This window comes from Bradyrhizobium sp. ORS 285 (genome assembly GCF_900176205.1).
GTDB lineage: Bacteria > Pseudomonadota > Alphaproteobacteria > Rhizobiales > Xanthobacteraceae > Bradyrhizobium.
Genome location: NZ_LT859959.1, coordinates 7,631,810 through 7,687,917 on the forward strand (window position 1 = coordinate 7,631,810; position 56,108 = coordinate 7,687,917).

At 65.8% G+C, this 56,108-nt stretch carries 50 protein-coding genes (1 of these 50 cut by a window edge); 16 read left to right on the forward strand and 34 right to left on the reverse strand.

Annotated features, from left to right (window positions below; genetic code table 11):
• A protein-coding gene (locus tag BRAD285_RS34350; protein WP_006615452.1) for a DUF2336 domain-containing protein crosses the window boundary here: on the forward strand, positions 1–336 show its final stretch. 741 nt of this gene lie to the left of the window's left edge; the window shows 336 of its 1,077 coding nt (coding positions 742–1,077); its start codon lies beyond the left edge, outside the window; the stop codon is at positions 334–336.
• A 111-nt stretch (positions 337–447) separates the two neighbouring features.
• On the opposite strand, the gene BRAD285_RS34355 is transcribed toward BRAD285_RS34350, so the two are convergent.
• The 12 genes from BRAD285_RS34355 to tsaB all read right to left on the reverse strand — a co-directional run bounded on the left by BRAD285_RS34355 (position 448) and on the right by tsaB (position 11,541).
• Positions 448–1,179 carry a tRNA (guanine(46)-N(7))-methyltransferase TrmB gene (locus BRAD285_RS34355; RefSeq protein ID WP_006615451.1) on the reverse strand — a complete coding sequence of 244 codons (732 nt, stop codon included), beginning with the start codon at positions 1,177–1,179 and terminating at the stop codon, positions 448–450.
• A complete protein-coding gene (locus tag BRAD285_RS34360) occupies positions 1,176–2,306 on the reverse strand; it encodes a M20 family metallopeptidase (protein ID WP_006615450.1) in 1,131 nt (376 codons plus the stop codon). The genes BRAD285_RS34355 and BRAD285_RS34360 overlap by 4 nt, the downstream gene beginning before the upstream one ends.
• Positions 2,307–2,650: 344 nt before the next feature.
• Positions 2,651–3,067: a helix-turn-helix domain-containing protein gene (locus tag BRAD285_RS34365; RefSeq protein WP_006615449.1), complete on the reverse strand. Its 417-nt coding sequence runs from the start codon at positions 3,065–3,067 to the stop codon at positions 2,651–2,653.
• 234 nt (positions 3,068–3,301) lie between these two features.
• Complete coding sequence (gene lnt, locus BRAD285_RS34370; protein ID WP_172889900.1) at positions 3,302–4,897, reverse strand: apolipoprotein N-acyltransferase; 1,596 nt, start codon at positions 4,895–4,897, stop codon at positions 3,302–3,304.
• A gap of 11 nt (positions 4,898–4,908) precedes the next feature.
• Positions 4,909–6,081 carry a hemolysin family protein gene (locus tag BRAD285_RS34375; protein ID WP_035648891.1) on the reverse strand — a complete coding sequence of 391 codons (1,173 nt, stop codon included), beginning with the start codon at positions 6,079–6,081 and terminating at the stop codon, positions 4,909–4,911.
• Between the two features lie 2 nt (positions 6,082–6,083).
• On the reverse strand, positions 6,084–6,593 hold the full coding sequence (ybeY, locus tag BRAD285_RS34380) for an rRNA maturation RNase YbeY (RefSeq protein ID WP_006615446.1): 510 nt from the start codon (positions 6,591–6,593) through the stop codon (positions 6,084–6,086).
• A 62-nt stretch (positions 6,594–6,655) separates the two neighbouring features.
• The gene (locus BRAD285_RS34385; RefSeq protein ID WP_050887009.1) at positions 6,656–7,633 is read right to left on the reverse strand and encodes a PhoH family protein; all 978 of its coding nucleotides are present in this window, start codon (positions 7,631–7,633) and stop codon (positions 6,656–6,658) included.
• A gap of 64 nt (positions 7,634–7,697) precedes the next feature.
• The gene (miaB, locus tag BRAD285_RS34390; protein WP_006615444.1) at positions 7,698–9,098 is read right to left on the reverse strand and encodes a tRNA (N6-isopentenyl adenosine(37)-C2)-methylthiotransferase MiaB; all 1,401 of its coding nucleotides are present in this window, start codon (positions 9,096–9,098) and stop codon (positions 7,698–7,700) included.
• A gap of 54 nt (positions 9,099–9,152) precedes the next feature.
• Positions 9,153–9,872 (reverse strand): HAD family hydrolase, encoded by a 720-nt coding sequence (locus BRAD285_RS34395; protein ID WP_006615443.1) that lies wholly within the window; start codon positions 9,870–9,872, stop codon positions 9,153–9,155.
• Positions 9,865–10,317 (reverse strand): Fur family transcriptional regulator, encoded by a 453-nt coding sequence (locus BRAD285_RS34400; RefSeq protein ID WP_006615442.1) that lies wholly within the window; start codon positions 10,315–10,317, stop codon positions 9,865–9,867. Before BRAD285_RS34400 ends, BRAD285_RS34395 begins: the two co-directional genes overlap by 8 nt.
• 43 nt (positions 10,318–10,360) lie before the next feature.
• Positions 10,361–10,843, reverse strand: coding sequence for a ribosomal protein S18-alanine N-acetyltransferase (gene rimI, locus BRAD285_RS34405; RefSeq protein ID WP_006615441.1), 483 nt, complete (start codon positions 10,841–10,843; stop codon positions 10,361–10,363).
• Positions 10,843–11,541 (reverse strand): tRNA (adenosine(37)-N6)-threonylcarbamoyltransferase complex dimerization subunit type 1 TsaB, encoded by a 699-nt coding sequence (gene tsaB / locus BRAD285_RS34410; protein WP_006615440.1) that lies wholly within the window; start codon positions 11,539–11,541, stop codon positions 10,843–10,845. The genes rimI and tsaB overlap by 1 nt, the downstream gene beginning before the upstream one ends.
• Positions 11,542–11,791: 250 nt before the next feature.
• On the opposite strand from tsaB, the gene BRAD285_RS34415 reads away from it, so the two are divergent.
• On the forward strand, positions 11,792–13,474 hold the full coding sequence (locus BRAD285_RS34415; RefSeq protein WP_006615439.1) for a PAS domain-containing protein: 1,683 nt from the start codon (positions 11,792–11,794) through the stop codon (positions 13,472–13,474).
• A gap of 332 nt (positions 13,475–13,806) precedes the next feature.
• Here the strand turns inward: BRAD285_RS34415 and BRAD285_RS34420 are convergent, their stop codons facing one another.
• The 4 genes from BRAD285_RS34420 to murJ all read right to left on the reverse strand — a co-directional run bounded on the left by BRAD285_RS34420 (position 13,807) and on the right by murJ (position 17,792).
• Complete coding sequence (locus BRAD285_RS34420; RefSeq protein WP_006615438.1) at positions 13,807–14,376, reverse strand: NifU family protein; 570 nt, start codon at positions 14,374–14,376, stop codon at positions 13,807–13,809.
• A 121-nt stretch (positions 14,377–14,497) separates the two neighbouring features.
• Entirely contained in the window at positions 14,498–14,992 is a 495-nt protein-coding gene (locus tag BRAD285_RS34425; RefSeq protein WP_006615437.1) for a universal stress protein, read from the reverse strand.
• A gap of 141 nt (positions 14,993–15,133) precedes the next feature.
• Complete coding sequence (gene trpS, locus BRAD285_RS34430) at positions 15,134–16,186, reverse strand: tryptophan--tRNA ligase (RefSeq protein ID WP_011923308.1); 1,053 nt, start codon at positions 16,184–16,186, stop codon at positions 15,134–15,136.
• Positions 16,187–16,235: 49 nt separating this feature from the next.
• Entirely contained in the window at positions 16,236–17,792 is a 1,557-nt protein-coding gene (murJ, locus tag BRAD285_RS34435; protein ID WP_006615435.1) for a murein biosynthesis integral membrane protein MurJ, read from the reverse strand.
• 69 nt (positions 17,793–17,861) lie between these two features.
• On the opposite strand from murJ, the gene BRAD285_RS34440 reads away from it, so the two are divergent.
• Positions 17,862–18,863, forward strand: a complete 1,002-nt coding sequence (locus tag BRAD285_RS34440; protein WP_006615434.1) for an adenosine kinase — start codon at positions 17,862–17,864, stop codon at positions 18,861–18,863.
• 282 nt (positions 18,864–19,145) lie between these two features.
• Here the strand turns inward: BRAD285_RS34440 and BRAD285_RS34445 are convergent, their stop codons facing one another.
• A complete protein-coding gene (locus tag BRAD285_RS34445; protein ID WP_006610917.1) occupies positions 19,146–20,339 on the reverse strand; it encodes a serine hydrolase in 1,194 nt (397 codons plus the stop codon).
• A gap of 342 nt (positions 20,340–20,681) precedes the next feature.
• Here BRAD285_RS34445 and BRAD285_RS34450 point away from each other — a divergent pair, with 342 nt between their 5' ends.
• Both BRAD285_RS34450 and BRAD285_RS34455 read left to right on the forward strand, forming a co-directional pair.
• Complete coding sequence (locus BRAD285_RS34450) at positions 20,682–21,002, forward strand: hypothetical protein (RefSeq protein ID WP_006610916.1); 321 nt, start codon at positions 20,682–20,684, stop codon at positions 21,000–21,002.
• Between the two features lie 163 nt (positions 21,003–21,165).
• Entirely contained in the window at positions 21,166–22,662 is a 1,497-nt protein-coding gene (locus BRAD285_RS34455) for an NAD-dependent succinate-semialdehyde dehydrogenase (protein WP_006610915.1), read from the forward strand.
• A gap of 60 nt (positions 22,663–22,722) precedes the next feature.
• Here the strand turns inward: BRAD285_RS34455 and BRAD285_RS34460 are convergent, their stop codons facing one another.
• Together BRAD285_RS34460 and BRAD285_RS34465 are read right to left on the reverse strand one after the other, a co-directional pair.
• Positions 22,723–23,325 (reverse strand): hypothetical protein, encoded by a 603-nt coding sequence (locus BRAD285_RS34460; protein ID WP_035645606.1) that lies wholly within the window; start codon positions 23,323–23,325, stop codon positions 22,723–22,725.
• A 169-nt stretch (positions 23,326–23,494) separates the two neighbouring features.
• Entirely contained in the window at positions 23,495–25,699 is a 2,205-nt protein-coding gene (locus tag BRAD285_RS34465; protein WP_006610913.1) for a SulP family inorganic anion transporter, read from the reverse strand.
• Positions 25,700–25,864: 165 nt separating this feature from the next.
• Here BRAD285_RS34465 and BRAD285_RS34470 point away from each other — a divergent pair, with 165 nt between their 5' ends.
• Positions 25,865–26,551 carry a phytanoyl-CoA dioxygenase family protein gene (locus BRAD285_RS34470; RefSeq protein WP_035645605.1) on the forward strand — a complete coding sequence of 229 codons (687 nt, stop codon included), beginning with the start codon at positions 25,865–25,867 and terminating at the stop codon, positions 26,549–26,551.
• Positions 26,552–26,608: 57 nt separating this feature from the next.
• Positions 26,609–27,238 (forward strand): glutathione S-transferase family protein, encoded by a 630-nt coding sequence (locus tag BRAD285_RS34475; RefSeq protein WP_006610911.1) that lies wholly within the window; start codon positions 26,609–26,611, stop codon positions 27,236–27,238.
• Positions 27,239–27,265: 27 nt separating this feature from the next.
• Here the strand turns inward: BRAD285_RS34475 and BRAD285_RS34480 are convergent, their stop codons facing one another.
• The gene (locus tag BRAD285_RS34480; RefSeq protein WP_006610910.1) at positions 27,266–27,664 is read right to left on the reverse strand and encodes a VOC family protein; all 399 of its coding nucleotides are present in this window, start codon (positions 27,662–27,664) and stop codon (positions 27,266–27,268) included.
• 89 nt (positions 27,665–27,753) lie between these two features.
• Positions 27,754–28,842, reverse strand: a complete 1,089-nt coding sequence (locus tag BRAD285_RS34485; protein WP_006610909.1) for a mandelate racemase/muconate lactonizing enzyme family protein — start codon at positions 28,840–28,842, stop codon at positions 27,754–27,756.
• 198 nt (positions 28,843–29,040) lie between these two features.
• On the opposite strand from BRAD285_RS34485, the gene BRAD285_RS34490 reads away from it, so the two are divergent.
• From BRAD285_RS34490 to BRAD285_RS34505, 4 genes are all read left to right on the forward strand, one after another.
• A complete protein-coding gene (locus tag BRAD285_RS34490) occupies positions 29,041–29,838 on the forward strand; it encodes an ornithine carbamoyltransferase (RefSeq protein WP_006610908.1) in 798 nt (265 codons plus the stop codon).
• A 114-nt stretch (positions 29,839–29,952) separates the two neighbouring features.
• Positions 29,953–30,642, forward strand: coding sequence for a Crp/Fnr family transcriptional regulator (locus tag BRAD285_RS34495; protein WP_006610907.1), 690 nt, complete (start codon positions 29,953–29,955; stop codon positions 30,640–30,642).
• A 422-nt stretch (positions 30,643–31,064) separates the two neighbouring features.
• Positions 31,065–31,724, forward strand: a complete 660-nt coding sequence (locus tag BRAD285_RS34500) for an HAD hydrolase-like protein (protein WP_006610906.1) — start codon at positions 31,065–31,067, stop codon at positions 31,722–31,724.
• Between the two features lie 99 nt (positions 31,725–31,823).
• Positions 31,824–32,501: a nitroreductase gene (locus BRAD285_RS34505; protein ID WP_006610905.1), complete on the forward strand. Its 678-nt coding sequence runs from the start codon at positions 31,824–31,826 to the stop codon at positions 32,499–32,501.
• Between the two features lie 554 nt (positions 32,502–33,055).
• Here BRAD285_RS34505 and BRAD285_RS34510 read toward each other — a convergent pair.
• From BRAD285_RS34510 to BRAD285_RS34525, 3 genes are all read right to left on the reverse strand, one after another.
• A complete protein-coding gene (locus tag BRAD285_RS34510) occupies positions 33,056–34,207 on the reverse strand; it encodes an IS110 family transposase (RefSeq protein ID WP_087877709.1) in 1,152 nt (383 codons plus the stop codon).
• 939 nt (positions 34,208–35,146) lie between these two features.
• Positions 35,147–36,061 carry a phosphoribosylaminoimidazolesuccinocarboxamide synthase gene (locus tag BRAD285_RS34520; protein ID WP_006610346.1) on the reverse strand — a complete coding sequence of 305 codons (915 nt, stop codon included), beginning with the start codon at positions 36,059–36,061 and terminating at the stop codon, positions 35,147–35,149.
• A 39-nt stretch (positions 36,062–36,100) separates the two neighbouring features.
• Positions 36,101–37,018 carry a pirin family protein gene (locus BRAD285_RS34525; protein WP_006610345.1) on the reverse strand — a complete coding sequence of 306 codons (918 nt, stop codon included), beginning with the start codon at positions 37,016–37,018 and terminating at the stop codon, positions 36,101–36,103.
• Positions 37,019–37,158: 140 nt separating this feature from the next.
• On the opposite strand from BRAD285_RS34525, the gene BRAD285_RS34530 reads away from it, so the two are divergent.
• Together BRAD285_RS34530 and BRAD285_RS34535 are read left to right on the forward strand one after the other, a co-directional pair.
• The gene (locus BRAD285_RS34530; RefSeq protein ID WP_006610344.1) at positions 37,159–38,223 is read left to right on the forward strand and encodes a helix-turn-helix domain-containing protein; all 1,065 of its coding nucleotides are present in this window, start codon (positions 37,159–37,161) and stop codon (positions 38,221–38,223) included.
• 141 nt (positions 38,224–38,364) lie between these two features.
• Positions 38,365–39,771, forward strand: coding sequence for a serine hydrolase (locus tag BRAD285_RS34535; protein ID WP_006610343.1), 1,407 nt, complete (start codon positions 38,365–38,367; stop codon positions 39,769–39,771).
• Positions 39,772–39,779: 8 nt separating this feature from the next.
• Here BRAD285_RS34535 and BRAD285_RS34540 read toward each other — a convergent pair whose 3' ends face one another.
• Entirely contained in the window at positions 39,780–41,147 is a 1,368-nt protein-coding gene (locus BRAD285_RS34540; protein WP_006610342.1) for an MmgE/PrpD family protein, read from the reverse strand.
• 120 nt (positions 41,148–41,267) lie between these two features.
• On the opposite strand from BRAD285_RS34540, the gene BRAD285_RS34545 reads away from it, so the two are divergent.
• On the forward strand, positions 41,268–42,410 hold the full coding sequence (locus BRAD285_RS34545; protein WP_006610341.1) for an FUSC family protein: 1,143 nt from the start codon (positions 41,268–41,270) through the stop codon (positions 42,408–42,410).
• Positions 42,411–42,415: 5 nt separating this feature from the next.
• Here BRAD285_RS34545 and BRAD285_RS34550 read toward each other — a convergent pair whose 3' ends face one another.
• Together BRAD285_RS34550 and BRAD285_RS34555 are read right to left on the reverse strand one after the other, a co-directional pair.
• Positions 42,416–43,798: an MATE family efflux transporter gene (locus tag BRAD285_RS34550; protein WP_006610340.1), complete on the reverse strand. Its 1,383-nt coding sequence runs from the start codon at positions 43,796–43,798 to the stop codon at positions 42,416–42,418.
• An 877-nt stretch (positions 43,799–44,675) separates the two neighbouring features.
• Positions 44,676–45,056, reverse strand: coding sequence for a hypothetical protein (locus tag BRAD285_RS34555; protein ID WP_035645097.1), 381 nt, complete (start codon positions 45,054–45,056; stop codon positions 44,676–44,678).
• A 259-nt stretch (positions 45,057–45,315) separates the two neighbouring features.
• Here BRAD285_RS34555 and BRAD285_RS34560 point away from each other — a divergent pair, with 259 nt between their 5' ends.
• Together BRAD285_RS34560 and BRAD285_RS34565 are read left to right on the forward strand one after the other, a co-directional pair.
• Complete coding sequence (locus BRAD285_RS34560; RefSeq protein ID WP_006610337.1) at positions 45,316–46,083, forward strand: helix-turn-helix transcriptional regulator; 768 nt, start codon at positions 45,316–45,318, stop codon at positions 46,081–46,083.
• A 125-nt stretch (positions 46,084–46,208) separates the two neighbouring features.
• Positions 46,209–46,946 carry a sterol desaturase family protein gene (locus BRAD285_RS34565; RefSeq protein ID WP_006610336.1) on the forward strand — a complete coding sequence of 246 codons (738 nt, stop codon included), beginning with the start codon at positions 46,209–46,211 and terminating at the stop codon, positions 46,944–46,946.
• A gap of 194 nt (positions 46,947–47,140) precedes the next feature.
• Here BRAD285_RS34565 and BRAD285_RS34570 read toward each other — a convergent pair whose 3' ends face one another.
• From BRAD285_RS34570 to BRAD285_RS34600, 7 genes are all read right to left on the reverse strand, one after another.
• A complete protein-coding gene (locus BRAD285_RS34570) occupies positions 47,141–47,620 on the reverse strand; it encodes a DUF2867 domain-containing protein (protein ID WP_006610335.1) in 480 nt (159 codons plus the stop codon).
• A gap of 143 nt (positions 47,621–47,763) precedes the next feature.
• Complete coding sequence (murA, locus tag BRAD285_RS34575) at positions 47,764–49,059, reverse strand: UDP-N-acetylglucosamine 1-carboxyvinyltransferase (protein ID WP_006610334.1); 1,296 nt, start codon at positions 49,057–49,059, stop codon at positions 47,764–47,766.
• A gap of 102 nt (positions 49,060–49,161) precedes the next feature.
• Complete coding sequence (locus BRAD285_RS34580) at positions 49,162–49,437, reverse strand: hypothetical protein (protein ID WP_006610333.1); 276 nt, start codon at positions 49,435–49,437, stop codon at positions 49,162–49,164.
• An 89-nt stretch (positions 49,438–49,526) separates the two neighbouring features.
• On the reverse strand, positions 49,527–51,965 hold the full coding sequence (gyrB, locus tag BRAD285_RS34585) for a DNA topoisomerase (ATP-hydrolyzing) subunit B (RefSeq protein WP_006610332.1): 2,439 nt from the start codon (positions 51,963–51,965) through the stop codon (positions 49,527–49,529).
• A 318-nt stretch (positions 51,966–52,283) separates the two neighbouring features.
• Positions 52,284–54,437 (reverse strand): hypothetical protein, encoded by a 2,154-nt coding sequence (locus BRAD285_RS34590; RefSeq protein ID WP_035645093.1) that lies wholly within the window; start codon positions 54,435–54,437, stop codon positions 52,284–52,286.
• 127 nt (positions 54,438–54,564) lie between these two features.
• On the reverse strand, positions 54,565–55,701 hold the full coding sequence (gene recF, locus BRAD285_RS34595) for a DNA replication/repair protein RecF (RefSeq protein WP_006610330.1): 1,137 nt from the start codon (positions 55,699–55,701) through the stop codon (positions 54,565–54,567).
• 63 nt (positions 55,702–55,764) lie between these two features.
• Positions 55,765–56,052, reverse strand: a complete 288-nt coding sequence (locus BRAD285_RS34600; protein ID WP_006610329.1) for a GIY-YIG nuclease family protein — start codon at positions 56,050–56,052, stop codon at positions 55,765–55,767.
• Positions 56,053–56,108 lie beyond the last annotated feature (56 nt).

Here is a 56,108-nt window from a genome sequence, read left to right on the forward strand (position 1 = left end):
TCGCTCTATGAAGCCGACGCCCTGGATGAAGCCGCGCTGCTCGGCTTTGCAGGCGAGCACAAATATGAAGAGGTCATCGCTGCGCTGGCCGCGATGACCGGGCTGAAGCTCGCGGCTCTCGATCGGCTGGTGTCGGGCGATCGCCACGATCCGCTGCTCATTCTCGGCCGGACCGTCGGCCTCGACTGGAGCACCGTGCAGGCGCTGATCCAGCTCCGCCTTGGGCCGAGGCGCGTGCCCGCGCAGCGCGACCTCGATGCCATCCGCGTGAACTATGCACGCCTGTCTTCATCGACGGCCGAGCGCGTGGTGGCGTTCTGGAAGACGCGTCATTAGATCATGATGCGTTTCGGCGGAAACGCATCATGATCTAATCTATTTGTTTGAGCATGATCTTTTCGGAAAACCGGTTTCCACTTTTCCGGATCATGCTCTAGCGCGGCGGCATCAACGCCGACGGAAGATCAGATAGTTCGCTACGCGCCCCTCGCGCGTGGCCTTTCGGCCGTAGCGCGTCATCGTGTAGTTCGGCCATGGCAGGCGCCAGTCGTCGGCGCGCTCCGCTGTCCAGGCGAAATCAGGCGAGCGCAGCAGATGCCAAAGCGTCCAGGCGCAGTAATCGGCGATGTCGCTGACGAAGCGGAATTCTCCGCCCGGCTTGAGCGCGCGGGCCATCGCGACGATGGTCGCGTCCTGCACGAAGCGCCGCTTCCAATGTCGCCGCTTCGGCCAGGGATCAGGATGGATCAGATCGATCCGTTGCAGCGATTGCGGCGGCAGCCAGGCGAGCAGTTCGGCGGCATCGCCGGCGAGCAGCCGGACATTGGCGATGTTGTCGGCTTCGATCGCCGAGAGGATCTTCGCCATGCCGTTGACGTAGGGCTCGCAGCCGATGAAGCCGGTCGTCGGAAACGCCTTGGCCTCGGCGGCGAGATGCTCGCCGCCGCCGAATCCGATCTCGAGACGCAGCGCCTCGACCGGCGGGTCGTACAGCCCAGGCAGCACGACATCGGCGGGAGCGGAGAGATCGAGCGCGAGGTGCGGCAGCAGGTTCTCGACCAGATCCGCCTGGTGCGCACGGAGCTTGTGGCCCTTGCGCCGGCCGAAGAACGAGCCGTGGCCATGCAGGGCCTCGGTGCCGGTGTGATCGTCGTCGACGGGGATCATCGCGGTGTTCATCGCAGGGTCTGGTAGAGACGGTGCAGCAGCCGCGCGCGCGGCTCGATCGAGGAGATGAACATCTGCTCGTAATGCGTATGCGCGCCCTTGCCGTCGACGCCGAGACCATCGAGCGTTGCCGTGAACGGCGCCGTGAAATTGCCGTCGGAGCCGCCGCCCGTATAGGTGTCGACGAGATCGAAGCCGAGCTCCTCCGCGAGCGTTCTCGCATGCTCGAACAGCGCTGCGCCGGCATTGCCCTTGACGTAAGGCGGCCGATTGACCTCGCCCCTGACCTCGACGGTCACCCCTTCGCTGCGCGACTTCAAGCCCAGGATCTTCGGCACGATCTCGTCGGCATCGCCAGGTGTCGGCAGCCGCGCATCGACCTCGGCATAGGCTTCCTCGGCGATCACGTTCGGACGCGTGCCGCCGCGGACGACGCCGACATTCACCGTGATGCCGCGTTCGGTGTCATTGAGCGCTTCGAGTGCGTGGATCACGTTGGCGAGTTCGCGGATCGCACTGCGTCCATCCTGTGGGCGCGTGCCGGCATGCGCAGGAATGCCGCGGATCGACACGTCGAAGCGGGCCACGCCCTTGCGGCCGGTGACGATCTTGCCACCATCGCGCGCCGGCTCGGTGACCAGCACATATTTGGCCTTGCGGCCTTCGTCCTCGATCAGCGCACGCGACGTCGGACTGCCGATCTCCTCGTCGGAGACGAACAAATGAGTAATGCCGAGCGGCGTTGTCTCGCCGGCGGTGCAGAGTTGGCGGAAGGCGTGATAGGCGAGATAAGCGCCGCCCTTCATGTCGTAGATGCCGGGGCCGTAAGCGATGTCGCCATCGATCGAGAACGGCAGGCGCTCGATGAAGCCGAGCGGATGCACCGTGTCGAGATGACTCAGCACGAGGATGCCCGGCTCGTTCTGTCCCCATGAGGAGCGCACCACCAGATGATCGCCGCAGCCATCGCGCCCCGCGATCCGCTCCAGCGCGACATCGAGCCCGCGATAGCCGTCGGCGACCACCGAGGCCAGTCGGTTGACCTGATCGGGGGCGTCAGTCGGGGTCTCGATCTCGACCCATTGCCGGATGCCATCGAGAATTGTGCGACTATCGAACGGATTGACTGTGGTGGTCATGAGTTTCGGTCAGGAGTTCTTGATGGTTAGCGAAAGGTATCAAATGGAGGGCGTTGACGCGCGAATCTCGGCCGGCGTTGCTGCCCGCTGCCGGGCGCCACATGCGCACAAAATGATTTAGAGCGCGACAGCGTTTCCCGAAGGGGAGCCATCGCGCTCTAATGATCATCATCCAACTTGTCTATCGGCTCATCGGCATTGCGGAACACGAGCCGTATCCGCAACGTCCGCAAAGCTGGCTTCGCTCATGGCCCCCCGGAGGCGCTGACATTCATATGAGAAGCGTTCATATGAGAGCGGTCGCAATAGGAATGTCAGCGCCAGCGCATCAGCGTGGCTCAGCTCTAGCCCTCTTCCGGTGCCTCGCGATCAGCGATCTGCTCGACCAGGTCGACGATGCTGCGGCGAAGCTTGGAGTCGTGGATCCGCGTGAATGCGCGGGTCAACGCCAGTCCTTCAGAGGTTGCCAGGAAATCAGACACATAGGCCGGAGAGGCGCCCTCGCCGAAAGCTTCACCATTGGTCCCACCACTCGGGACGCCTTCGAACAGGAACGAGACAGGGACCTGCAGGACTTCTGAGATCTGCTGGATCCGGCTGGCGCCGACTCGATTGGTGCCTTTTTCGTACTTCTGTATCTGCTGGAACGTGAGTCCGAGAGCCTCACCAAGTTTTTCCTGGCTCATGCCCAACATGATACGGCGCATCCGCACCCGGCTGCCGACATGCTTGTCAACAGGGTTGGGCGCTTTCGTCGACATCTCTCAACTCCTTGAATCAGGGCCTCGGAACGAGGCGATCGCAGTATGCCTCAGGCGCTCACACCGTCAATTTCTGCTCGCATGTCGTACTAACGATGGACGGTCGAGCAGCGAACTGAGCGGATCATGCTGCCGCGCGAGAATGCGAATTGCAGCAGCTATCTGTCAACACTTGGGGTTTTGGATGTCAAAAAAAATCTTACGCACCCGGAAAGAATTCAGATCTTGCTGCCGTCAGGGAAGCTTTTGAGCAACACGTCTGCGAACGACCGTGCTCAGGGCGAGCACTAACAGAATGGCCACAGGGATATCGCCAAATCTCGCATAAATAGAGGGCTGCAGCGCAACAGGCAGCGCGTAATCCAGCACGCCTTCCGCGCCGAGAGATAGTTGCGCGACGATGCGGCCGACAGGATCGATCACTGCGGAGATGCCCGTGTTCGCTGATCGAACTAATGGAAGTCCCTGTTCGATCGCGCGCCACTGCGCCTGCTGCAGATGCTGATGAGGACCAGTCGATATGCCGAACCAGCCGTCATTTGTGAGATTAACAATCCAGCCCGGTCGCTCCTCGTGCGGCACACTATCACTCGGAAAGATGGCCTCGTAGCAGATCAAAGGAAGAACACGCGGTGCGTGTGGCACGTCCAGGTTGCGTCGCATGGTGCCTGCAATGAAGCCGCCCTGCACGCGCGTCAGCTGCTCCAGCCCGATCCGCTCGAGAAGATTCTGGAACGGCAGGAACTCGCCGAACGGCACCAGATGAAGCTTGTCGTAGACCGAGAGCACGGTGCCGTCGTGGTCGATCACATAGATCGAATTGTAGGCACGGGTGATCGGCGTGGTCCGCGGGCCGTCCGGGGCGCGCACTGAACCGGTGATCAGCACCGTCCCGGGCGATAGCAGGTCGGCGATCTGGCCCATGGCGTCGGCTTCGCGGGTCAGGAAGAACGGAAATGCCGATTCAGGCCAGATCAGGACATTGGTATCGCGCACGCCGGTCGCCTTCGGCCCCGTGGCGCGGTCGGACAGCGCCAGATAGTGCCGCATGACCTCGGCCTTGGCGCCGTAGTTGAATTTGACGTCCTGCTGCAGGTTGGGCTGCATGATCCGCAGCTTGAGATCGGGGACGAAGGCGGTCGGGTGCTGGCCCAGCCGGATGGCGCCGAACACGCCCATCACGATCAGCAGCGCGCCGGCTGCGGCCGGAACCTGCCAACGCTGGCGCCAGCTCTTGCCGTCGATCAGCACCGCGGGGCTGGCGAAAATCGCGATGGTGAGGAACGTCATGCCCCAGATGCCGATCAGCGACGCCGATTGCGCCAGCGCGAGCGGCTGCGACAGGGCGTAGCCGAAGGTGTTCCAGGGAAAGCCGGTCAGCGCGTGGCCGCGCAACCATTCGCTCGCGGTCAGACAGGCCGCCAGCGCCAGGATCCGGCTGGAGTCGCGAGTCCAGAGCAGGCGCGCCAGCGCAAAGCCCAATGCCGGGAACAGCGAGAGATAGGCGGGCAGCCCGAGCACCGCGAACGGCATCAGCCAGGCGAAGGTGTCGGCGTCGACCAGGAACGCGTTGCCGATCCAGTACAGGCCGGGCACGAAATAGCCCATGCCGAAGCAGAAGCCGGTCAAGGCCGCTGCCGGGATGCCGCGCCGCCGTCCCGCCGCCGCGCCGTCGATCAGCCAAACCATTACGGGAAAGGTGACGGCGAGCACCGGCCACGCATTGGACGGGGCCATCGCCAGCGCGGAGACGGCGCCGGCGGCGAGCGCGATCGCCGCGCGCCTCCAACCCCAGGCCAGAACGACGCTGGCGGCGAGGTCGCGCATCATCGTGGTGCGGATCACTGTGAGCTTGCTCCGTCGCCTTTTGCGCCGTCGCCTTGGGGCGGGCTGCTGTCGTCATTGCTGGGCGCCGGGCTGGCATCGGCCGGCCGCGATGGCTCCGACGGCGTGCCCGTCTCGGACAACGCCTCGCGGCGCCGGCTCTCGCGCGGCGGCCGCGGCACCGGCCGCTCCTTGCGCGGCGCGATCCGCAGGCGCTTGACCCGGCGCGGATCGGCGTCGAGCACCTCGACCTCGAAGTTGCCGGGGCCGGAGATCAGCTCACCGCGCACCGGCAGCCGGCCGACATGGTTGACGAGATAGCCGCCGAGCGTCTCGACGCCCTCGCCGGCCTCGCCGGTCACGAACTCCTCGCCGATCACCCGGCGCACGTCGTCGAGGCTGGCGCGGGCATCCGCAATGAAGGCGTTGTCGGCCTGGCGCATGATCGCCGGCGGCTCGTCGCTGTCATGTTCGTCGTCGATCTCGCCGACGATCTGCTCGACGATGTCCTCGATCGAGACCAGCCCGTCGGTGCCGCCATATTCGTCGACCACCAGCGCAAGATGAATGCGCGAGGCCTGCATCTGCGCCAGCAGGTCGATCGCGCGCATCGACGGCGGCACGTACAGCAGCTTGCGGATGATATTGGCCTCGAACAGCGGCATCGACAGCTCGACGCTCTTCAGGTCGAGCCCGGCGGGCAGCGGCTTCTTGCGCCGGGCCTTTGCATCATCGGAGATGCGCGCCTGCGCCGTCATGTAAGCGAGCAGGTCGCGGATGTGCACCATGCCCTCGGGGTCGTCGAGCGTGTCGTTGTAGACGACGAGCCGTGAATGCGACGCGCTCTCGAACAGGCTCATCAGTTCGCCGAGCGTGATGTCGCGCCGGACGGCGACGATGTCGGCGCGATGCACCATGACGTCGGCGATGCGCCGCTCGTGCAGGTCGAGGATGTTGCGCAGGAGCGTGCGCTCGACCGCGGAGAAGCCGATGTCGTCAGGCGTCGAGGCATCGAGCACGACCTGCAAATCGTCGCGGACGGAGCCGCCGCCCTTCCAGCCGAACAGATTGCGCAGCGCGCGCAGCAGCCAGCTCTCGCTCGGCGAGCGGCCGAGCTCGGACGGCGGCACGACAGCCGGAAGGTTGCGCGTGTTGCGCGGATTGTCGTGGATGGGCTCGGAATCGGCCATGGTCAATTGATCCGTTCCCGGTCGGCATAGGGATCGGGGATGCCGAGATGGGCCAGGATCTCGGTCTCCAACGCCTCCATCTCCTCGGCCTCGTCGTCGGTCTCGTGATCGTAGCCGATCAGATGCAGGAAGCCGTGCACGGTGAGATGGCTGAGATGATGCTCGAACGGCTTCTGCTCGTCGTCGGCCTCGCGCCGCATCGTCTCATAGGCAATGGCAATGTCACCGAGCATGCGCGGCGCGTCGTCCTCGCTTCGCAGGCCGGTCGGCTGCAGCGCCGGAAACGACAGCACGTTGGTTGGCTTGTCGATGCCGCGCCAGTTGCTGTTCAGCGTACGGATGCCCCGGTCATCGGTGAGCATGACCGCGATTTCGGCGTCGCCGACATCGGCCTCGACCATCTCGGCGGCGGCGAGGATGGCGCGTTGTATGACGTCTTCGGCGTCGGGCTGGTCCTGCCAGCAATCGGCGGCGACAATGACCTCGGTAATGGGAATGGGACTTTGTGGCATCCTGATCGATATCTGTGCGGATGGCGCTTCACGACGCGCGCATCGGCGTGTGTGCTCTCGCGTCAGCGGGCTTTCGGGCCCTCATAGGCGGCAACGATGCGCGCCACCAATTCGTGGCGGATGACGTCCTCGCCGGTGAACCTGACCTGCGCGATCCCCTCGACACCGTCGAGCAGGCGTGCGGCTTCGGCGAGCCCGGAGGTCTGGCCATTCGGCAGATCGACCTGTGAGGGATCGCCGGTGATGATCATGCGGCTGTTCTCGCCCAGACGCGTCAGGAACATCTTCATCTGCATCGATGTCGTGTTCTGCGCCTCGTCGAGAATGATCGCGGCGTTGGTCAGGGTGCGGCCGCGCATGAAGGCGAGCGGCGCGATCTCGATCTCGTTGGCCTGCAGCGCGCGCTCGACGACGCGCGCATCCATCAGGTCGTACAGTGCGTCGTAGATCGGGCGCAGGTAGGGATCGACCTTCTCGCGGAGATCGCCGGGCAGGAAACCGAGCCGCTCGCCGGCCTCGACTGCAGGGCGCGACAGGATGATGCGATCGACTTCCTTGCGCTCGAACAGCTGCGCGGCATGCGCGACCGCGAGCCAGGTCTTGCCGGTGCCGGCCGGGCCGATGCCGAATACCAGCTCGTGGCGCTTCAGCGCGCGGATGTAGGAATCCTGCGCGGCGGTGCGGGCGCGCACCGGGCGCTTGCGCAGATTGATGCTCTCGAACGCGTTCTTCGCATTCTTGGCGTCGAACTCGAACAGCGAACCTTGCGCGACCACGGCGCGGATCGCGCCTTCGACGTCGCCCTGCGACAGGTCCATGCCCTTCACCGCCTGCGCGTACAGCGATTCCAGCACGCGGCGCGCGGCGTCGCAGCCGTCGCGGCTGCCGCCAATGGTGATGTGGTTGCCGCGGGAATCGACGACGACGCCGAGGCGGCGCTCGAGCAGCGCGAGGTTCTGGCCGTACGGGCCGACCAGGGCGGAAGCGGCGCGGTTGTCGTCGAAATCGATGACGACCTGGGTTTCAGGGGGCATGGACATGTCGCGGTCGAACTTGCGGCTGGGAGCGAGGGAAGATGAATCCGATGCGCTCTTGGGCAAGTGCTCAGCCTCCGATGGACATGAGGGATGCAGCGTCCGGGCGGGGCGCCGCGCCTGTCGTGACGAGTTCGCCAAGCAGGCTGTAACGCTCGAGGCTGTCGATCCTGACAGGCAGAACCTGACCGATGATGTCGTCGGACGCCATTACATGGGCTGGTTGCAGGTAGGCGGTGCGTCCGACCAGCTGGCCCGGCTTGCGCGCCGCGCGCTCGAACAACACGTCGACGACCGAGCCAATCGCGGCCTTGTTGAAGGCTGCCTGCTGGCTGTCGATCAAGCTCTGGAGTCGCTCCAATCGCTCGTCCATCTCGGTCGCTGACACCATCTCCTGCATGTCCGCCGCCGGGGTGCCCGGGCGCGGCGAATATTTGAAAGAATAGGCTGCAGCGTAGCCGATTTGGTCGATCAGCGCGAGGGTGGCGCGAAAATCTTCCTCGGTCTCGCCGGGGAACCCGACGATGAAGTCCGAAGAGAATGCAATGTCGGGCCGCGCGCTGCGGAAACGGTCGACGACCTCAAGGTAATCAGCGGCGCTGTGTTTGCGGTTCATGGCCGCCAGGATGCGGTCGCATCCCGACTGCACCGGAAGATGCACGAACGGCATCACCGCCGGGAGATCGCGATGCGCGGCGATCAGGCTGTCATCGACATCGTTGGGATGGCTGGTGGAGTAGCGGATGCGCGCCACCCCCGGAATCTCGGCGATCCTGTACAGCAGCCGGCCCAGCGTCCAGGTGCGGCCGTCGGGGCCTTCGCCGTGGTAGGCGTTGACGTTCTGGCCAATCAGCGTGATCTCGCGGACGCCGCTTTCGGTGAGCTGCACGACATCGTCGACGATCCGCGCCACCGGCCGCGACATCTCGCTGCCGCGCGTATACGGCACCACGCAGAAGGTGCAGAACTTGTCGCAACCTTCCTGCACCGTCGCGAAAGCCGAGACGCCACGGGCACGGATGGCCTCGCGGCTGGGCTTGGCGAGGTAGCCGAATTTGTCTTCGGCCGGGAACTCGGTCTCGATCGCGCGCTCGCCGCGGCCCGCCTGGGCGAGCAGCTGCGGCAGATGATGATAGCTCTGCGGGCCGACCACGACGTCGACGGTGGGCGCGCGGGCGATGATCTCTCCGCCTTCCGCCTGCGCCACGCAGCCCGCCACGGCGATCTGCATCGCACGGCCGGCCTTCGCCGCCTCCTCCTTCGCCACCCTGAGGCGTCCAAGCTCCGAATAGACCTTCTCGGATGCCTTCTCGCGGATGTGGCAGGTGTTGAGGATCACGAGGTCGGCGTCGCCGGCCTCGGCGGTCTCGACGAAGCCCTCAGGCGCAAGCGTGTCCACCATGCGCTGGGCATCGTAGACGTTCATCTGGCAACCATAGGACTTGATGTGCAGCTTGCGCGGCGGCGTCATGAAACCTTGCATGCGGTCGGGAGCGCCAATCTCGGCGCCGCGCTCAGATATAGGCTAGACCGCCGAAAATCCAGCGAGCGGGGCGGTTTTCTCGCCAAGCTGGCCCAGAATCGCTGGCAATTGCCGCATGTCGTCGAAAACCAGCGTGGCTCCGGCCTGGCGCAGGCTGTCGGCATAGCGCGGCCGGCAATGGCTGCCGCCGTGGAACCCGAGCACGGTCATGCCGGCCGCAAGACCGCCCCGAATACCGGCGATGCTGTCCTCGACGACGACGCAGGCGGCCGGCCGCGCGTTCATCTGGGCGGCCGCGAACAGGAACAGGTCCGGCGCCGGCTTGCCGTTCTCGACCTGCGACGACGAGAAGATGTGCGGCGCCAGCCGGTCATACAGCCGGGTTGCGCCGAGGCTCACGCGCATGCGCTGGTGCGAGCCGGAGGAGGCGACGCAGACCGGCAGGTCGAGCGCGTCGAGTGCGTCCGAAATCCCCGCGACGGGGCGCAACTCCTGCTCGAACGTTCGGAACAGCCGCTCCTGCAACCTCGCATTGAAATCATCGGGCAGGCTGCGGCCGAGCTCGGCCTCGACCTCCATGGTCGCCTGTTTCGACGAGCGGCCGAGAAACCGGTCGAACACCTCGGTGGCGGTGATCGGATAGCCGCACAGGCTGAGCACGTCGGCATGCGCCTGACAGGAGATCACCTCACTGTCGACCAGCACGCCGTCGCAATCGAAAATGACGAGATCGAGCGGGGAAGCCTGTGCTGCGTCAGCCATTCGTCTCTTCGTCGAGCGGCACGCAATACAGCTCCAGGCGATGGTCGACCAGCTTGTAGCCGAGTTTGCGGGCGATCTCCGCCTGCAGCTTCTCGATTTCCTCGGAGGTGAATTCGATCACCTTGCCGTCGCGCAGATTGATCAGATGATCGTGATGGCTGTCACGCATCTGCTCGTAGCGGGCGCGGCCTTCGCGGAAATCGTGGCGCTCGATGATGCCGGCGTCCTCGAACAGCTTCACGGTGCGATACACCGTGGAGATCGAGATCTTGTCGTCGACAGCGACGCAGCGCCGATACAATTCCTCGACGTCGGGATGGTCGGAGGCTTCTGCGAGCACGCGGGCGATGACCCGGCGCTGCTCGGTCATGCGCATGCCGGTGGCGGCACAGCGGGCCTCGATGCCGGTGGAACTGAGCGCTGGCGTTGTTTTCAAGGAGGTCATCGTCTCTCGCCTCAAGGATGCGCTTTCTGCCACCAAGCGCAGGTTACGACAAGTCCCGGCGCATCAGAAGCGCGTTCAACTGTTCCCCGCCGGGCTGAAGGTAATAGCGTTCCCGCCGGCCGACGGTCGCAAATCCGGCACGTTCATAGAGTCGCCGGGCCGGCTGGTTGTTTTCCTCGACCTCGAGAAAAACCGTCCGGACTCCGCGACCTGCAAGATGCCCCAGATGCGTCAGCAACAAATCACGAGAGAGGCCGCGACCGCGCTGATTTGGGTCAAGTGCGACCGACAAAATCTCCGCTTCGTCGGCGCCGATGCGTGAGACGATGAAGCCGATGAGTTTGCGACCGAGTTGCAAGCGATGGATGAGCGTGTTGCGCTCGACGAGCATGGTCTCGAACTCGCCCTCGCCCCAGCCGCGGTGAAACGAGGCGGCGTGGATCTGCGCGAGACGAGCAGCGTCGCGCGGCGTGGCAGCCTCGATCGAGGGTTTGGGGCGGCTGAGCCACCGGAAGAACATGTTCATCAGGAGACGGCCGTCTGCACCGGATTTAGCATGGCGCCCGCGGGCGGCTTGACGTCGGGCGCGCGCAGATAGAACGGCCGCGCCGGCGCGTGCGCGGGATCCGCCGCCGCGCCCAGCCAGGCGACCCACGCGATATCCGGACCGGGCTGGGTATCAACCGCGACTGGCGCTGCATCCTCATGCGGCCAGCGCTCAGCGAGAATCGCCGCGGCATTGCCGACCAGATGCGGCGCGCCGAACCGTGCGGCGGCGAGCACGTCGTCGATCGACGCAACCTGGGGCGCGGCCAGCTCCTCGCCGCTGCCGCTCACGACCTGATAGTAGAGATGATCGTGCCGGGCATCGATCGCCGAGATCACCGGGTGATTGTGGTCCTCGCTGACAACCGGTGCGGCATAGGCGGACAGTGTGGTGACGCCGACCACCGGCTTGTGGGCGGCAAGCGCAATGCCGCGCGCGGCAGAGAGCCCGACGCGCAGTCCCGTGAAACTCCCGGGGCCGGTCGTGACCGCGATGCGGTCGAGATCGGCGAAGCCGATGCCGGATTGCTGCATCACGCGCGCGAGCAGCGGCATCAACGCCTCGGCATGGCCGCGCTTCATGAGCAAGGTTTCGTGGGCGATCATCTCGGCCGAATCAGTATTGAGAACGCCGGCGGCGCAATGGTCGAGGGCAGTATCGATGGCGAGGATCAACATCCGTGGGGTTCGCAGTGAGGGAGCGCCGAATACCTTTTTGGGTACTTTGATGAAGTCGGTTGCCGTCTTCTTACATCCTGATCAGGAAAAACGCATCAGGCGGCAATCACCGGGCAGGTAAACTACTGAATTTCCGATTATTTAACCAAATCTTTCCGGGCGCGTGGGAGTTGTCCCCCGCAAACATCGTTCCGGCTGGCGCCCCTCGCGGAGCAAGGCGCCGCCCCATATCCCGGAAAGAGGATCCTCCATGGCGTTCTGGTCAGGCAGCTCGGCGTCGCGCGATGCGATGGCTCAGGTCGAGGCGATCAATCGCTCGCAGGCCGTGATCGAATTCGGCACCGACGGCACGATCATCACCGCGAACAAGAATTTTCTCGACGCGATAGGCTATTCGCTGGCCGAGATCCAGGGACGGCACCACAGCATGTTCGTGTCGCCCGAGATGCGCGACAGCGCCGACTATCGCGCCTTCTGGAGCGATCTCAGATCCGGCAAGTTCCGCTCCGGCGAGTACAAGCGCTTCGGCAAGGGCAACCGTCCGATCTGGATCCAGGCGAGCTACAATCCCGTGCTCGAAGGCGGCAAGCCGGTAAAGATCATCAAGTTCGCCTCCGACCTTACCTCGCAGAAGATGCGCAGCATCGAGGATGCCGGAAAGATCGCGGCGATCGGGCGCGTGCAGGCGGTGATCGAGTTCAATCTCGACGGCACGATCCTCGACGCAAATGACCAGTTCCTCAATGCGATGGGCTACTCGCTCGCCGAGATCAAGGGGCGCCACCACAGCATGTTCGTGCTGCCGGGCGAACGTGACAGCGCTGCCTACAAGGAGTTCTGGGCGAGCCTCAATCGCGGCGAGTTCCGCTCGGGCGAGTTCAAACGCTGCGGCAAGGACAACAAGGAAGTCTGGATTCTCGCCTCCTACAATCCGATCCTCGACGACACCGGACGTCCGTTCAAGGTAGTGAAATACGCCTCTGACGTCACGCAGCAGAAGCTCAATGCCTCCGACTTCGCCGGCCAGATCGCGGCGATCCGCAAGTCCCAGGCGGTGATCGAGTTCGATCTGAGCGGCCATGTGCTCGACGCCAATAACAATTTCCTCAAGACGCTCGGCTACACGCTCGCCGAGATCAAGGGCAAGCACCACCGGATGTTCATGCCGTCGGGTACGGGCGAGAGCGCCGACTATCGTGAGTTCTGGGCGGCGCTGGCACGCGGCGAGTTCCAGAGCGGCGAGTTCGAGCGGGCCGGCAAAGGCGGCCGTCAAGTCTGGATCCAGGCGACCTACAATCCCATCAAGGATCTCAACGGCAAGCCGTTCAAGATCGTGAAGTTCGCGACCGACGTCACCTCGCAGGTGATCACCCGGATGAAGGGCGACAAGGTCCGCGGCATGATGGAGCATGTCGCGGCCGGCGCCGAGCAGCTCAATTCATCGGTGCAGCAGATCGCCGACGCCATGGCCAAGTCGAAGGAGACCGCCACGGCGGCGGTGACGCGGGTCGAGGATGCGGACCAGCAGGCCAAGCGGCTGTCCTCGGCCGCCGGCGCGATGAGCAGCATCGTCGAACTGATCGGCAGCATCACCGGCCAGATCAACCTGCTCGCGCTCAACGCGACGATCGAATCCGCGCGTGCCGGTGAAGCCGGGCGCGGTTTTGCGGTGGTTGCCGGCGAGGTGAAGAACCTGGCCAATCAGGCCAAGCAGGCGACCGATCGGATCGGCAGCGAAATCGGCAACCTCAACGGCATCTCATCCGATGTCGTCGGCGCGCTCGACGCCATCAAGGCCGCGATCCAGAGCGTCAACGAATACGTGTCATCGACGGCGCAGGCGGTGGGCGAGCAGAGCACTGTCACCAGCGAAATGTCATCGAACATGCGCCAGGCCGCGGCCGAGGCCGCCACCATCGGCAAGGCGGCGTGAGGAGAGCAGGGCTCTCGCATCTGACGATCGCAGTTTTGTGCTCATCTCTCACAACGTCGTCATGGCCGGGACAAGCCCGGGCATGACGGAGTGAACTAAAGCGCGATGAGATCAGGATGAATCGTCATCGCGCTTTAGGTTATTGTTTGCGCATGATCTTTTCGGAAAACCGCTGCGCACTTTTCCGGATCATGCTTTAGCAGTCAGGATTCCGTGGACCGACAGCCGCGGATCTCGGTTTGCCAGAGGCTGGCGGTGAGAGAGCGATAGCGAGCGCCGAGCAGCGAAGGGACGTCTCCTACTCGGTACTCCCTACTCGCCAATCGCCCTTCTCACATCGGGCGGACTTCGACTACTTCCGGTACGAAGTGCTTCAGCAGGTTCTGGATGCCGTGCTGCAGGGTCGCCGTCGATGACGGGCAGCCGGAGCAGGCGCCCTTCATGTTGAGATAGACGATGCCGTCCTTGAAGCCGCGGAAGGTGATGTCGCCGCCGTCATTGGCGACCGCGGGGCGGACGCGGCTCTCGATCAGGTCCTTGATCATGCCGACCGTCTCGGTATCCGCCTCGTCGTAGAACTCATCGTCCTCATCGGCGGATTCGTCATTGGCCGCGCTGCCGTCGGCGAGCAGCGGCGCGCCGGACATGTAGTGCTCCATGATCGCGCCGAGGATGGCCGGCTTGAGGTGCTGCCACTCGCCGTCGCTCTTGGTCACGGTGATGAAGTCGGCGCCGTAGAACACACCGGTGACGCCGTCGACGGCGAACAGCCGCTCCGCGAGCGGCGAACGTGCTGCGGCGTCGCGGCTCGCGAACTCCATCGTTCCGGTCGACAGCACGACGCGGCCCGGGATGAACTTCAGGGTGGCGGGATTGGGAGTGGCTTCAGTCTGGATGAACATGGTTTTCTCCGGCAGCGCCGGTTCAAGGCCGGCCTGTGGTGTTCCTCATAGCAGATGGCGCGCGGCCGCGCACGATCAAGAGGGCGATCCCTGCGCTCTCTCGCCAAGCCTATGAATAAGCCTATGAAAGTGCGTCGATATCGGCGTCGCCGAGGTCGCCGGGAACGATCACCAGCGGGATCGGGAAGGCCCCGATCGTCTTGGTGACGTGGGTGACCAGCGGCCCCGGGCCTTCGGGGCCGGAATGGGCTGCGAGCACCAGCAGAGCGATGTCGCTGTCCTGCTCGATGCTGGCCAGGATCTGCGCGGTCGGCTCACCCTCGCGAATGAGCCGTTCGGGCGCGGGCGCGCCGATTGCGGACAGCAGTTCGGACGCTTGGTCGAGCGCGGCATTGGCCTCGTCCTGGGCCTCGGCGCGCATGAGGTCGGCGACCCCCAGCCATTGCTGGTTCTGGTCCTCGGTCTCGATGACGTGCAGCATCACGATGCGGCCGCCGGCCCGCACGGCCCAGCGGCCGGCATAGCGGATCGCGCGGTCCCATTCCTCGCTGTCGTCGACCACGACCAGGCATTTCGGCGCATGGCCGGTCTGGTAGCTCTGCCGCTGCGCCGCCATCCTCGTTGCCGCCTGCTGCTGCGAGTCGATCCGGCCGTGATGCTGCCACAGCCCATCTCCGTTGGGGAGAGGGGCCGCAGGTTCCACTTGCGATTGGGCGGCAGCGCAGATCGCTGCGTTGCCGCGGTCAGGCGTTATCCATCACGCCTTGCGGATGAAGCCGACGATATCCTTGGCGGTCTTCATCGTCTCCGCCGCGATGGCCTGGGCGCGCTCGCCGCCGTCGACCAGCACGGAGTCCACATAACCCGGATCGGCCGTCAGGCGCTTCATCTCGGCGGCGATCGGACCGAGCTTGGTGACACAGAGCTCGACGAGCGCGTTCTTGAAGCTGGAGAACTGGCCACCGCCGAACTCCCTGAGCACGTCCGCCTTGCTGCGATCCGACAGCGCCGCATAGATCCCGACGAGGTTGTCGGCCTCGGGGCGCGTATCCAGCCCCTTCTCCTCGCTCGGCAGCGGCTCCGGATCGGTCTTCGCCTTGCGGACCTTCTGCGCGATGGTGTCGGCATCGTCGGTCAGATTGATGCGCGAATAGTCCGACGCATCCGACTTCGACATCTTCTTGGTGCCGTCGCGCAGCGACATCACGCGCGTCGCGGGACCGGTGATGAAGGGTTCCGGCAGCGGGAAGAACAGGCCGTCGCCAAAACCCTGCGCCCGGATCGAGTCGCCGAAATCATTGTTGAACTTCTGCGCGATGTCGCGCGAGAGCTCGAGATGCTGCTTCTGATCCTCGCCGACCGGAACATGCGTCGCGCGATACAGCAGAATGTCGGCCGCCATCAGCACCGGATAGTCGTAGAGACCGACCGAGGCGTTCTCGCGGTCCTTGCCGGCTTTCTCCTTGAACTGCGTCATGCGGTTCAGCCAGCCGATGCGCGCGACGCAGTTGAAGATCCAGGCCAGCTCGGCATGGCCGGAGACCTGGCTCTGGTTGAAGACGATGTGCTTCTTCGGATCGATGCCGGCGGCGATGAAGGCCGCGGTGACCTCGCGGGTGTTGCGCGCGAGCTCGGCCGGACCGCCCCAGACGTCGATCGGCATGGTGATGGCGTGCATGTCGACGACGCAATAGATGCAGTTATGCGTCTCCTGCATCTTCACGAAGTTGACGATCGCGCCGAGATAGTTGCCGAGATGCAGGTTGCCGGTCGGCTGGACGCCCGAGAAAACCCGTTCCACGAAGGCCATGGTCACTGTTCCGGATGATGGATTTGGAGCGTCGTTTGGCACGAGCGCCTTAAAGGTGCAAGTCGCGGGCGGGCTTTTGCCGGATGGCCCGGGCGGCCTGCTTCCAATCGACGACGCCGAGAGCCAGCAGCAGCGCGGCATAAAGGACGATCGCACCGCCGATCAGGGCCGCGAGAACGAGGGCGGCGCCGAGATGGCCACCCGCTGGCTCTCCCGTACGCGCCGCGACCATCCAGAGACCAGCGCCCATCGCGCCGGCTGCCAGCGCGATGCGCGGCAGCCGGCGCCGCGCTGCATGCGAAATGGCAAAGCCGAAGCCTGCGGTGCCGCGACGGATCAGCACTGCCGCATTGGCCCAGGCTCCGAGCGTCAAACCCGCTGCGATGCCCTGGTCCCCGAACGGCTGCGCGAGCAGGAACGCCAGCGCGATGGCGACACCGCACCCGATCAGGGTGGCGCGGAGCGGCGTCTGCGTGTCCTCGCGGGCGAAGAAGGCGGGCTGCAGCGCCTTGGTCAATACCTGCGCCGGCAGCGCGGCCGCGAGCCAGGTCAAGACCCGCGCCGTCGCCGCTGAATCGCTTGCGGTGAACGCGCCATGTTCGAACAGCAAACGAACGACCGGCTCGTTCAGGATGATCAGTCCGAGCGTCGCGGGCAGCGCCAGCCCGATCGTCAGCTCGAGACCGCGCGACTGTACCTCGGACAGCGCCTCCTGATCACCTGACTGCAACGCGCGGGTCAGCTCCGGCACCAGCACGGTGCCCATCGCGACGCCGACGAGGCCGAGCGGCAGCTCAATGAGCCGGTTGGCGAAATACAGCCATGACACGGCCGACGGCGTGGTGGACGCGACGATCGCTCCGCCGACCGCGAGCAATTGCGGGCCGGCGCTGGCGACCATGCCGGGCAGCGCGTTGGTGAAGAAGCGGCGCATCTCGGCGTCGATCGAGACACGGATCGGCCAGGCGATGCGAAGGTGCTTTCCACCTTGCGCCAGCATGGCGAGCTGCAGCAGTCCGGCGATGCCGATCGTGGCGGCGAGCAGCAGTGCAGCGGACGACGGATCCGGATGTTGCATCAGCAGCACGATCGTGGCTGCGATCAGCGCGACGTTGAACAGCAGCGGTGCGAACGCCGCGAGCGCGAAGCGTCCCTGCGCCGTCGACAGCGCGAGCAGCACGGTCGAGGGGCCCGCGAAGGCGAGATAAGGCAGCATCAGCCGGGCATCGTTGACGGCAAGGGTGAGCGTCTCTTCACCGGCGAAGCCGGGCGCCAGCACGGTGATGATCCATGGCATCAGCAGCGCCAGCACGATCGTTGCCACCAAAAGCCCTGCGCTGACGGTGCCGAGCACGCGGCCGGCAAAAACTGCCGCACGCGTGCTGCCCGCCTGCCGGGATATCCGCAGCCAGGCCGGCACAAGCGCAGCATTGAGCGCGCCTTCCGTCAGCAGCCGTCTGATGACGTTGACGAGCTGGAATGCCGCGAGGAATGCATCCGCGACCGGCCCCGCGCCGAGCAGCGCGGCGATCAGCGCGTCCCTGCCGAAGCCGAGCAGGCGCGAGCTGAGTGTTCCTGACAACACGGTCACGAATGATCGGATCATGAGGCTTCTATAGCAGCGCCGCTTGTGATAGGCCGCAGCGTTTGCAAACGCCGTAAACGGGGCCAGTGGATGACTGACGCGAAATACGATGTTCTCGGGATCGGCAACGCGATTTTCGACGTGCTGGTGCAGGCCGATGAGGCTTTCCTCACCAAGCACGGCATGACCAAGGGCGGCATGGCGCTGATCGACGAGGCGCGCGCGGCAGCCATCTATGCGGATATGGGCCCGGCGACGGAAATGTCGGGCGGCTCGGGCGCCAATACCATCGTCGGCCTCGCCAGCCTCGGCGCGCGTGCTGCTTATGTGGGCAAGGTCAAGGGCGACCAGATCGGTAAGATGTACACGCACGACATCCGCGCCGCCGGCGTCGCGTTCGACACCGCGCCCGCGGCCGATGGCCCGGCCACCGGCTGCTCCTACATCATCGTCACGCCGGACGGCGAGCGCACCATGAATACCTATCTCGGTGCCGCGCAGAACCTGACCACGGCCGACATCGATCCCGCTCAGATTGCGGCTGCGCGCATCGTCTATCTTGAGGGCTATTTGTGGGATCCCAAGGACGCCAAAAATGCGTTCGTCAAGGCCGCGACGATCGCCCATGATGCGGGACGCGAGGTCGCGCTCACTCTGTCGGATGCGTTCTGCGTCGATCGCTATCGCGAGGAGTTCCTCGACCTGATGCGCGGCGGCACCGTCGACCTCGTCTTCGCCAACGAGGCTGAGCTGCATTCATTGTACCAGACCTCAGACTTCGACGGCGCGCTGAAGCAGCTGCGCGAGGACGCCACGCTCGGCATCGTCACCCGCAGCGACAAGGGCTGCGTCGTGGTGTCGAACGATGGCGTCATCGCGGTGCCGGCGCATCCGATCGAGACGCTGGTGGATACGACCGGCGCCGGCGACCTGTTCGCCGCGGGCTTCCTGTTCGGCCTCGTCCGCAAGACCGGCTACGAAATCGCCGGCAAGCTCGGCGGCCTGGCTGCGGCCGAAGTGATCCAGCACATCGGCGCCCGCCCGCAGCTCTCGCTGAAGGAGCTGGCGGCGCAGAACGGGCTGAAGGTGTAACTACTCGCGCTGTCAGTTTCGCTGCTACGGCCCACTCGGTGCCCCTTACCTCTCCCCGCGTGCGGGGAGAGGTCGGATTGCATCGAAAGATGCAATCCGGGTGAGGGGGGCGTTCCGCACGGTCGGTGGGTGTGGCTGCCCCTCACCCCAACCCTCTCCCCGTAAGAACGGGGAGAGGGAGCGCACCGACCGTTCCGTGCGAGGGACTTATTAGTTCAGACGGGGTAAGGCGCCGGAGGCGTACGATCTCGCGATCGCCCGCCTCCGCATCGTCTCACCTCATCACGCCGCCCTCTGGCCGCCTGCAGCGTCCAGCCCGGCATACACGCCGCGCTCGAAGCCCGCGAAGGTCTCCAGGCAAAGCCGGTCGGCAAACGGCAACAACTGCATCAGGATCACGCCGGTGACGTCGCGTGCCGGATCGATCCAGTAGTAGGTGTTGGCGAGGCCGGCCCAAGCGAGGCTGCCGGCGCTGCGGCCTTCTGCCGTCTGCGCCGTCGTGATCATGAAGCTGAGGCCCCACTTCTTCACGATGTCAGGATAGAGATCGACGTCGTTGGTGACGCCGGGCACGGCGGCGGCCATCTTCGTCATCTCCAGCTCGCCGATGTGGTTGTCGCGCATCGCCGCGACGGTTTCGGGCTTCAGCACCTGGTTGCCGTTGTCACGACCGTGGTTGAGGATCATCCGGGTGAAGCGGATGTAGTCGCCGGCGGTGCCGTACAGGCCGCCGCCACCCATATGGAATTCCGGCTCCTGCTCGATCTCGAACGGGATCGGCGCCAGGCTGCCGTCCTCGCCGCGCGCATGCATGCCGACCAGACGGGCGCGCTGCGCGGCGCCGAGCTTGAAGCCGGTGTCGTCCATGCCGAGCGGCGCGAACAGATTGTCACGCAAGTATGTGTCGAGCGTCTTCCCGCTCGCAGCCTCCACGGCCTTGCCGACGAAGTCGATATTGATGCCGTACTCCCAGCGTGTGCCGGGATCCGACGCCAGCGGCAGCTTCAGCGCGTCGTTCTTGCAGGTGATGATGCCCGGCGTGCCGGCCTTCTGCACATAGGTGGCCATGTCGCCGTTCCACATGTCGTAGCAGAAGCCGGCGGTGTGGGTCATCAGATGCCGCAAGGTGATCGCGGTCTTGGCGGGGCGCAGGACCGGCTCGCCCTTGGCATCGAAGCCGTCGAGCACCTGGGGCGCGGCGAGATCCGGCAGCAATGTGCCGATCGGCGTATCCAGCGACAGCTTGCCCTGCTCGACCAGTTGCATGCCGGCGGCGCAGGTAATCGCCTTGGTCATCGAGGCGATCCAAAACACGCTGTCGGTGGTCATCGGATCGTCGCGGCCGAGGTCGCGCTTGCCGAACGCCCCCTCGTAGATCACCCCGTTGCTATCAGCTGCCATCGCGACGACGCCGGGGATCTCGCGCGCCTCCGCCTTCTGCCGCAGCACGCCATCGATGTCGGTGTTGTTCTGCATGGTCTCCTCCGTCCCGCTCTTGATCGGCGGTACAGGATTGTTCCTCGCCTCGATCCGGGCGGCAAGAACCCCTGCCGACGCAGCCGGTCGCGATCTCGTGATGATGCGGCGCGAACGCAGATCGGGCGGGAGAACCGGGGCGAGAACGCCACAGCGCTTCAAATTGCTCACAGAATCATGATTAGTTCCATCGAGCCGCGAGTCCGTCACATGGGCGCCATGTTCCCACCACGGGCCTCGGACTGTTGTGAGTTGCAACCATTTTTGCATTAAAGGGTTCAACAACCGGCTTTTTCTGGCCGACGACATGGCTATGGCGGCAACGTCCGCCTTGGGGGCGATATGATTTCGAAGTGGAGCGAGTGGAAGCGGTATCCCCGCCCGGGTCGCGGTGACAATATCGAGGCACCGATCACGCCTGGAATCTACGAAGTGCGCGTGGCCGCCACCGGGGCGCTGTATTCGTTTGGCGCGGTCGACAATGTGGCCCAGGCGCTGGCGTTGCTGCCCGTGGGGCAGAAATCCTGGTTCGGCCGCCGCGACCCCGCCGCGCTGCCCGACCTGGAATACCGCACCTGCGCGACCTCGACCAAGGCTGACGCCAAGGCAGCCGCGGAACGGATGATCGGCCGTCGCGAGACCTATATGAGCGGCGCGGCCTGAGGCCGCACCGATTGGGGGCACCCGCGGCCATCCTGTTTGGTGCTGTCAAGGCACGGTTGGTCCGGTCGAATGTACCGTTCAGAAGGCGCACACGCGGTGCGCCCGTGACGGGCCGTGGCTATAGTCGCCCGCGACAGATCGACCGCTTCGAGGGAGACGCCCGATGACACCGACCGCCGCTGCCCGCTCCAATGCGCCTGCCACCGCTAGCTTGCGCGAGCGCCTGAAAGACGCTTCGCTGCTGCGTGAGCAGTGCTACATCGACGGCGCCTGGGTCGGCACGCCGGAGCTCTCGGTCAACAATCCCGCAACGGGCGCAGAGCTTGCCAAGGTCGCGCAGCTCGGTGCCGCCGAGACGACGCAGGCGGTCGAGGCCGCGTCGCGCGCCTTTCCGTTGTGGGCCAAGCAGACCGCCAAGCAGCGCTCCAACATCTTGCGCAAATGGTTCGAGTTGATCATTGCGAACCGCGAGGACCTGGCGCTGATCCTCACCTCCGAGCAGGGCAAGCCGCTGACCGAAGCGCTCGGCGAGGTCGATATCGGCGCCGCCTATATCGAGTTCTTCGCCGAGGAGGCGCGCCGCGTCTACGGCGAGACCATCCCGACGCAGAAGCCGGATGCGCGCCTGCTGGCGCTGAAGCAGCCGATCGGCGTCTGCGGCGCGATCACGCCGTGGAATTTTCCGAACTCCATGATCACCCGCAAGGTGTCGCCGGCACTCGCCGCCGGCTGCACCGTGGTGCTGAAGCCGGCCAATGAGACGCCGCTGTCGGCGCTGGCGCTCGCCGTGCTGGCCGAGCGCGCCGGCATCCCGAAGGGCGCGCTCAACATCATCACCGGCGATGCGCCTCCGATCGGCAAGGTGCTGTGCGAGCATCCGGCGGTGCGCTTCGTCGGCTTCACCGGCTCGACCGAGGTCGGCAAGATCCTGTATCGCCAGTCAGCCGGCACCGTGAAGAAGCTCGGCCTCGAGCTCGGCGGCAACGCGCCGTTCGTGGTGTTCGACGATGCCGATGTCGATGCCGCGGTCGAAGGCGCCATCGTCTCGAAGTACCGCAACATGGGCCAGACCTGCGTCTGCGCCAACCGCCTTTACGCGCAGGACGGCATCTACGATGCCTTCGTCGAGAGGCTCGCCGCCAAGGTTGCGGCGATGAAGATCGGCGACGGCACCGAGGCCGGCGTGACCCAGGGGCCGCTGATCAACGCGGAGGCGGTCGAGAAGGTCGAGCGCCACATCGCCGATGCGGTGAAGGGCGGTGCCAAGGTCGTCACCGGCGGCAAGCGCCACGCGCTCGGTCGCACCTTCTTCGAGCCGACCGTGCTGCGGGACGTCAAGGCGGATGCGCTGGTCGCGCATGAGGAGACGTTCGGCCCGCTCGCGCCCGTGATCCGTTTCAAGGACGAGGCCGACGTGATCGCGATGTGCAACGCCTCGCCGTTCGGCCTGGCGTCCTACTTCTATGCCCGCGATCTCGGCCGCGTCTGGCGCGTCGCGGAAGCGCTGGAGTCCGGCATGGTCGGCGTCAACACCGGCCTGATCACCACCGAGGTGGCGCCGTTCGGCGGCGTCAAGGAGAGCGGCTTGGGGCGCGAGGGCTCACATCACGGCATCGAGGAATATCTCGAGATCAAATACGTGATGATGGCAGGGGTCTGATTTAACGCGTCTGAACTTAACGCCGCTGAGCTTGCGCGTCCGAGTTTCGGGCGCGCCGGCTCAGGCGATCTTGGGAAGCTTGTCGACCGGTACCATGTAGGACTTGTTGCCGTACTGGTAGATGACCTTGCCGCTTTTGCCGTCGTCGGTCGAGATCTGCGTCTGCTCGAACATGATGGTGTTCTTGTAGACGATCCCGGTGCCCTGGCGGGTGATGCCATTCGCGGTGACGCTGACCTGCGCCTCTTTGCCGTTGACCGCCAACACCCGATAGTTCGCGCTCATGCCGTTCTCGCCGGAATAGCCGGCCCAACTGCCGAGGAGATTGCTCTCGCTGGCGGGAGGCGCCTGCTTCTCCAGCATCGCGGTGGCCTTGCCGCCGCCGGCCGAGAATAGCAGCACTGCGTTCTTGCCGTTCTTGGTGCCGAGCGTGACCGCGCCGAAGTCGATCGTCGAGCCGTTGACCTGGCCGATGCCGCGTTCGGTGCGGCCGTTATGGGTGTATTCCACCGTGGCCGCGGCCCCGCGGATGTTCACGACCTTGAAGCTCACGGCCTGGCCGCTGGCGGTCCAGCTGCCTTTCCACTCGCCGAGCAGATTGCTCTGGCGGTAGACCCGCTCATTCGCGGGCGAGATCTGGTTCATGCTACTGACGGCGACCATGTGCACCTGCAAGCGGCTGGTCAGATCATTTCAATCTGTGTCTGATCATGACGACTCTCCGCAGGTAGGCCGTCGGAGTTAACGATTGGTGAATCGGCCGATCGGCCGCGCCTTTTGCGCGCCGCGACCGATCGTCTCGGTCCGGCGGCTTCGCCCGCTCAGCCCCGGGCTACCGTCGCAGCACGGCAATGGTGCGGTTGGCGAAGTTCAGCCGCTCCGCCATGATCGTCATGAAATAGGTCAGCAGCTTCTGCGCCAGCGCAGGGTGCTCGCGCGAGATGGCTTCGAATTGCGCGATCGTGAGCTCGTAGAGCACGCTGTCGGTCTCGGCCTGGATCGTCGCGCTGCGCGGGGTCTGTGCGACCAGGCCCATCTCCCCGATCGTCGTGTAGCGGCCGAGGCTGCGCACCCGGGTGCTGCCGCCCTGCTCGGCCGGCACCATGATCCCGACGCGGCCGTCGAGGATGAAATGCATCGAGGCGGCCGGCTCGCCGGCGCGCACCACCGTGGTGCCGGCGCCGACGTCGAGCCTGATGCAGCGCGCCATCAGCTCGCCGGCCTCGGCCTCGCTGCCGAGAATGTGCGTGAGCCAGTCGCGCAGCGACGCCTCGTCCTCCGCATGCTCGTGGTGACGCGTGATGATCGCGTTCTCGCACCATTCCAAGGCATGATCGAGCTCGGGCGCGATCAGCACGTCCTTGCTGATGAACTCGCTGGCGCGCAAGGTGCGCTCGACGGAACGGGGCATGTGGACCAGCACCAGCTTGACGTCGCGCTCCAGCGCCAGCCGCTTGATCTGCGCGAAGCTGTAGGCAGCCGATGAATCGATGCCGGTGACGAGCTTGAAATCGAAGATCAGGAAGCGGCATTCCGGGCGGCGCGCCAGCAGCAGCTTGACCTGCTGGTACAGCCGGTTCGCCGAGCCGAAGAACAAATAGCTCTGCAGGCAGAGCCCCTGGATCTCGCGGCCCTGCGCCATCAGCAGCGCCTGATGGTCGCGCGAGCGATCGAGCGAGGAGCGATATTCGCTGCCGTCGAAGCCGTATTTGACGGCGCTGACGCGCGAGGCGCTCAGTGCGAAGGCGGCGCAGCCGATGACGACGCCGATCAGGATCCCCGCGATGAAGCCCCATTGCAGGATGATGGCGATGATCAGCAGCAGCGAGGCGTAATCGGTCTTCGACAGCCGCCGTCGCGACTGCACGGCCCATTTGTGCAGCGTGTCGGCGCCGAGATAGAGCAGGAGGCCGCCTAGCACGAATTTCGGCATGTAGCCGAGCAGCGGCTGCGACAACGCCAGCATCAGGACCGAGACGGCGGCGACGGTGAGGCCGGAGAGTCGCCCGGTGCCGCCGGCCTTCACGTTGAGCGCGGTGCGGCTAATCGAGATGCAGCCGGTGTAGCCGCCGAGCACGCCGGCGAGCGCATTGGCGACGCCGGTGACCGCGAGCTCGCGCTCGACATCGGCCTCGTGATGGGTGGCGACCTCGATCCCCGCCGTATTGAACAAGGTGCTGGCGGCGGTGACGAAGATCACGGCGACGATGTTGCCGGATAGATCGGACAGCGCCGCCCACGGATAGTTGCCGAGCGCATCGGCCGTCCAGGGCCACACCAGCGCGACCTGCGGCGGCGGCAGGAACGTCCAGCCCATCGCCTGCGCCGCGACCGGCGTGATACCGCACAGCCAGAAGCCGAGATGCGCCGCGATCGTGCCGCTCACCAGGATGACCGGCAGGCCGAACGGATTCCGAGACCGGTGCCATGTCAGATACAGCAGCACTGCCATCGCCGCGGCGGCGGCGAGCTCATAGCCGGTCTGCGCATTGACGAAGGCGGGCAAGGTCGAGAGCTGCAGGCGGTGCCCGGTGATCACCCCGATTGCGCCAATCACGATCAGCGCGCCGGTGGCGCCGAGGAAGCCGCCGACCACGGGATAGGGCACGTAGCGGATCATGCGTCCGAGCCGGCTGATGCCGCATCCCCACAGCACGAGGCCGGTGACGAGACTGGTCAGGCCGAGGGTGATGACGACCGGCATGAACGGCGACGCGCCGGGGTCAGTGGCGATGATGCGCTCCGCCAGCGACGCCGCCAGGATGGCCGTCACGGCGGCGGTCGAGCTGTCGGGCGCGCCGATCGCAAACGGCAGCGAGCTGCCGAGCCCGAGCACCAGCGCCATCACGGCCGACACCATGAAGGTGATGCCGATGCCCTGCCCGAGATAGGCTCCGAGCGGTCCGGCGAAGATCAGCAGCGAATAGGACAGGCCGTAGGTGATGGTCAGGACGCTGGCGGCGGCGCCGCCGAAAATGTCGTCGAGGCCGCGTCGCGTGAAGGGATCGGCGCGGCCGGCAGTCAGGGTTCTACTCACGTCAATATGCCTCTAATCAATGGCTCACTCGTAGGCCGGCGTGCGCGTCACGCAAGTGGAATTTTGTGACATGCACGTCGTTCTCGATGGCGTGCGATGCCGCTTGCGGCCAGGCGATCCTTCGTTGAAGATGCATCGATCTCACAACGACACCTTGGAGTGTGGATGCAGGTTTCGGCAGCGGCGATCACACGCGTCGGCTCCCTCGCCGAAGCCGAGGCGCGGCGGCTCGATGCCGACGGCTATCTGCTGCTGCGCGGCGCGATCCCGACGGACTGGCTGCAGCCGCTGCGCGACGCGTTCGAGGCAGGGACGGTGCCCTCGGAACAATGGCCGGTGCCGCGCGGTCGCGACTGGCGCCACGCGATGGTCGATCTCGACCCGACGGTGCAGCGCGTCTGCCGGCTGCCTCTGATGCTATCAGCGGTATCTCACATCCTGAAGGCGCCGTTCTTCCTTGGCCAGGTCGAGGGCCGCGAGCCGCTCGCCGATGGTGGTCAGCAGCCGCTGCATCGCGATGGCGTCGACCGGCTCCGCACCGACGCGGTCTCGGCGCTGGCCTTTCTCGATGGCTTCGGCCCCGACAATGGCGCCACACAGGTGGCGCCTGGGACGCATCGCCTAGATACGAATGATGCGCAGGCGAGGCCCTTCGTCACCACGGGCGAGGCCGGCGACATCCTGTTGTTCGACGTCAACCTGCTGCACGGCGCGACGCGCAACCGCAGCGGCGCGCGCCGCCGCTCGCTGCTGATCACCTACGCTGTCTCCACACAGCAGGACGAATGGCGCCGGACCCGCGCCTTGCGCGCAGTGCGCATGGACCAGGACGAGATCTTCGCCGTGGCGTAGCCGCGCCGTCGCGCCGTCCGCGCGCTGCTCTCAGCCAGTCACCCGGAGAGAACGCCCATGAAGCTGTACGATTCGCCCACCGCGCCAAGCCCGCGCCGCGTGCGCATCTTCCTCGCCGAGAAGGGCGTCACGATTCCCATCGTCCAGCTCGACCTGCGCGCCGGCGAGCAGTTTCAGCCGGAGTTTCGCGCGCTCAATCCGCAATGCACCGTTCCGGTCCTGCAGCTCGACAGCGGCGCCGCCATCACCGACATCATCGCGATCTGCCGCTACATCGAGGAGCTGCATCCCGAGCCTGCCCTGATGGGACGCGACGCGGAAGAGCGTGCCCTCATCGAATGCTGGGTGCGGCGGATCGAATGGGACGGCATTCATGCCATTCAGGAAGCGTTCCGCAACAGCATGCCGGGGCTCGAGCACCGCGCGCTGCCGGGCCCGCTGCCGCTCGACCAGATCCCGGCGCTCGCCGAGCGCGGCCGTCTGCGCGCCGCGCACTACTTCGCGTGGCTCGACGGCCGGCTGGCCGATCACGCCTTCGTCTGCGGCAAGGCTTTCACGATCGCCGACATCAGCGCGATGGTGACGGTCGACTTCGCCACTCGTGCCAAGCTCGATCCGCCGGATCATCTCCGTCATATCAAGCGGTGGTACGGCGACGTGTCGAGCCGCCCGAGTGCAAGAGCCTAGGCCGGCCGGAGCGACCGAGATGCGTTCTCAGCGTGATCCGAAGCGCTGCCTCGCCGCGTCGCTCACAGGCGTATACAGGCTGACGATCGTGCCTTCGGGGTCGCGGAACTGCGCGGCGCGATTGCCCCAGGGCATCGTCTTCGGTGCGTGCACCACCTCGACCTCGTCCTTCAGCCGCGCGAAATCGCCATCGACGTCATCGACCTGAAACTCCAGAATGGCGCTGCGATTGGCGCCCGGCTCCACGCTACCCTCCTTGAACAGCGCGACGGTCTCGGCGCTGCCGATCGCAAGCGTCGCGCGCGACGTCACGATCTCGGCGAACACGGGCGCCAGCCAATCGGCCTTCTGCTGGGTGACCTTTTCGTAGAAGCTGACGACGCCCTTGATGTCAGCCGCCACCAGGCGGGTCGATGCGAACTTCATGACGATTTCCCTTGCGTTCGAAGATCCGTGACCGCCCCCTACCGCAAGGCTGCTGCCAGGCTTGTGTCAGCAGTGATGACCGTCCGCCCTTACCCCGCAAGCTTCGCCAACCCCTCCCAATCGAATGTGATGCCATGCCCTGGCCGCGTCGGTGCCTGCGCCATGCCGTTCTCCAGCACCAGCGGATGTTCGATGTAGCGGTCGAGGCCGAAGCCGTGGGCTTCGAGGAAGGACCGGTTCGGGCAGGCCGCGAGCAGGTGCACGGTGATGTCGTGCGCGCCATGGCTGGTGACCGGCAGGTTGAACGCTTCCGCCAGCCGCGCGATCTTCATGAAGGCGCTGACGCCGCCGCAATTGGTGACGTCGGGCTCGGGATAGGACACCGCGCCGGCACTGATGTAGTTCTTGAAATCCCACAGCGAGCGCAAGTTCTCGCCGGCGGCGATCGGCACGCCGCCTGCTGCCAGAATCCGCGCGTGCCCCGCGATGTCGTCGGGAATGGTCGGCTCCTCCAGCCAGGTCAGATCGAACGGCTGCAACGCCCGCGCGGCGCGGATCGCCTCCTCCACGGTCCACTTCATGTTGGCGTCCGCCATCAGCGGAAAGCCGTCGCCGAGGTGCTGCCGCATCGCCTTGACGCGCCCGATGTCGGCGCCGAGATCGGGCCGGCCGACCTTCATCTTGATGGCGCGGAAGCCGCGGGCGAGGTTGTCGTCGGTCTGCTGCAACAGGGCATCGACGGAGAGATCGAGATCGATGCCGCCGGCATAGCAGGGCACGCGCGCATCGAAGCCGCCGAGCAGTCGGAACAGCGGCAAGCCCGCCCGCCGCGCTTTCAGGTCCCACAGCGCGATGTCGAGCGCCGACAGCGCCAGCACGACCGGGCCGCCGCGCCCGCCATAATGCAGGCCCCACCACACCCGATGCCAGATCGCCTCGGTATCGTCGGCCTCCTGGCCCACGACGAGATCGGGGATCTCGCGCCTGACGATGTCGGCGACGGCGGTGCCGTTGCGTCCAACCGTGTAGGTATAGCCGACCCCCTCGGCGCCGTCGGCGTCGCGCACGCGGCAGGTGATCAGCTCGAACGCCGTCATCGCGCCATGGGTGCTGTCCGTCAGCGTCACGCTGAGTGGAATGCGATACAGGCCGGTGTCGATCGTGGTGATCTCTGCCATCGCGCGGTTCCTTCCCTGGATTTTTGCCGAAGGTTATGCTCGTGCTGGGCCGACGGCAATTGCGAACGACGCATGGCGGATGCGAGCGGGGCTTCGATAGCGATCGGCGCCCCCCGGATGTGGTGAGAGTGCATGACGGGAGATCGTGACATCCTGGCCCTCAGCGACCTCGATGGCTCTGACATCCTGGGCATGCTGGTGCGCGCGCAGGAGCTCGGCGCGTGCTGGCAGGCGCGCGCGATGCCGCAAGCCCTCACAGGCCGGCGCATCGCGCTCGTGGTCGACGATGGCGGCTGGCGCAACACCACCGCCTTCGATCTCGGCGTGCAGGCGATGGGCGGCGTCTGCGTGCACGCGCCGCTCCGCCTCAACGCCACGGAGGCGGTCGAGGATCTCGCCGCCTATCTCGACAACTGGTTCGATGCGGTGGTCTGCCGCACGCCCGAGCTCGAGATGCTCTATGCCTTGTCGCACTGGGCGCAGGCGCCGGTGGTCAACGCGCGCACGCGGCAGAACCATCCTTGCGAGACGCTCGGCGATCTCGCCTTCCTGTGGCATCGCCGCGGCGCGATCGAGGGATTGAAGTTCGCCGTGGTCGCGCCGGCCGCGAACATCCTGGGCTCGTGGATCGAGGCCGCGCAGGTGCTTCCGATCGACGTGGTCCAGGTCTATCCGGCGCGATGGCATGCGCAGGGCGAGTCACCGCGCTTTCACGTCACGACCGATCTCGCCGCCTTGCAGGACGCCGACGTGATCATCACGGATTGCTGGCCGAGCGACGACGAAGCCGATGCGTTAGAGGACTATCAGATCACGGCCGCGCTCCTGGACGGTCTCCGGCCGGATCTGGAGTTCCTGCCCTGCCCGCCCGTGACCCGGGGGCACGAGGTCTCCGAGGACGCGATGCGGCATCCCGCCTGTCGCGCGGCGCAAGCCAAGGCGTTTCTGCTTCACGCACAGAATGCCGCGCTCGAATGGGTGTTCGGCATGCCCTGAGGCAAGGGCAGAAGCGCCTGTGACGTACGACAGGAACGTTCGCGTGTGGCCCGGCTTGCCCCGGAGATCTGTCATCCAGATGACGTTTGGGGGAACAGTTCACCGGAGATCCTCATGGAGAACCGCCTGCTCGCCCGTGTTCCCGCCGAGGAGTTCGCGTTTCTACGGCCACATCTGCAGAAGACGCATTTGAACTACATGCAGATCTTGTCGGAGCCGGACGAGCCGATCACGCAGATCTACTTCCCGATCAACGGCGTCCTGTCGATGGTCAACGAGCCTGACGACGGCGACATCGTCGAGTTCGCCACCGTCGGCAATGAAGGCATGGCCGGGGTGCCGATCCTGCTCGGCAGTCCGACGATGCCGAGCCGCGTGCTGGTGCAGGTGCCGGGCTCCGGCCTGCGCATGGGCGCGGCCGAGCTGCTGACCGAGCTGAAGCGCATGCCGGTGTTTCACGTGCGGCTGATGCGTTACGTGATGGCGCTCTTGAACCAGGTCGCGCAGTCGGCGTCGTGCAATCGGCTGCATCCCGTGCAGGAGCGGTGCGCGCGCTGGCTGCTTCAAACCCATGATCGCGTCGAGGGCGAAAGCTTCATGCTGACCCAGGAGTTTCTCAGCCAGATGCTCGGCGTCCACCGGCCGACCGTGACGATCGCCGCGCGCATGCTGCAGCAGGCCGGCCTCATCCGCTACCATCGCGGCCAGGTCGAGGTTCTCGACCGGGATGGTCTGCAAGCCGCAGCATGTCCCTGCTACCGCCTGATTGATGACCAGTATCGGCGACTGCTGGAACAGGACTGACCTGCTCCATCGAATGCTGCAGCACCGCATAGCAGTCCGCCGCCGCCAGCCAGAACGAACGCAGCATGGCGTCGCTGACGCGCTCCGCCGCAGCGAGGCAGTCAAGCTCGGCCTTGCGGTGTCGAAGATGTGTCATCGTCCCTCGGTGGTTGAAGCCCTGGCGAATTGGCCCATGCGTTCGCCCGTCGCGCGATGCGCTCGTCTTCCGCGTTGCGCGCGGGCTCGACCGGTCGAAACAGCCGCGCGAGGTCGTCGAGCCAGCGCACAAGGGGTGTCATCTCGTCGGTGTATCAGCGCAGGCGGCCTGCCGTCGGTCATCCAGCCGACCGATGGACGCGAAATCTGACCTTTGAGCTGGTGCGTCGGGCCTGTGTGTCCCGCGCTGGCGTTTACGACGGATCGGTCGGCCACTATGGTCGGGCATGTCCCATTCGGTCCTGCTCGACCTCGACGGCACCCTGATCGACTCGCAGCCCGGTATCGCCGCGAGCACGGCGGCGGCGCTGCGTGCCCTCGGGCACACGCCGGACGACACGCTCGACATTGCAAGCGTCATCGGACCGCCGCTGCAGGACATGCTGCGTATCATCCTGCAGCGCTATGACGATGATCGGGTCGATGAAGCCGTGATCGCCTATCGCGAGCACTATGGCGCGGAAGGTCTGTTCGCCAGCACGCTCTATCCCGGCATCCGCGAGGCATTGCAGGAGATGCACGGCGCCGGACGACGGCTCTATCTGGCGACATCCAAACGCGAGCTGTTCGCGCGCCGCATCCTGGAGCATCTCGGGCTGGACTCGTTGTTCACGGCCATTCATGGCTCGGTGCCGTCAGGCGCGTTGGACCATAAGCCCGAGCTGCTCGCGCATATTCTCACGGAACGGAATATCGCTGCGCGCGACGGTCTGATGGTCGGTGATCGCCGTCACGACATTGCCGGCGCGCATGCGGTGGGCATGCGCAGCCTCGGCGTGCTCTGGGGCTATGGCGGCCGCGATGAGTTGGAGACGGCCGGCGCGGACCGCGTGGTGGAAAGTCCCTTTGATCTTGCACGCACGGTTGCGTCGATGCTGACCCAATAGCTCGCGGCCGGACGCTGTCGGCGGGTGCCAATCTTGCGCCGGAACTCAAAAGCCGCGAAGATCGCGACCAAACAATTTCAGGGCAGGAAGTCCACGCACATGGAATTCGACGACGTCATCCTCGGACGCCGCAGCATTCGCGGCTACAAGCCTGATCCGGTGCCGCGCGCGCTGATCGAGGAAATCATACAACTCGCGATGCGCGCGCCGTCGTCGATGAACAGCCAGCCCTGGAATTTCTACGTCATCACCGGCGAGCCGCTCAACCGCATCCGCGCCGGCAACACCGAGCGCATGGTCGCCGGCGTCCCGCAATCGCGCGAATTCCGCATCGGCGAGCCGTTCGCAGGCCATCATCGCGAGCGCCAGGTGCAGGTCGCCAAGCAATTGTTCTCCGCCATGGGCATCGCGCGCGAGGACAAGGACAAGCGCCAGGATTGGGTGCTGCGCGGCTTCCGCCAGTTCGACGCCCCGGTCTGCATCATCGTCACTTACGACCGCGTCCTCGCCGGCAGCGACGACACGCCGTTCGATTGCGGTGCGGTCACCAACGCGCTGGTCAACGCCGCCTGGTCTCGCGGCCTCGGCGCCGTCATCAACAGCCAGGGCATCATGCAGTCGCCCGTCGTCCGCGAGCACGCCGGCATCGCCGCCGACCAGGTCATCATGAAGAGCATCGCGCTCGGCTGGCCGGATCATGATTTCCCGGCGAATGCCGTGATCTCGGAACGCAAGTCGGTGAAGGACGCGACGGTGTTCGTGGGGTTCGACGAGTAGTTCAGGCGCGCGAACTGTAGGGTGGGCAAAGCAGCCGCCGCCAGGCGGCCGCGTGCCCACCGTCGCTCAGCGCATGCTGTAGAAAGACGGTGGCACGGCGCCACCAAGAGCTCGTCCTTCGGAGGCAGCGTGGGTCCGCCTTTGCCCACCCTTATATGGGGTCTTGTGAGTCAAGGCTCTATGATAGGTTCGGGGCTGCTTTCGTTCGTATCCTTGAGGCGGACTGGTGGGTGGAGCAAAGCCGACGGCCGCGCGCTCTCCATATAGCGCTGTAGCGGACGGCGGCTTTGCGGTTGGCATGGCGATGCCGGCCTGGGTATCGGGGGTCTACGGTCGAGGACTGGCTTCGAAGATCCTGCAGCTTGTCCGCTGCATCACCTCATATCCGGTCGGATGATGACGGCATCCGAGCCCATGTTCCGCATGCTTGCGGCGAGAAGCCAGGAGGATGAGACCTATCTACAAGACGGCTGGTGGTACAGCCCTAGGGTGGCACGGTCATCATCCATCCTCGCAAGACCGCGGCGAGCCGCGGGCCTGATCGCAAATCCGCTTTAGGCCTTCATCAGCGCGTCCTCAGGCACCAGGCCGGTCTCGAGATAGCGCCACAGCGCCACGATGAGCTTGCGCGCCAGGGCCACGATTGCGATGCGCCTGGCACGCTTGCCGGCGTTGAGCGTGCGGGCCCTGAACCATCGGCTGAGCGCGCTGTCCGGCTGATGAAGGATCCAGAGCCAGGTCAGCTCGATCGCCTTCTGACGGACGTGCGGATTGCCCGCCTTGCTGATGCCCTGCTCGCGATCGATGCCGCCGCTCTTCCATGGGCTCGGCGTCAGGCCGCAATAGCTCGCGACCTCGCGCCGGTTGCGGAACTCCTTGTAGAACAGCTCGCCGGCCAGGGTGGTGGCAAACGCCGGTCCGACACCCTTGAGCCGCTGCAGCTGCTCCCGCCGCGTGGCCATTCTCGCGGGAACGGCAGAGGCCTGCGTCGTATCCTGGCTCTGCTCCAACGCCGCGAGCTGCTCGCGCACCAGCATCAGACGCGCGTGCTCGCGCTTGACCTCGGCCATGACATGGGGCGGCAGCGGCTGGTCCTGCCAGTCACGCTGTTGCTCCAGCCAGGTGAGCCAGTTGCGGCGGCGCGGGTTGCCGACCTGAAGCCCGGACAGCCGCAGCAGCGCCTTGATCCGGTTGGTATGGGCAGTCTGCTCGGTGACCAATCGGTCGCGCTCGCGGCTGATCCGCCGGGCGTCCTCCTGCTCGACTGTCGGCACCCGGACGATCCGGACTACCCGCGGCTCTCCGCGCAAAAGGGCCATCAGCGTCCGCAGCAGCAACTCGCCGTCGATCCGGTCGGTCTTCGCCCGCCGCGCCCGCTGCTCGACCGCGATGCTGGCCGGGTCGAACACCAGATTGTCGATCCCAGCCGCCACCAGCAGCCGGTGCAGCCAGAAGCCGTCATAGCCGGCCTCGTAGCAACTCGCCACGCGCGGCTCCGATCCGAGCTTCTGCGCCGCTCGGACCCGGATCTTGGCGATCAACGCTAGCAGCCCGGCGTGATCGCCGCCCTCCAGCTTGTAGCGCGACATGCGCCCCTGATCGGGACTGTGCACCGTGATCAGCCAGGTCTTCTGACTGAGTTCAATCGCAGCGAAAATTGTGCCAATGTTTGCCGCGGTGGGCGCGCCAAAAGTCAATATCTGCATCTGACTCTCCGAGGGTTCGAGTGTGGAAACCCAAACCTATCGGAAGGGCTCGCTCACCGCTCCCCCATGGAATCTACGAGTTCGAGCATCAGCCGTGCGCGCCGCACCTGCAGAACGTATCGCTCAATGAGCGGCTGTTGCTTGATTTCGCCAACGCCAATGTGTTGTCTGTTTTTCAGAAATTCGCTATTGCCATTTTCCCGAAATCATGATTTACTCCCGCGCATCCCGTCCTCATGCAGAGGGCGTACGCGTCGTCACGATACGTAGAGGCGGGGAGCGGTGGCCGCGGGTTTGTCAGGTGCTTTGCGCTGGACGATTGACTGCTCGCGGACGTTCAAGCCGTGTGGTCCTGGCGCCCCGATGCTGGCGCCAAGTCGGTGCGACATGATCCTGACAGGACGTGGCGCGCTGGCGACGGGGCAAGACAGCCCGGTCCCCGGGGAGAGTACGGAGCAGACGTTAAACCCATCGCGCAGGGAGGGCCGGGATGTCTCGGCTGAACCTGTGGTGACCGCCGCGTGCATTTCTTTTCGCACGCGGGCCATGGGAGCAGCCAGCTCCCGGCCTTCCCTGCGCCCTCGGCATTTTTGAGGGTTTTGGTGACATCAACTCGGGCGCGATAGCGCTGCGGGCGATTCGGTTTGTCTGTGTTCATCATGACGATCTCGCCGAGCCGACCCCCACCCCCGATCCCTCCCCGCAAGGGGGAGGGGAAGAGAGAGCGAGCCTCTTGCCACATGATGTCGCGCAAAGCGGCCAAAGGAGCTTGGATCGGACCACGAGCTTGGATTGGACGAAGAAAGCGGCCCAGGATTGGCCCCTCCCCCTTGCGGGGAGGGGTCGGGGGTGGGGGTCCACGAGAATACTGCCGATGATGCGCTACGGCATTACATCTCAAACCCAAGCGGAAAGCCTCAACGCATGAGCCTGCGTTCTTCAGACCTTCAACTCGCTACCCGTCACCCGCCGGAACGCCTCGAGATAGCGCTGGCTGGTCGCATCGACCACGCTTCGAGGCAATGGCGGGGGCGGGGCTTCGCCGTTCCAGCGGCCGGCCTTGCGCTCGGAATCGAGATAGTCGCGCAGCGGCTGCTTGTCGAAGCTCGGCTGCGGCTGGCCCGGCTGATAGGCATCGACGGCCCAGAAACGCGAACTGTCCGGCGTCATCACCTCGTCGATCAGGATGATGTGGCCATCCTTGTCGCGGCCGAACTCGAACTTGGTGTCGGCGATGATGATGCCCTGCTCGCGCGCGAGCTCTTCGCCGAGCGTGTAGACCGCGCGCGTCATGCTCTCCAATGTGTACGCCGTGTCGTCACCGACCACCTCGCGCATCCGCGCGATGGTGATGTTCTCGTCATGGCCGGTCTCGGCCTTGGTTGCCGGGCTGAAGATCGCGGGCTCGAGCTTCTGGCTCTCGACGAGGCCTGCGGGCAACTGCTCGCCGGCGAGCGTGCCGCTTGCCGCGTATTCCTTCCAGGCCGAGCCGGAGAGATAGCCGCGGATCACGCATTCGATCGGAAACACCGTGGTGCGCTTGCACAGCATCGCGCGTCCCAGAATCTCCTCGCGATGTGGTGCGAGGGCCGGCACCTCGGCGATGATCGCATCGGTATCAGCCGAGATCATGTGGTGATGCACGACGCCTTCGAGCGCGTTGAACCAGTAGGCCGAGATCTGCGTCAGCACCGCGCCCTTCATCGGGATGGTCTCGTTCATCACGACGTCGAAGGCCGAGATGCGGTCGGTGGTCAAGAGCAGCACGCGGTCGTCGCCGACGGCATAGATGTCGCGGACCTTGCCGCGGCCGATCTTCGGGAGCGGCAGATTGCTGGCGAGAAGCGTGGTCATGGTTCAGTGCCTTCGAAAGAGAACGTCGCTCCCCATAGCCTATTCCGGCAGCGGAATGAACTCGTGCTCCTGCGGAACGGCGGCGAAGCGGCCGGTTTTCCAGTCCTGCTTGGCCTGCTCGATGCGCTCCTTGCTGGAGGAGACGAAATTCCACCAGACGTGGCGCGGCCCCTCCAGCGCATCGCCGCCGAGGAACATCATCCGGGTCGGCTTGATCGTGCGGACGCTGATCGCGTCGCCCGGGCGGAAGATCAAAAGCCGCGGGCCCTCGTGGCGCTCGCGGGCGATCTCGATCTCGCCGTCGACGATGTAGATCGCCCGCTCCTCGTGATCGGGATCGAGCGGCACCACCGTGCCGGCCTGCGCGGTCACCTCGACATAGAACCATGGCGAGACCATCGTCACCGGCGAGGCCTTTCCGAACGCCTTGCCGGCGATCACGCGGGCAGAGAAGCCGGTGTCGCTGACGGTCGGCAGCGCGCCCGCCGCATAATGCTGGAAGCTCGGCGCGATCTCTTCGGATTCGACGGGCAGCGCGATCCAGCTCTGCAGGCCGAGCATCTGCTGGCCGTTCTGCCGCTGCAGATCCGGCGTGCGTTCGGAATGCGCGATGCCGCGGCCGGCGGTCATCAGGTTCATCGCGCCCGGCTGGATCTCCTGGACGTTGCCCTCGCTGTCGCGATGCATGATGGCGCCGTCGAACAGATAGGTGACGGTGGCCAGGCCGATATGCGGATGCGGCCGCACGTCCATGCCCTTGCCGGAGACGAACTGCACCGGGCCGAAATGATCGAAGAAGATGAACGGCCCGACCATCTGCCTGCGCCCATGCGGCAGCGCGCGGCGCACGGCAAAACCGTCGCCGAGATCGCGGGTCCGCGGCACGATGACGTGCTCCAGCGCATCGCAGGAGGTGGGATCGCCGAATTCGGGATCGATCGAAGGCTGCCAGCTCATGGGGCGCTCCTGAGATGTGGACGTCGGAGCTTAGCAGTTTCGCGAAGGCGAGGGCAGGGCATGACGTCGCGACATCCGTGCGATTTGAATGGCGCAACGCTCCGGCCTAGAGTTCCGGCGCCGATCATGGACGTGTGATGATGCCGCTCGAACACCTGGATCTCGCCCTCCGCGCCGCAGCCATCGCGCTGCTCGCCGTGCTGGCCGTGTCGTTGTGGCGTGATCTCGGCAAGCGGTCGGTCGGCCGGCTCGCAGTCGCGCTGGCGCTGGGCTCGGCCGCGCATGCGGCGACGTTCAACATCGGCGGTTCCGCCGCGCCATCGCTCGCGAGCGCGCCGCTGATCGCGCTGGCGACGGCTGACATCGTCGTGCTCTGGCTGTTCTGCCGCGCGCTGTTCGATGACGGATTCGCGCCGCGATGGCGGCACGGCCTGATCTGGCTTGCGGTGTTCGGTTTCAGCCTGATCAGCTGCCTCGTGCTCGGGCCGGCGGAGCATGCGCGGATCGTCATCGTCGCCAACAATCTGCTGGCGCTCGCCATCGTCGGGCTGACCCTGGCGCAGACGATCCGTTCCTGGTCGGCCGATCTGGTCGAGGGCCGACGGCGCGTCCGCGCCTTCGTCGTGATTGCGGCGCTGTGTTACGGCGGCGTCAACGCGCTGCTGCAGATGTTCGCGGCCGGTCATGGCCCGTCGGAGCTCGCCAACGTTGTCAACGCGGCGATGTTCTTGGCGGTCGTCGGCGCCGTCGCACTGATGCTGCTGAAGGTCGGTGCTTCCGATGTGTTCGCTCCCGAGGCTCCGCATGATTCGGTGAGCGTGCCCGAGCCAGTTGCGGCGGCCCCGCCTGCCGGCAACCGCAAGCTGGTCGACGCGCTGCTGCGGCTGATGGCCGACGAGCGGATCTACCGCCAGGAGAACGTCACCATCGGCATGCTGGCGACCAGGCTCTCCATTCCCGAATACCGGCTGCGGCGGCTGATCAATGGCGAACTCGGCTACCGCAACTTCAACACCTTCCTGAACAACCACCGCATCGAGGAAGCCAAGGCCGCGCTCGCCGATCCCGCCCAGGCCGAGGTGCCGGTGATCACCATCGCGATGGACGCCGGCTTCCAGTCGCTCGGCCCCTTCAACCGCGCCTTCAAGGCGGCGACGGGCGTGACACCGACCGAGTTCCGGCGCATGAGGCTGGCCGCGGCGTGATGTGTCGAGCGCTGACATCAAAGGCGAATTTCGAAATCGGCGAGGTCGCGGCCGGTTTCGGCGGTTGCGCGTTTCGAAATCGGCGAGCCGCGCGAGGGCCGTTGCGGCGTGGTCCGGCAGGTCCATCTGCCGGAGCTTCCCATGACCCGCCCCAGCCTGCTGCCCGTCTTCGTTTCGACTGTCGCTGTGACCGCCCTTGCGCTCGGCGTCGCCCGTGCCCGCGATGTGCCGCAAGTGGCAACGGGCTTCATGGCCAACATGGTGTGCTCGGAGACCTTCGTCTCCGGCCTCGATCCGGACCGGATCCTGTCCGAGACTCGCGACGCGATGCCCGGCGCCGGCCTGCTGACCTGGGCGATGACCGTCAGCGTCGACCGCGCCGCGAAGGACGTCATTGTCAGCCTGCTCGGGCTCGGCCGCAGCCGTGCGGTCTATCGCGACGGCCTCGGCTGCCATCTCGATCATGGCGAGGCGGAGGGATGGCCGGCCATCCGGCTGCCCCCGCCGCAGCCTGCCTTGCTCGGCGAGATCGCTCCCCCGCGCCTCGTGGAGCCTTCCTCGCCGACCCTCGCTGCCGCGCTCGACCGTGCCTTTGCCGAACCGGACGCGCCGCCCTTTCGACGGACCCACGCGGTCATCGTGCTCAAGGACGGCAAGCTGATCGCCGAACGTTATGCGCCAGGTGTTGCGCTCGACACGCCTTTGCTTGGCTTCTCGGCGACCAAGTCGATGACCGCCACCCTGATCGGCATCCTCGTCCACCAGGGCAAGCTCGCACTGCATGTGCCAGCGCCCATTACGGCATGGCAGAGCGAAAGCGATCCGCGTCATGCCATCACCGTCGATCATCTGCTCCGCCACACCGCCGGGCTTGCGCTCGGAAGTTCGCTGCAGGCCTCGTTGTCGTCGGCTCTCGAGCCCGTGAACCGGATGAAGTTCGTCGAGCCCGACCGTGCTGCGTTCGCCGAGTCGATGCCGCTCGAAACCACGCCGGGCGCGGTCAGCAACTATCACGACGGCAACACCGTCATTCTCTCGCAACTGATCCGCGACGCCGCCGGCGGCAGTGCCGCGGACGTGCTGCGCTTTGCGCATCGCGAGCTGTTGGATCCGCTCGGCATGCGCAACGTCACGATCGAGTTCGACGCCGCCGGCACGCCGGAAGGATCGAGCCAGATGCTGGCCTCGGCGCGCGACTGGGCGCGGCTCGGCCAATTGTATCTCGACGACGGTGTCGTCGCCGGACGCCGCATCCTGCCTGCAGGCTGGGTTGCGTATGTCAGGACGCCTACGCCGAACGCCTTTGTCGGCCTCGGCGCCGGCTTCTGGACCAACCGTGGCGACAGCTTTGGCGCCACCTATCGCATCTCCCATGGCTGGCCGCGCGATGCCTTCTTTGCCAAGGGCTCGCTCGGCCAGTACGTCATCGTCATCCCCTCCGAGCGCCTCGTCATCGCGCGCTTCGGCCGCACCGTGAACTGGCCGCCGGAAGCCGACGGCGTGGCGCAGCTCGTGAGCGACGTGATCGCGGCGACGCGTGGGGAGTGATGTGTGGATCAGGCCCTCCCCAAAGCGGTGGCCTGCTCGACGCGATCGAAGCGCTCCAGCGACAGGATTGCGTCGGCAAAGCTCTGTGCGCGGCTGCTCAGCACCGGCCGCGCCAGCGTGATGAACTTGTCGCTCATCGCCTGCGCCGTCGGGAACGAGGTCGGCTCGCCCGAGGGATCGTCGTGCAGCCGCTCGTGCACGCCGTCCTCGGTGGTGATGGTGACGCGCGCGCCGAACGGATGGCTGCGGCCTTCCAATGTCTCGTCCTGCACGACGTCGAATTTGTCGGCGAGATTGTTGATCGCGCGATCGCCGAGACGCGTGTAGTCGTCCCAGCCGAAGCGGCCCTGGTCGAGCGCCAGCGCGCCGGTGAAGAACATCGAGAACTGGCCGCCGACGATCGAGGTCGGATGCCGCTTGGTGCTCGCATCGCCCGTGAGCGTGATGCCGTTGCGATGCAGGCCGACCTCGACGCGCTTGACCTGGTCGGGCGTGAGATTGTGCTCGCGGCGCAGCGCGATGATGGCGTCGATCGCGGCGTGGGTGTAGCGGCAGCTCGGATACGGCTTCACGCCGATCTTCATCGTCTCGTAGGTCGTGCCGAGACCCGCCACCGCCTTGTCGTGATGCGGCGTGTCGGTGTAGCCGACCAGCAGGCCGTGCTTGCCCTCGACGGACTCGATCGCGCCGACGAAATCGTTCTTGGCCAAGGTCGCCGCGATCACGCCGTTCATCGCCGAGGCGCCGACCTGATAGCGCTTGTTCCAGGCGCCGTTGACGAGAAACTGCAGCGAGCCCGCGGCCTGGCTGCCGGACACGCCGAATGCGTAGACCAGCTGCTGCTCGGACAATCCGAACAGCTTGCCGGCCGCCGCCGCGGCGCCGTAGGTGCCGGCGGTCGCGGTCGGATGAAAGCCCCGCGCATAGTGCGAGGTCGGGTCGAGCGCATTGCCGAGCCGGCAGCATACCTCATAGCCGGCCACGATCGCGGTCAGTACCTCGCGCCCGGACGCGCCGACCATTTCGCCGACGGCGAAGGCCGCAGGCACCACCGGCGCGCTCGGATGCAGCGAGGAATCGGCGTGGGTATCGTCGAAGTCGAGCGAGTGGCCCATCGTGCCGTTCAGCAGCGCCGCCACGGCGGGAGTCCAGGTCCTGCTGTCGCCGAACACGGTGGCCTCGCCGGCCGCATCGAGCTTCAGCGCCGCCAGCATGTTGACCACCGATGGCGTCGATTCCGCCTCGCGCCGGGCGCGGATGGCGCTGCCGAGAAAGTCCAAGGTCAGCACCTTGGCGCGGTCGAGCACCTCGGGCGGGATATCGTCATATTTCAGCTCGGCGACATAGGCGGCGAGCGTTGCGGTTTCCTGGGCCATCGTGTTTCCTCACATCGTTGCAGCGACCGTAGGCAGACTGATTCCGGCTTTCAAGCCGGTTCCGCCCTGCGAAGGTCTGCCATGCCGGGACCGCGCTGGTCCGTTCGAGGTGAGTGACTGATGCCGTCGATTAAGAAGCTGTTCGGCCGGGTGTATGCCCGCAGGGCGCAGATGTCGCTCGCCGTGCGCGGCACGGTCGCGGCGACGCTCGCCTTCGCCATCGCCACCGCTCTCCAGCTCAAGCTGCCGCTGTGGGCGGTGCTGACCTCGCTGATCGTGACGCAAGGCAGCGTCGGGCGTTCGCTGAAGGCCACGCGCGACTACATGTTCGGGACCATCGGCGGCGCGATCTATGGCGGCGCCATCACCGTGTTCATTCCGCATTCCGGCGAACTGCAACTGCTCGGCATGCTGATCCTGGCGGTGACGCCGCTGGCCTTCATCGCCGCGCTCAATCCGAGTCTGAACGCCGCTACCGTGACCGCCGTCATCGTGTTGCTGGTGCCGACCATGGGGCACCTCGATCCGCTCGGCTCGGCGGTCGATCGCGTGTTCGAGGTGGCCGTCGGCGCGCTCACCGGGCTTGCCGTGTCGTTCGTGGTGCTGCCGTCGCGAGCGCATGTGCAGATGCGTAGCGCCGCCGGGCGCCTGCTCGAGCTGATCGCCGCCGCCTTCACCGAGCTGTTGGCTGGCCTGTCGCGCGGCCGCGACAACGACGCGCTGCATCGGATCCAGGACGGCATCGGCACCGCGCTGAGCGAGCTGAACGCCACCGGCGCCGAGGCCGAGCGCGAGCGTTCGGCGCGGCTGTCGACGGGCGCCGACACGGGTCCATTGCTGCGCACCATTCTGCGCCTGCGCCATGACGTCGTCATGATCGGCCGCGCCAGCGTCGTGCCGCTGCCGTCGGAGCTGCAGGCGCGCCTGTCGGGACCGGTGGCCCGCGTCAGCGAGGCGATCGCGACGTATCTGCGCGGCTGTGCGGCGGCGATCCGCAACGGCTCCGGACCGCCCGCGATCTGGCCGATCCACGTCGCGGTCAAGGCCTATGCGGAAGCCGTGGCGGCGGTGCGCAGCGACGGTCTTACGCGCGGCCTGCCGGGCGATGCCGCCGAACGTTTCTTCGCGCTCGGCTTCTCGCTCGACCAGATGCGGCAGAACCTGATCGATCTCGAGCGCGTCGTCGCGGAATGGGCCGAGACCTCGACAGGCAAGCCGCACCGGCCTGAGCCCAAGGAGACATCCGACACCGCCGGCGCCTGATTTCCTCATCGCGACAGCCGCACGAAGCGCAGCACCAGCAGCGCCGCATAAATCGCCGTGCCGGCCGACAACCCGATCCAGATTCCGACCGCGCCGAGCGAGGTATGCAGCCCGAGAACGTAGGAGGCGGGAAAGCCGATCAGCCAATAGCCGAGCACGGCGAGCAGCAAGGGCACGCGCGTGTCCTTGATGCCGCGCAGGGCGCCAACGGCGATGGTCTGCAGCGCATCGGTGATGAAGAAGGTGGTGCCGACGAGCAGCAGCGTGTCGGCGAGCGCGACGGTCGCTCCGACATTGGCGACGCCGCTGCCGAGAAACAGCTGCACGATCTCGAACCGCGCGAGGATGATGCCGAGCGTGAACGCGATCGCGAGCACGAGGCCGAGCAGCAGCGCCATCAGGCCGGCGCGGCGAACGCCATGCGCATCGTTCCGCCCGGCGGCATGGCCGACGCGCACGGTGGCCGCCATGCTGATGCCGAACGGAACCATGAACAGGATCGCCGTAATCTGCAGCGCGATCTGATGCGCGGCGAGCGCGGCGGTGCTGATCAGTCCCATCAGGATCGCCGCCGCGGAGAATAGCCCGTATTCCAGCAGGAACGACAGCGAGATCGGCGCGCCGATGATGAGCAGCTGTCGCATCAGCGACCAGTCGATCTGTCCGAGCCGTGCCAGCACGTGATAGTCGCGGAACGGCGGACGGAACGTCGCGAACCAGAGTCCGGCAAGAAAGGTCGCCAGATTGACGGTCGAGGTTGCGAGCCCGACGCCGGTGAGACCGAGCTGCGGAAATCCCCAATGACCGTAGAGCAGCGGATAGACCAGCAGCGCGTTGAGCGGGATTGCGGCGAGGGTGATCCCGAGCACCGGCTCCGGCCGATTGACGGCGCCCATGAAGCTGCGCAGCGCCAGGAACCACAGCATCGGCGCGACGCCCCAGGCGAGGCCAGCCAGATAGTCATGGGCGAGATGCGCTACACCAGGCGCCTGCCCGAGTGCGAGCAGGATCGCCTCGCCGTTCAGTGCGATCAGCATGATCGGCAGCGCTATGAACAGTCCGGCCCACAGGCCGACGCGCAGCGCGCGGCGGACCAGCCCCGCATCGTCGGCGCCGAACGCCTGCGCCGCCAGCGGGGCCACCGCCGACATCAGGCCCATGCCGAAGGTCGAGCCAACGAAGTACACTGTGCCCGACAAGGCGGCGGCAGCAACAGCGTCGCCGCCGAGCCGGCCGATGAAGGCGAGGTCGGTCGACATCATCGCGATCTGGGACAATTGCGTCAGCGCCATCGGCGCGGCGAGCCGGATCGTCTCCCAGAGTTCGAGGGTGAGCGATCGTGTCGCCGCTTCTGGCCGCGCGGTATGGGTTCCAATGCTGCGGGTCATGGCGCGGCTATAGCAGCCTTGGCGAGCGTGTGCACATCACCGCGGCTTGTTCCACCGCATGGCCGTGCGGCGTGTGAGCGCAGTTCTGTTCGGCGATCCCCGATCATGGCCTCGCGTTGCATCGTGTCGTCCGCGGCTCCGCGTTCTCGCGGCGCGTTTCGCACCCGAGCTTTGCAGGATCGATGGCCCTCGGAAGTGAGAGGGCGCAGGGAAGGCCGGGTGCTTGACCACACCCATGGCCCGCCTGCAAAAGAAGTAGCAGGCGGCAGTCACCACAGGTGGGCCGCGCATCCGGCCTTCCCTGCGCAATGGTTGGAATGGCTTATACGTACTCTCCCCGGTGCGCCGGGCTTGTTGGCCACCGTCACCGACAGATCGCTCGCCGGCTTGACCTCAGCGTCGGGAGGCCAGGACCATACGATTTCGCCGTATGCGACCGCTCCTTCGTCCACGCGCCAACTCGAGTTGCCCCGAGTGCGTGCTGAAAGCCGCCGCATCCATCGCATCCCACCCTCAACGTTCGTGACGATCGTGAAGCGTCCCTCTCAGCGAAGGCTGGATGCGCGCATTGTTTCCGAATTTCGGAAATAAAGCAAGCGAATTCTTAGGCAACACGATCTCGCTCGGAGCATGCGGCTGAAGCCGCTAACGAATCTGGTCTTTCCACGCACGCTCGCTTAGCCGGTCTGCCGCTGGCCTGTAGCGCTCTCGTCGCAAGTTGGCGGGGAGATGCGCAGGGTGAGTCGATCGCGCTCGTGATCGATGCCGGCAGCGACGACGCAGCATGCTTCCGGGAGGCATGGGCTTTGGTCCCGTCGCGGATCGAGATTGATCGCACCAGAGAACGCTTTGTATGATCTACCCCAACAGGTCGGCCTTACGCCTGAAATTCGTCGGACCCTCTGAGAATTCCCGTCAGAATAGAAATCTCGTCGGCGAGCTTCGCTGCAAGAGCGAGGCTAGCCGGGTGCACCGGAACCACATGGGCGCCTCTTTCACCGAGTTCGAAGTAGACGCTGACCCGGCGCTCGCCGTCTCCGGCAAAGTGTTCGCCAGCCCAGATTCGACTGCATTCGTCGAAGAACCAGTGGGCCGTGAAAGTCGGCCAGATGTGGAATAGCCGGCCGGTGATGATCAGGCGACGTGCATTCGGATCGATCTCCACCGTCCAGCTCCTGGTTGCTTTGGCGACGACGAGGCCGAGCAGGATGAAGAGAAAGAGCATGCCGAGGTCGGACGAACCCGAAGTTTGGCTCATTCCTATTCCGATCATCAAAGCCAGGGCGCTTGCGCATGCGATTTGGAGTAGGCTGGGGCGCCCGGGTACGAAGATCAATTTCCGAACTGCGACTCGAGTTGGTTCTTGCGACATAGCTGGGCTTCTCGGCGAGCCTGCGGAAGCTACCACAGGCGTCAGGTTGATGAGAGCCAAACCGCGCAGGCGGTCGACGTTCTTTCTGCTACCTGTATGCCGCTTTCCTGTTAGACTCAGCTGCTGAATTCTTCGGGGGACGCGCGTGCGCGGTGGGACAGACGACACAGTCGGGCCAACTGACCCGCAGCAGGCTCCTCAGCCAAACCTCGACCTGCGGGCGTGGATCGACGTGCTCGGCTCGGTGCCGAGCGGGACGGTCACGGAGGATCAGATCCTGGCCTGGGTCGAGGGGCCGCTGCGCGGGTTCTTCCCGTTCCAGCGATTTCTCGGCGCCTACGGCCGGCTCACCGGCGGCCGCATCCGGATGCGCAATCTGGTGACATCGGGCTATCCGGACGATTTTGTGCTGGGGCTCGAAGAGAGCTTCGACCTTGGCGCGCGCGGCTGCTTTGCGTGGTGGGTGCAGAACCGCGCGGCGTTCATTCTCGATCCCGCCGATCCGCCGCTGTTTGCGACCGCGCGCGAGCTCGACGAGATCAGACAATTGTCGCTCGGCGTCGTCGCGGGTCATGGCGTCATCGATCCCTTCGCCAGTGCCGGCACCTATCTCAGCTTTGCCGGCGTCGCGGCCGACCAGCCGCATCATGTCCGGACGTCGTTGAACCTGATTGCGCCGGTGCTGCATGCGTTGTTTCTCGCGACCGAGCAAATGGCGGCGCCGCGGCTGGATCTCGGCAAGCTCACGGAGCGGCAGCGCGAGCTGGTCGATCTTGCGCTGATGGGCCTGGCGGACAAGACAATCGCCTCACGCCTCGGGATCTCCGAGCATACGGTCGGCAATCATTTACGCATCATCTATGAGCGGCTCGGCATCAGCAAGCGCAGCCAGTTGATCGCGGCGCTGAAGTAGTCGCGGCCTGGGTTCATGCCGTCCGGCATAGTACGTACGTGCCATCGACCGGCGCACCCCTCTGGTGCTGTCGTAGCGGCCAGAGCGGATCCGGATTCTGGATCCGCGATCCCAGGTGGGCCGCCATGACCTCGCTCGTCATTCCTCCACTGCTGACCGCCGCCAGCGCCGCTGCCTTCATGACGCTCGAACGCGTCGCGCCTGGCCGCGAGCTGCCCAATGCGCCCGGCTGGTACGGCCGCGCGCTGATCGTCACGCTGTCACAGGTCGGCATCACGCTCGTGACCTGCGGGCTCTGGATGCATCTCGTTGACGGCAGCTCACTGTTCGAGCTGCGTACGCTGAGGGCGCCCGTGCTGCAGGGCTTCATCGCCTGGTTCGTCGGCACCTTCTTCTGCTACTGGTGGCACCGCATTCGCCACATGAACGGCTGGTGGCTGCTGTTTCACCAGATTCATCATTCGCCGAGCCGCATCGAGACGGTGACGTCGTTCTACAAGCATCCGGTCGAGATCCTCGCCGACGGCGTGCTCGCCGCGCTCATCCTGTTTCCGCTGCTCGGCTGCTCGCTCGCGGGCGCATTGTGGTTCAACCTGTTCGCGGCGACCGGGGAGTTCTTCTATCACGCCAACTACAAATCGCCGCGCTGGCTGAAATATTTCATTCAGACGCCCGAGCTGCATTCGCTGCATCACGAGTTCGATGTGCATTGCGGAAACTACGGCGACCTGCCGGTCTGGGACCGGCTGTTCGGGACCTATCGGGATGCTGATGAGTTCGCGGCACGGTGCGGGTTTCCAGGCGAGAGCGAACGGCAGCTGGGGCGCATGCTGATGTTCCGGGATATGTATGGCAAGGAGTAGGGTGGGCAAAGGCGCGCCATGTAGCGTCTTTTCGCCCGTGGTCTCGCCCGCGCCGTGCCCACCATCAATGTCATACGCGGAACGACGGTGAGCACGAGCCGCCTATCGGCGGCTCATTGCCCACCCCACGGCTGCGTCGTTGTCGGGAGAGCCGTTCGAGATCGTTGCGGAGGACGGAGACGCGTTGATCGAGATCAGCTTGCCCCTGCAACCTGCCGCAGCGTGGCCTTCACCACGAGGCGATGAAACGGCGTGATCACGGTGAGATAGATGCGGCCGAGCGCGTTGTGGGTCTGGACCAGGGTGGTCGCGGTCACCTGCGATGTCGCGCCGATCGTCGCTACGTCGACCAGAACGCGGAAGTCCAGATGCTTGTCGTCGAAGCCGAGCACGAGTTGCTTTGGCGTTTCGTTGATCACCGGGAATATTCCGATCATGGGGCCGGGACGGCGTGCGTCCGCGCCCGAGGTCTTCAAACCGAACGGCCGGACCAGCCCATTGCGGAGTTTCAGGAGAGCGGCCATCCACCAGGGCGTATGACCGAGCATGCGTTCGGCCGCGGTGCGGGCATCGAGCACCGCGCCGTCGATCATGATGCGGAAAGCATCGGCGAAGTCTGCACCGGCGAGCCAACGGTCACGGTCGACATCGGGAGTGATCTCGCTGATCGTCATGCGCCCTAAGCCTCATGTGCCGTTGTTAGGTCCTCGGTCCATCAGCGCGTCATTGCGAGCGCAGCGAAGCAATCCAGGGCTGCGCAGGGACTCTGGATTGCTTCGCTACGCTCGCAATGACGCGGAGAGAGCAGAGCGAACGTCTAACGTCCCCGCTCCGGCACCCGGGTGATCTTCGCGCCCAGCGCATTCAGCCGCTCGTCGATGCGTTCGTAGCCGCGTTCGATCTGGTCGGCGTTGTCGATGACCGAGGTGCCTTCGGCGCAGAGCGCGGCGAGCAGCATCGCCATGCCGGCGCGGATGTCGGGGGAGACGACGCGGGCGCCGCGCAGCTGGCTGGGGCCGGCGACGATGGCGCGGTGCGGATCGCACAGCACGATGCGCGCGCCCATCGAGATCAGCTTGTCGACGAAGAACATCCGCGATTCGAACATCTTCTCGAACATCAGGATCACGCCCTCGCATTGCGTGGCGGTGACGATCGCGATCGACATCAGGTCGGCGGGAAAGGCCGGCCAGGGCTGGTCCTCCAGCTTCGGCACGTGGCCGCCGAAATCGTCCTTGATCTTCATGGTCTGGTCGGACGGCACGATGAGATCGTCGCCGGCGACCTCGCAGACAATGCCGAGTCGCTCAAAACCCATGCGGATCGAGCGCAGATGCTCGGTGCCGGCACGTACGATGCGCAAAGGCGAGCGCGTCACCGCGGCGAGCCCGATCAGCGAGCCGACCTCGATATGGTCGGGTTGGATCGCGTAGGACGCCTGGCCGAGCGTGCTGGCGCCATGGATCACCATCGTGTTGGTGCCGATGCCCTCGATGTTGGCGCCGAGCGCCACAAGGAAATGCGCGAGGTCCTGCACATGTGGCTCGGACGCGGCGTTGCGCAGGTATGTCGTGCCGTGCGCGGCAACCGCTGCCACCAGCGCGTTCTCAGTCGCGGTGACGCTGGGCTCGTCGAGGAAGACATCGGCGCCCTTCAAGCCGGAGGCGCGCAACTCGATCTTGTCGGTCGCGGTGACGGTAGCGCCGAGCTGCTCGAAGGCGAGGAAATGCGTGTCCAGCCGGCGGCGGCCGATGACGTCGCCGCCTGGCGGCGGCAGCGCCACTTCGCCGCAGCGGGCGAGTAGGGGGCCGGCGAGCAGGATGGAGGCGCGGATCCGCGCGCACAAACCCGGGTCGAGATCGGCGGCGCGGATCTCCTTGGCATGAATCGCGAGCCGGTTCCGGCCGCGCCATTCGGCTGACGCGCCGACCGAGCGCACCAGCTCGACCAGCGTTTCGGTGTCGCGGATGCGCGGCACGTTGTCGAGCGTCACCGGATGATCGGTCAGAAGCGCCGCGGCGATGATCGGCAGCGCCGCGTTCTTGTTGCCCGACGGCTCGATCGCGCCCTTGAGCCGGTGACCACCCTCGACGATGTATTGAATGGGCGCCATGTGTCGGTCCGTTTTTGATGCTGAGGTCAAAGGCGGCGCCGGCGACAGCGGAACCTCGCTCCGGCGTGCAATTATCACGGAAGCCGCACGCAGACCACTGTCCTAAAGAGTCTCCGGGCCGAGCAGGTTTATTCGGTGTTGGGCCTTGCGGCAGGCTAGCCGCTGCCGCTCCAGCAACTCGACGTCGGCAGTCGTGAGGCCGATCGCGCGGCTCATCTCCGAGAGTTTGCTGCCGATGCGCAGCCTGTCGCTCGGACTTGTCGCTTCGTCGAGAATGGCGCGGATTTCGGCCTCAATGCTGCGGGCATTTTGCGTGGCGCGCAGCTTGAGAGCCCGATGGATTTCGTCGGAAAGTTCACGAACAGTGACAGTGGTCATGACGATGTCCTCCGTAAGAACAGCGAGAACGCCAATATCACATGCCGAGTTGCACAGCGGCCTATCGAGAACCGCTGCGGCGTCCCTGCCTACACGTCCACGTTCGCCGACAGCGAGTTGTCCTGGATGAACTCGCGGCGCGGCTCGACGACGTCGCCCATCAGCTTGGTGAAGATGTCGTCGGCCTCATCGACCTCCTTGACCTTCACCTGCAGCAAGGTGCGGGCCTCGGTGTCGAGCGTGGTTTCCCAGAGCTGCTGCGGGTTCATCTCGCCCAGCCCTTTGTAGCGCTGCATGGCGATACCCTTGCGGCCGGAATCAGTGACAGCCTCGAACAGATCGACCGGGCCGTGGATCACGGTCTGGGTGTCGCCGCGACGGAGCGAGCCCGGCTTGGCGTAGGCGTCCTGCAGGCGGGCGGCGTAGTCGTCGAGCTTGCGCGCGTCGGCCGACGCGAGCAGCGCATCGTCGATCACAGCCACGTCCTTCACGCCGCGCACGGTGCGCTCGAACGTAAAGCCCTGGCCTTCGATGAAATGGCCGATCCAGCCGCGCTCGACCTCGTCCGCCAGCACGTCGAGCCGCTTGGCGATGTAATCGGCCGCAGCGTCGGCGGTGGCGATGTCGCGCGTGATGTCCGCGCGCAGCACGCCGGCAATCGCGGCCTGCTCGACGACCTTGCGGTCGTAGCGGCTGTGGAGGTTGCGCAGGATGTTGCGCACGAGGCGGGCTTCCTCGACCAGCGCCAAGAGGTCGCGGCCCTTGCGCTCCTCGCCCTCGGCGGTCCTGAACACGCAATCGTCGAGGCCGGTGCCGATCAGATAGTCTTCGAGCGCGCGTTCGTCCTTCAAATACTGCTCGGACTTGCCGCGCGTCACTTTGTAGAGCGGCGGCTGTGCGATGTAGAGATGGCCGCGATCGATGATCTGGCGCATCTGCCGGTAGAAGAACGTCAGCAGAAGCGTGCGGATATGCGCGCCGTCGACGTCGGCGTCGGTCATTACGATGATCTTGTGATAGCGTAGCTTGTCGATCGAGAAGTCGTCGCTGATCCCGGTGCCGAGCGCGGTGATCAACGTGCCGATCTGCTCGCTGGAGAGCATCTTGTCGGGGCGCACGCGTTCGACATTGAGGATCTTGCCGCGCAGCGGCAGCACGGCCTGGAACTCGCGGTTGCGGCCCTGCTTGGCGCTGCCGCCGGCCGAGTCACCCTCGACGATGAATAGCTCGGACTTGGCCGGGTCCTTCTCCTGGCAGTCGGCGAGCTTGCCGGGCAGCGAGGCGATGTTGTTGAGCGGATTCTTGCGCGTCAGCTCGCGGGCCTTGCGTGCAGCCTCGCGCGCCGCGGCGGCCTGGATGACCTTGCCGACGACGGTCTTGGCCTCCGACGGGTGCTCCTCGAACCACGCCGACAGCGCCTCGTTGATGACGTTCTCGACCACGGGACGCACTTCCGAGGACACCAGCTTGTCCTTAGTCTGCGACGAAAACTTCGGATCCGGCACTTTCACCGACAGCACGGCCGTGAGGCCTTCGCGGCAGTCGTCGCCGGTGAGCGCGATCTTTTCCTTCTTCGCATTGGCCTCGGCATAACCGTTGACCTGACGCGTCAGCGCGCCGCGGAAGCCGGCGAGATGGGTGCCGCCGTCACGCTGCGGAATGTTGTTGGTGAAGCACAGCACGTTCTCGTGGTAGCTGTCGTTCCACCACAGTGCCGCCTCGACGGTAATGCCGTTCGCTTCCGAGCGCACCATGATCGGATTGGGAACGATCGCCTTCTTGTTGCGATCAAGATATTTGACGAACTCCTCGACGCCGCCGGAATAGAACATCTCCTCGCGCTTCTCGACCGCGTGGCGCATGTCGGAGAGGATGATGTGGACGCCGGAGTTGAGGAAGGCGAGCTCGCGCAGGCGGTGCTCGAGCGTGGCGTAGTCGTATTCGATGATCTTGAAGGTCTCGGTGGAGGCGAGGAACGTCACCTCGGTGCCGCGCTTGCCAGGCGTATCGCCGACGACCTGGAGCGGTGCCACGGCGTCGCCATGGGCGAACACGATGAGGTGCTCCTTGTCCTCGCGCCAGATGCGCAGCTCGAGCTTGCTCGACAGCGCGTTGACGACGGAGACGCCGACGCCGTGCAGGCCGCCAGAGACCTTGTAGGAGTTCTGGTCGAACTTTCCGCCCGCGTGCAGCTGGGTCATGATGACCTCGGCCGCGGAGACGCCTTCGTCCTTGTGGATGCCGACCGGAATGCCGCGGCCGTCGTCGCGCACGGTGACGGAATTGTCGGCGTTGAGCACGACCTCGACGCGGCTCGCATAGCCCGCGAGCGCCTCGTCGATGGCGTTGTCGACGACCTCGTAGACCATGTGATGCAGGCCGGAGCCATCATCGGTGTCGCCGATATACATGCCCGGGCGCTTGCGCACGGCATCCAGGCCCTTCAACACCCGGATCGATTCTGCGCCGTATTCGTTCGCGGTGGCAGGCTCGTTTTCGGCGATGGTTTGCCGGGCGGGTTCGGTCATGTGAGGCCTTTGAAGGGGTCCCGAAGGGCGATGTCGCGCTGGGGTGCTGAGGACGCTATTTGTGCCATGAAAGACGAGGCGCGCCTAGCGCAAAAAGACGTGCCTTAAGATATTGAAGAGATGGGTTTTTTTAACGGTTTTTCAAGTCGTCCGGGGGCCCTCTTCGGGGCTTGCGAAAGGCCGATTCGGACGGCCTTCGGGAGGTGTTCGGAAGGCGCCTGGAAACGCCGCCCCGGGCGGCGTTCCAACGCGTCAGGCCGCCCGTTGGGGCGGCCTGGAGCAGGGTCTCGATCGTCGTGACCGGAGAGTTTCGAAAGCTCAGTACAGCGGCAGCGGCAGAGCCTGGCCGGTCGGGCCGATCATCAGGCCCCAGGCGTCGCCGGCGCCGAGCTCGATCGTGTCGCTAATCGCCGCGCGGCTGGCGATCTTGATCTCGTAGCGGTACCTGCCGGGCGGCAGATCGAGCAGCGGGCCCTTGGGCGTCTTCGGGCTGCCAGTGCCGGCGGCGATCTTGACCGTCTGCTTGTTGATCGTCAGCACCGCGTCAGACAAGCCGACATTGCCGAGCATCAGCTTGGCCTGGCCGGGCTTCGGAAGGATCTCGGCCTTCGCTGCGGCGTCCGTGTTCTTCTGCACCAGATTGATCGAGGTCTCCCCCCGGGCGCGACCGAGCGTCAGGACGGCGGGCCCTTGCGGCGAGGCGAAGGCGAGGCGTGCCTTGTCGGCGCCGGTCTGCGCACCCTCGGCCTTTTCCTGCCATCCGAGCTTGGTCAGCTCGGTGCGGTAGAATGCCAGCACGGCGCTGAGATCGGCGGGCACGCTGGCCTCGAGTTGGAGGCGTACCGGCTGATCGAAGCCAGGGGCCTTCGACGTCGACAGTGAGGTCGCGCTGCGCTCCTTCAGCACCGGCAGCACGGAGCCCGGATCGGCTTCGAGTGGTGCCGCGTCCGCGGCCGGCTGGGCCGCGGCTTTGGCGCCGGCCGCAGGCTTGGCAGTGGCGAGCAGGCCGGTGCCATCCGCCGTCACGTTCACCTTGGGGCCCATCTGCATGATCGTGAAGCTGACCGACTTGCCTTTCGCGGAGAAGTCCAGATGCGCCATGGTCGGATTGTCGATCACGGTCGGCGCTTCCTTGTAGCCGGCGGCCTTCAGGGTGGAGCGGAAGAAGCCGGCGAGCGCCTTCACCGATGAGCCGGACTTGAACTCCAGCCGCCCCTGGCTGCCGTCGAACTCGACCGCCTCGGCGGTCTCGGGCAGCGCGATCGGCGCGGGATTGTCGGCCAGGGCCTTGACCGGGGCGTCCGACATCGCGCCGGCCTGCTGCACGCGGCGGACCTCGTCGGCGGCGATCACCTGCTTGGCCATCGCGGCGGCATCGGCCATGAACTTGTCGTCTGCGTCCTTCTTGGCCTTGGCGCGCGCTGCGAGCGCCGCCTCGGTGGCGCGCATCGACAGTTCGACCATGGTCAGGTCGTAGCTGCGCGACAGTTTCAGCGTGCCGGTCTCCTCTGACGAGGCGAGCTTGAGCGTCACCTCGTCAGAATTGCCCGGATCCGCCGACGCGATCTGCAGGCCGCGCGCCGGGAGTTCGCGGGTGTAGAACGCGAGCACCGCCGGCAGCTCGGCGATGATGGCGCCCTTGGCCTGACGGGTCGGCGAGGTCGCGCTGCCCAGGCTCTGCGACGATTTGGCCGGCTTTGGCATCGGCAGGCCGGCGCGATCGTCGCCCGCTTCGAGCTGGGCGGGCAGGGCGAACGGGGCGACGCGGATCTCGACCTTGGTCTTGCCGTCGTCGCGACGGGTCAACGTCAGCATCACAGGAGCCTGGCGGCGTGGTCCGTCGTTTGCGACGCGGTCGTAGAAGGCGCGCACGCCGTTCGGCGTGGTCTCGCTGAGATCCGCATTCGGCCAGCGCGCGGCGGCGTCAGCTGTGAGTAGCTGCCAGCCGATCGCGGTCATTTCCTTGGCGAAGTACGCCTGCGTCGCATCGAGCGCCGACGGCACGATGCAGGACAGATATGGCCGTGTCTCGTCGAACACGATCTCGGTCGCGCCGTCGGGGAACGGCAGGTCGGCATAGATCCGCTGCGGCGAGTAGCTGACCTCCGACTGGTCCATGCGGCCGCTGCTGCCGGTCACGTAAGCCGACAGCCCCTGCTTGCCCTTCTTGTAGTTGAGCGTCGGATTGCGCTCCTCCAGCGGCCTGACATAGCGCACCCAGCCGTCGGCGCTCAACAGCTGCTGCGTGGCCGCGTTCGTTGCCGCGGGCGGCGTCGGCAGACGGTAGATGGCGCGATAGCGATCGGAGCGCGACGAATCCTCGACCGCGCCCTCGAGGCGCGGCAGCGCATGGACGTCGACGATGGCGTCATCGGCGCGCGCCGGCGTCACGCTACTCGCGAGCAGCAACAGCCCGCATGCGAACAGCCGCAATCGCGGCGCGGCGGTGGCCTGCTGCCTGAGCTTTGACATCACAGATCTCCAGGAATTCGACGGGGGGCGTGGCCTGCGGGACGCTGTCGGACTCGGCCGACACCGTCATGCCGTCCAACGACAGCTAGTCGGGCCTGGGAACTGATAGGTTCAATCCCGGAACTTGTTACCGCCTTGCGGTGATCCGGCCGCCCTCGACGTCGAAGATCTCGCCGAGCTCGCGCAACTCGGCGAACGCGGCCGGGTCGGCGCCGGTCAGCCACACCTGGGCACCGAGTGTGCCGAGCTCTGCAAACAACGCGGTGCGGCGGCCGGGATCGAGATGGGCGACGATCTCGTCGAGTAGCAGCATCGGTACGATGCCGGTGGTCTCAGCGACCAAGGTCGCATGCGCGAGGATGAGGCCGATCAGCAGCGCCTTCTGCTCGCCGGTCGAGGCATCGCGCGCCGGCATGTTCTTCGGTGCGTAGATGACGTGCAGGTCGGTGAGGTGCGGACCGTCGAGCGTACGCCCGGCGGCGGCGTCGCGCGCGCGATTGTCGCGCAGCATCGCGCGATAGCGGTCCTCGACCGCGAGCGCGGGCTCGGTGAGCAGTGCGTTCTCCATCCAGCCGTCGAGCGCGATTTCGGCGGAGGGAAATGCCGAGGCCGCCCCGCGCTGGCGCAGCATCGCGGCGAGCTTCACCGCGGTCTGGCCGCGGCTCGCGGCGACGGCGACGGCAAGCTCGGCCGTCTCGCGCTCGATCGCGTCACACCAATGGTCGTCGAAATTGCGCACCTCGAGCAGCCGGTTGCGCGAGCGCAACGAGCGCTCCAGCGCCGAGACGCGGCTGGAATGCTCGCTGTCGATGGCGAGCACCAGGCGATCGAAGAAGCGGCGGCGGTCGGAGGCCGAACCCATGAACAGGCCGTCCATGGCGGGCGTCAGCCACACCATGCGGATGTGATCGCCGAATGCGGCCGCTGAGCCGACCGGCTCGCGATCGATGCGGCAGCGCCTTGTCGTGCTCGTCTCGCCGCGCGGCGGCTCGATGCCGGTGCCGAAGGTCGTCAGTCCCAGTGCGCCCTCGACCTCGGCCGAGACCGCCCAGGAGCCGTCGCCCTGATTGTCGGCGACATCCTCCAGAGTGGCCCGGCGCAGGCCGCGGCCCGGTGCGAAGAACGAGATCGCCTCCAGGCAATTGGTCTTGCCGGCGCCGTTCGCTCCCACCAGCGCCACCAAATCCGCCTGCACGCTGACACCAGCCGCGCGATAGCTGCGGAAATGCGTCAGCGACAGGCGATTGATGCGGGAGGGGGTCATCAGAAGGAGTTACAAGCCCAGTTCTGTCATTGCCGGGCTTGACCCGGCAATCCATCGTCAGCGTCAGCGGACTATTTCATCATAGAGATCGCGCCAATCCGGATTGTTTTTGACGATCAGATCGATCTTCCATTCGCGCGACCAGTGCTTGATGTTCTTCTCACGCTGCAATGCTGCGGCGATCGTTTCATGTGCTTCGAAATAGACCAGCCGCTTGATGCCGTAGCGTCTGGTGAAGCTCTCTGCGACGCCTTCGCGATGCTCATACACGCGCCGAACGAGATCGTTGGTCACGCCGACATAGAGCGTGCCGCCGGGCTTGCTGGCGAGGATGTACACCCAGTAGGCCATGTGTTGAGATGGATGGCCGGGTCAAGCCCGGCCATGACGAGTTAACCACAAATCTC

Excerpts from the sequence above, each read along its gene's own strand:
- BRAD285_RS34355 (WP_006615451.1), bottom strand. The coding sequence starts at position 1,179 with ATGAACACCGCGATGATCCCCGTCGACGACGATCACACCGGCACCGAG.
- BRAD285_RS34360 (WP_006615450.1), bottom strand. The coding sequence starts at position 2,306 with ATGACCACCACAGTCAATCCGTTCGATAGTCGCACAATTCTCGATGGC.
- BRAD285_RS34365 (WP_006615449.1), bottom strand. The coding sequence starts at position 3,067 with ATGTCGACGAAAGCGCCCAACCCTGTTGACAAGCATGTCGGCAGCCGG.
- lnt (WP_172889900.1), bottom strand. The coding sequence starts at position 4,897 with ATGATGCGCGACCTCGCCGCCAGCGTCGTTCTGGCCTGGGGTTGGAGG.
- BRAD285_RS34375 (WP_035648891.1), bottom strand. The coding sequence starts at position 6,081 with ATGGCCGATTCCGAGCCCATCCACGACAATCCGCGCAACACGCGCAAC.
- ybeY (WP_006615446.1), bottom strand. The coding sequence starts at position 6,593 with ATGCCACAAAGTCCCATTCCCATTACCGAGGTCATTGTCGCCGCCGAT.
- BRAD285_RS34385 (WP_050887009.1), bottom strand. The coding sequence starts at position 7,633 with ATGTCCATGCCCCCTGAAACCCAGGTCGTCATCGATTTCGACGACAAC.
- miaB (WP_006615444.1), bottom strand. The coding sequence starts at position 9,098 with ATGACGCCGCCGCGCAAGCTGCACATCAAGTCCTATGGTTGCCAGATG.
- BRAD285_RS34395 (WP_006615443.1), bottom strand. The coding sequence starts at position 9,872 with ATGGCTGACGCAGCACAGGCTTCCCCGCTCGATCTCGTCATTTTCGAT.
- BRAD285_RS34400 (WP_006615442.1), bottom strand. The coding sequence starts at position 10,317 with ATGACCTCCTTGAAAACAACGCCAGCGCTCAGTTCCACCGGCATCGAG.
- rimI (WP_006615441.1), bottom strand. The coding sequence starts at position 10,843 with ATGAACATGTTCTTCCGGTGGCTCAGCCGCCCCAAACCCTCGATCGAG.
- tsaB (WP_006615440.1), bottom strand. The coding sequence starts at position 11,541 with ATGTTGATCCTCGCCATCGATACTGCCCTCGACCATTGCGCCGCCGGC.
- BRAD285_RS34415 (WP_006615439.1), top strand. The coding sequence starts at position 11,792 with ATGGCGTTCTGGTCAGGCAGCTCGGCGTCGCGCGATGCGATGGCTCAG.
- BRAD285_RS34420 (WP_006615438.1), bottom strand. The coding sequence starts at position 14,376 with ATGTTCATCCAGACTGAAGCCACTCCCAATCCCGCCACCCTGAAGTTC.
- BRAD285_RS34425 (WP_006615437.1), bottom strand. The coding sequence starts at position 14,992 with ATGGCGGCGCAGCGGCAGAGCTACCAGACCGGCCATGCGCCGAAATGC.
- trpS (WP_011923308.1), bottom strand. The coding sequence starts at position 16,186 with ATGGCCTTCGTGGAACGGGTTTTCTCGGGCGTCCAGCCGACCGGCAAC.
- murJ (WP_006615435.1), bottom strand. The coding sequence starts at position 17,792 with ATGATCCGATCATTCGTGACCGTGTTGTCAGGAACACTCAGCTCGCGC.
- BRAD285_RS34440 (WP_006615434.1), top strand. The coding sequence starts at position 17,862 with ATGACTGACGCGAAATACGATGTTCTCGGGATCGGCAACGCGATTTTC.
- BRAD285_RS34445 (WP_006610917.1), bottom strand. The coding sequence starts at position 20,339 with ATGCAGAACAACACCGACATCGATGGCGTGCTGCGGCAGAAGGCGGAG.
- BRAD285_RS34450 (WP_006610916.1), top strand. The coding sequence starts at position 20,682 with ATGATTTCGAAGTGGAGCGAGTGGAAGCGGTATCCCCGCCCGGGTCGC.
- BRAD285_RS34455 (WP_006610915.1), top strand. The coding sequence starts at position 21,166 with ATGACACCGACCGCCGCTGCCCGCTCCAATGCGCCTGCCACCGCTAGC.
- BRAD285_RS34460 (WP_035645606.1), bottom strand. The coding sequence starts at position 23,325 with ATGGTCGCCGTCAGTAGCATGAACCAGATCTCGCCCGCGAATGAGCGG.
- BRAD285_RS34470 (WP_035645605.1), top strand. The coding sequence starts at position 25,865 with ATGCAGGTTTCGGCAGCGGCGATCACACGCGTCGGCTCCCTCGCCGAA.
- BRAD285_RS34475 (WP_006610911.1), top strand. The coding sequence starts at position 26,609 with ATGAAGCTGTACGATTCGCCCACCGCGCCAAGCCCGCGCCGCGTGCGC.
- BRAD285_RS34480 (WP_006610910.1), bottom strand. The coding sequence starts at position 27,664 with ATGAAGTTCGCATCGACCCGCCTGGTGGCGGCTGACATCAAGGGCGTC.
- BRAD285_RS34485 (WP_006610909.1), bottom strand. The coding sequence starts at position 28,842 with ATGGCAGAGATCACCACGATCGACACCGGCCTGTATCGCATTCCACTC.
- BRAD285_RS34495 (WP_006610907.1), top strand. The coding sequence starts at position 29,953 with ATGGAGAACCGCCTGCTCGCCCGTGTTCCCGCCGAGGAGTTCGCGTTT.
- BRAD285_RS34500 (WP_006610906.1), top strand. The coding sequence starts at position 31,065 with ATGTCCCATTCGGTCCTGCTCGACCTCGACGGCACCCTGATCGACTCG.
- BRAD285_RS34505 (WP_006610905.1), top strand. The coding sequence starts at position 31,824 with ATGGAATTCGACGACGTCATCCTCGGACGCCGCAGCATTCGCGGCTAC.
- BRAD285_RS34510 (WP_087877709.1), bottom strand. The coding sequence starts at position 34,207 with ATGCAGATATTGACTTTTGGCGCGCCCACCGCGGCAAACATTGGCACA.
- BRAD285_RS34520 (WP_006610346.1), bottom strand. The coding sequence starts at position 36,061 with ATGACCACGCTTCTCGCCAGCAATCTGCCGCTCCCGAAGATCGGCCGC.
- BRAD285_RS34525 (WP_006610345.1), bottom strand. The coding sequence starts at position 37,018 with ATGAGCTGGCAGCCTTCGATCGATCCCGAATTCGGCGATCCCACCTCC.
- BRAD285_RS34530 (WP_006610344.1), top strand. The coding sequence starts at position 37,159 with ATGCCGCTCGAACACCTGGATCTCGCCCTCCGCGCCGCAGCCATCGCG.
- BRAD285_RS34535 (WP_006610343.1), top strand. The coding sequence starts at position 38,365 with ATGACCCGCCCCAGCCTGCTGCCCGTCTTCGTTTCGACTGTCGCTGTG.
- BRAD285_RS34540 (WP_006610342.1), bottom strand. The coding sequence starts at position 41,147 with ATGGCCCAGGAAACCGCAACGCTCGCCGCCTATGTCGCCGAGCTGAAA.
- BRAD285_RS34545 (WP_006610341.1), top strand. The coding sequence starts at position 41,268 with ATGCCGTCGATTAAGAAGCTGTTCGGCCGGGTGTATGCCCGCAGGGCG.
- BRAD285_RS34550 (WP_006610340.1), bottom strand. The coding sequence starts at position 43,798 with ATGACCCGCAGCATTGGAACCCATACCGCGCGGCCAGAAGCGGCGACA.
- BRAD285_RS34555 (WP_035645097.1), bottom strand. The coding sequence starts at position 45,056 with ATGAGCCAAACTTCGGGTTCGTCCGACCTCGGCATGCTCTTTCTCTTC.
- BRAD285_RS34565 (WP_006610336.1), top strand. The coding sequence starts at position 46,209 with ATGACCTCGCTCGTCATTCCTCCACTGCTGACCGCCGCCAGCGCCGCT.
- BRAD285_RS34570 (WP_006610335.1), bottom strand. The coding sequence starts at position 47,620 with ATGACGATCAGCGAGATCACTCCCGATGTCGACCGTGACCGTTGGCTC.
- murA (WP_006610334.1), bottom strand. The coding sequence starts at position 49,059 with ATGGCGCCCATTCAATACATCGTCGAGGGTGGTCACCGGCTCAAGGGC.
- BRAD285_RS34580 (WP_006610333.1), bottom strand. The coding sequence starts at position 49,437 with ATGACCACTGTCACTGTTCGTGAACTTTCCGACGAAATCCATCGGGCT.
- gyrB (WP_006610332.1), bottom strand. The coding sequence starts at position 51,965 with ATGACCGAACCCGCCCGGCAAACCATCGCCGAAAACGAGCCTGCCACC.
- BRAD285_RS34590 (WP_035645093.1), bottom strand. The coding sequence starts at position 54,437 with ATGTCAAAGCTCAGGCAGCAGGCCACCGCCGCGCCGCGATTGCGGCTG.
- recF (WP_006610330.1), bottom strand. The coding sequence starts at position 55,701 with ATGACCCCCTCCCGCATCAATCGCCTGTCGCTGACGCATTTCCGCAGC.
- BRAD285_RS34600 (WP_006610329.1), bottom strand. The coding sequence starts at position 56,052 with ATGGCCTACTGGGTGTACATCCTCGCCAGCAAGCCCGGCGGCACGCTC.